A 54,408-nucleotide genomic window follows, 5' to 3' on the forward strand; every position below is an offset into this window, starting at 1 on the left:
CGCTCGGTGCCCAGGATATACAGACCGCCGGCAGCGCGAACGATCTCTGCATCCTTCTTGACCTGTACGCCGTACTCTTCCAGCAGCTCATTGTAACGAGCACGTGCTGCCAGGATCTCCTCGTCATCGGTATCCGCGTAGCCGGTTGCCTCGACGAGCAGCTCCTCAGAGTAGCCTTCCTTCTTCATGGTTGCGACAGCCATCTGCTCATCGTTGCCGCCCAGCTTGATATCGGTACCACGGCCAGCCATGTTGGTTGCGATGGTAACCGCATAGGGCTTACCTGCCTGTGCAACGATCTCTGCCTCCTGCTCGTGATACTTCGCGTTCAGGACGGTGTGCTTGATGCCGCGCTTCTTGAGCATGGACGAGAGCATCTCGGACTTCTCGATGGAAACCGTACCAACCAGAATCGGCTGACCCTTGGCATGGCACTCCTCAATGCGGCGAATGGTCGCCAGCATCTTGCCGCGCTCGTTCTTGTAAACCGCATCCGGGTTGTCCTTACGGATAACCGGACGGTTGGTCGGAACTTCGATAACATCCAGCTTGTAGATGGAACGGAACTCCTCTTCCTCGGTCAGTGCAGTACCGGTCATACCGGACAGCTTGCCGTACAGACGGAAGAAGTTCTGGAAGGTGATGGTCGCGAGGGTCTTGGACTCGTTCTGAACCTTTACGCCTTCCTTTGCCTCGATGGCCTGATGCAGACCCTCGTTATAGCGGCGGCCAAACATCAGACGGCCGGTGAACTCGTCGACGATGATGATCTGACCGTCGCGAACAACGTAGTCGACATCGCGCTGCATGACACCACGTGCCTTGATGGCCTGGTTGATGTGGTGCATGAGGGTGGTGTTCTCGGGATCGGACAGGTTGTCGATGTGGAAGTACTGCTCTGCGCGCTGCTGGCCCTTCGGGGTCAGGGTTGCGGTGCGTGCCTTCTCATCGATGATGTAGTCTGCATCGATATCGTCCTGCTCTTCCTTTGCGTCGACTTCCTTGACGCGCAGAGCGGACAGGGTCTGTGCGAAGCGGTCAGCCAGCTGGTACATCGCGGTCGACTCCTCGCCCTGACCGGAAATAATCAGCGGGGTACGCGCCTCATCGATCAGAATGGAGTCCACCTCATCGACGATGGCGAATGCATGGCCGCGCTGTACGCGCTGGTTCATATAAATGGCCATGTTGTCGCGCAGGTAGTCGAAACCAAACTCGTTGTTGGTACCGTAGGTGATGTCAGCCTCGTACATCGCCTTACGATCCTGCGGTGCAACCGCATGGATGACCAGACCGGTCGACAGACCGAGGTAACGGTATACCTTGCCCATCCACTCGGAGTCACGCTTTGCCAGATAGTCGTTGACCGTGACGATGTGTACGCCCTTGCCGGTCAGCGCGTTGAGGTATGCCGGGAGAGTCGCCATCAGGGTCTTACCTTCACCGGTCTTCATCTCCGCGATACGGCCCTGGTGCAGCACGATGCCGCCGATGACCTGTACGCGGTAGTGCCGCATGCCCAGTACGCGGTCGGATGCCTCGCGCATGGTTGCGAATGCTTCGGGCAGCAGCTTGTCCAGGTCTTCGCCGTTCTGATAGCGCTCCTTGAACTCCGCGGTCTTGCCGCGCAGCTGCTCGTCTGTCAGCTTACGGTACTCGTCCTCGAGCGCCATGACCTTGTCCGCGATCGGATAGATCTTCTTCAGCTCATGGCTCGAGTGGGTACCGAAAATCTTTTCAAGTAATCCTGCCATATAATAAAGCCTTCCTTTATTCCACGCCGCGATCGAAACCGCAGCGTAATAGTTGTTCCATTAGAATACGCCATTTTGTATTATACCACAGATATTCCCGAACTGAAAAGGTGCAAACGTCCAATTTTATGCCATTCCAGAAAAAAGAATGTGGTATAACAACCTAAACGAGGTTATTATACCACAGCGGCAGGCAAACGTCCAAGATTTAACATGGGTCTTTGTGCCGCTGGTGGTATAATCGTAAAATAAAAGTATAATAGCCGTTTTACGGCTATTATACCACATCAAAACCCAGATTAAAAAGAACTTTTTGTAAATTTGGCGCTAATTTTCATCCCATTCAGCGCACGATGAGATATCCGGTGTAAGCGATATAAATCATGACCATGGTGATGCCGGCTGCGCGGGGCAGCGTGCCGCGGCGGGCGATAAACCAGAAGACCAGAGATACGACCGTGAGCAGGGCTGCGTCAAAGACTGCGGTCGGTGCAACGGTGATCGGGTTGAGGAGCGCCGAGATACCCAGAATGCCCAGAATGTTAAACAGGTTGGAGCCGATGACGTTGCCCATTGCGATTTCGTTTTCACCGCGGCGTGCTGCAACGATCGAGGTGACCAGCTCGGGCAGAGACGTACCGATTGCCACGATGGTCAGACCGATCAGACTCTCACTCCAGCCGAATGCACGCGCCAGTTCGGTTGCACCGTTGACCGACAGCTGACCGCCGATGACGATGCACGCGATACCGCCCACGATGCCTACGGCAAGCAGCCAACCCGGACGGTGTTCCTCTGCATTGTTCTCGGTCGGTACACTCGTTCCGCGAATCTGCCATACCAGCATGCCTGCAAACAAAACAAGCAGGATAATCGACTCAAAACGGGTGATATTGTTGCCGAACATCAGCATAACCGTCAAAATAATGGCTGCAAGCGCCGAGCACGGCCAGTCACGCCGCAGCAGTGTGCGGTCTGCAGCCAGCGGACACAAAATCGCGCTTACACCTGCAACGACCAGCAGGTTGAAGATGTTCGATCCGACGACGTTGCCGACGGCAATTTCGTTTGCGCCGTCCAGCGCTGCGGTCACACTGACTGCAAGTTCGGGGGCTGACGTGCCGAAGGCCACGATGGTCAGGCCGATGATAAGCGGCGACACGCCCAGACGGCGTGCCAGACCGGACGCGCCCGAGACGAACCAGTCTGCACCCTTGACGAGCAGAGCGAAACCAGCGACGAGACAGATGACGGCTAAGATTGGTGACATAAATTACGACTCCTTTCCGGCGTGTGCAACAAAAAAAGACTTTCATTGCACACCAAAAACACATGCAATAAAAGTCTTGCTGCTTACGGGACGATACGGATCGCGCTGTGCGATCGTACTGACGACATCGTTCCACGCCATGCGTGAGCTACTCCCTTTTATGTAATGTTTATAATAAACCCTTTGAAAGACCTTGTCAAGTGTATGCAGAAAAATTCTTTACAGCGCGCCCTCCGGTATATTATAATAACAGATAAGTGAAAAGATATTATATCGTAAAGGAGCACGAAAGATGCTGCAATTTGAAGAATACAAGGTAAAACTGCACAACCTTGAACCGGCGATCGAGGAACTGCGCGGCAACCTGGGTCTCGAGCAGGCGGCGCGTGAGGTAGACGAGCTGGAAATGAAGTCGGCGCAGCCCGGTTTCTGGGATGACCCGGAGGCTTCGCAGAAGGTCGTCTCCCGTATGGGTTCGCTCAAGGAAAAGATCGAGACCTTCAACCGCATGTACGCACAGTGGGAAGACCTCATCACTCTGTGTGAGCTGGCCATCGAGTCTGAAGACGAGTCCATGCTCGAGGAGCTTGAGACCGGTTTTGCCGAGCTCGAGGAGAGCATCAGCCGTCAGAAGCTGCAGACCCTGCTGACCGGCGAGTACGACAAGAACAACGCACTGGTATCCTTCCACGCAGGTGCAGGCGGCACCGAGGCGCAGGACTGGTGCTCCATGCTCTATCGTATGTACACCCGCTGGGCAGAGCGTCACGGCTTTACCTACAAGATCATGGACTATCAGGACGGTGAAGAAGCCGGCCTCAAGTCCGCCGATATCCTCATCGAGGGCGAGAACGCTTACGGCTACCTCAAGGGTGAGTCCGGTGTTCATCGTCTGGTTCGTATCTCCCCGTTCGACTCCTCCGGCCGCCGTCACACTTCGTTCTCAGCTGTCGAGGTCATCCCGGAGATCGCAGACGACTCGCAGGACGTCGAGATCAACCCCGCCGACATCGAAATGCAGGTATTCCGTTCGTCCGGTGCAGGCGGTCAGCACATCAACAAGACCTCGTCTGCGGTTCGACTCATTCATAAGCCGACCGGCATCGTTGTTGCCTGCCAGACCGAGCGTTCGCAGTTCCAGAACAAGGACAACTGTATGAAGATGCTGCGTTCCAAGCTGGTCGAGATCAAGGAGCGCGAGCACCTGGACAAGATTTCGGACATCAAGGGCGACCAGAAGAAGATCGAATGGGGCAGCCAGATTCGTTCCTACGTCTTCATGCCCTACACCCTCGCCAAGGACACCCGTACCGCGTTTGAGTCCTCCAACATCAACGCAGTGATGGACGGCGACATCGACGGCTTCATCAACGCTTACCTGACCGCTGCCGCAACCGGCAACTGGGCAAGCAAGGTATAATCTGTATATTCTGCATCCCTCTGTGCACACTAGCGCACGGAGGGATTTTTTATGTCCAAAAAATACCGATTCCTATGTACCGGTGCGCTGGCCGGTCTGGCCAATGGCCTGTTCGGCGCAGGCGGCGGTCTGTTTCTCGTTCCCCTGCTCACCCGCTGGTGCGGACTGCCCGAGCGCAGCTCCTTTGCGACCTCAGTTGCCGTCATCTTCCCCCTGTCCATCCTGTCGGTCATCGTCTATTATCTAAACGGCGCGCTCCCTGTCACCGACGCACTTCCCTATCTGGTCGGCGGTGCGGCGGGTGGTCTGATTGCCGGCCGAATTTTCAAAAATGTCCGCATGGTCTGGCTGCGCCGCGCCTTCGGTGCACTCATCCTGTACGGCGGCATTCGTGCGGTGCTGCTGTTATGACAAACATCCTGTTTGCCGTCTTGGTCGGCCTTGCGACCGGTATTCTGTCCGGCTTTGGCATCGGCGGCGGCTCTTTACTCATGCTATGGCTGACCTGTGTGATGGGTGTCAGCCAGCGCGATGCGGCGGGCATGAATCTGCTGTACTTTTTAGCCTGCGCGCCGCCCGCGCTCATCAGCCACTGGAAAAACCGACTGATCGACAAAAAAGCCGCTCTGTTTTGTATTCTATCCGGCATTCCTCTGTCGATTCTGGGCTGCGTTCTGGCTGCACAGCTCGACCTGTCCCTGATTCGCCGCGGGTTCGGTGTTCTGCTCCTATGGATCGGTGTACGTGAGCTGTTCACCAAGAGCGACAAGGCAACCAAAGAGCGCAAAAAAAGATCCTGAAACCGTTGGTTTCAGGATCTCTGTATTTCTGATCACTCCAGAATTGCACCCTTATCTGCCGAGGAGACCATACGCGAATAGCGGTACAGCCAGCCGGACTTGATGTTGGGCTCTCTGGGAATCCACTTAGCACGGCGTGCAGCCAGCTCCTCATCGGAAACAGCCAGATGAACACGGCTGTTCGGAATATCGATCTCAACCGTATCGCCTTCCTGGATGAGTGCGATGTTGCCGCCAGCAGCAGCCTCGGGCGAAACGTGGCCGATGGATGCGCCACGCGATGCACCAGAGAAACGACCGTCGGTGATGAGTGCGACATCCTTGTCCAGCTTCATGCCAGCCAGTGCCGAGGTCGGGTTGAGCATCTCACGCATACCCGGGCCGCCCTTGGGGCCTTCGTAGCGGATGATGACAACGTCACCCTTGTTAATCTCGCCTGCATAGATGGATGCGATGGCATCGTCCTCGGAATCGAATACGCGAGCCGGGCCGGAATGCACCATCATCTCAGGCGCAACTGCCGAACGCTTGACAACGCAGCCATTTTCTGCGATGTTGCCCCACAGAACGGCGATACCACCGGTCTCGGAGTACGGATGATCGATCGGACGGATGACCTCAGGATTTTTATTGGTCACGCCTTCCAGATTCTCGCCAACCGTCTTGCCGGTCGCAGTGAGCAGCGACAGGTCGAGCAGATCGCGACGAGTCAGCTCGTGCATGACAGCCGGGATACCGCCTGCCATGTACAGCTCTTCGATGTGGTGCGGGCCTGCCGGTGCCAGATGGCACAGGTTGGGCACCTTGGACGACAGCTCGTTGAGCAGTTCCAGATTGACGTCAACGCCAGCCTCGTGTGCGATTGCCAGCAGGTGCAGAACGGTATTGGTCGAGCAGCCGAGCGCCATCTCACAGGTCAGCGCGTTGCGGAATGCCTTCGGGGTCAGGATATCACGGGGCTTAATGTCCTTTTCAAGCAGCTCCATGATCTTCATACCGGCATGCTTTGCCAGATGGATACGTGCTGCATGGACAGCCGGAATGGTGCCGTTGCCCGGCAGTGCCATACCGATGGCCTCGGACAGGCAGTTCATCGAGTTTGCAGTGTACATACCCGAGCAGGAACCGCAGCCCGGGCACGAGCCGCACTCGCACTCCATGAGCTGTTCCTCAGTAACCAGACCGGCCTTGTATGCGCCGACGGTCTCGAAGGTCTTGGACAGCGAGATCTCCTCACCGCCGAAGTGACCAGCCAGCATAGGACCGCCCGATACCAGGATGGACGGGATATTCAGGCGAGCCGCTGCCATGAGCATGCCGGGTACGATCTTGTCGCAGTTGGGGATGAGCACCAGTGCGTCCATCTGGTGTGCCTGTGCCAGCGTCTCAACCGAGTCCGCGATCAGTTCACGGGACGGCAGCGAGTACTTCATGCCGATGTGACCCATTGCGATGCCGTCGCATACGCCGATCGCCGGAACGACAACCGGCGTGCCGCCTGCCATGGATACGCCAGCCTTGACCGCATCTGCAATCTTATCAAGGTTAATATGGCCGGGGATGATCTCGGAGTAAGCCGAGACAACGCCGATGATCGGGCGGTTCATCTCCTCATCGGTCATACCGCAGGCACGCAGCAGCGAGCGGTTGGGCATACGCGCAGCGCCCGCGGTGATATTATCACTTCTCTTAGACAAAGGGATTCCCTCCTTTAAGTTTATACGGAAAAGGGGGACGGGCGGCACAGCCGTCCGTCCCCCGGTGCATGATCTATGAAAATTACTTCTTCATCCAGCTCATCATGCCGCGCAGCTTCTTGCCGGTCTCCTCGAGCAGGGTCTCGGACTCGAGCTGACGGGTTGCCAGGAACTTTGCACGGCCACCGGCCTTGTTCTCCTGGATCCACTCGGAAGCGAAGGTACCGTCCTGGATCTCGCGCAGGATCTTCTTCATCTCCTTGCGGGTCTCCTCGGTGATGATGCGCTTACCGGTGCGGTAATCGCCGTACTCAGCGGTATCGGAGATCGAGTAACGCATCTTAGCGAAGCCGCCCTCATTTACCAGGTCGATGATCAGCTTCATCTCATGGATGCACTCGAAGTAAGCGTTCTCCGGCGCGTAACCAGCCTCAACCAGAGTCTCAAAGCCAGCCTTCATCAGCTCGCATACGCCGCCGCACAGAACAGCCTGCTCACCGAACAGGTCGGTCTCGGTCTCAGTGCGGAAGGTAGACTCCAGGATGCCGGCACGGCCGCCGCCGATTGCTGCCGCATAAGCCAGAGCGATATCCATTGCCTTGCCGGTTGCGTCCTGATGTACACATACCAGATCCGGAATACCCTTACCCTCAACGTAGGTACGGCGTACGGTGTGACCCGGAGCCTTGGGTGCGATCATGATAACGTCAACGTCTGCCGGCGGGATGATCTGCTTGAAGTGGATGTTGAAGCCATGTGCAAATGCCAGTGCGTTGCCCGGCTTGAGGTTGGGCTCTACAACTTCCTTGTAGATGTCAGCCTGCTTCTCGTCGGGAACCAGCATCATAATGATATCGCCCTCAGCAGCTGCCTCTGCGGGGGTCTTAACGGTCAGACCAGCAGCCTCAGCCTTAGCGATGTGCTTGGAGCCCGGACGCAGACCAACAACGACCTTAACGCCAGAGTCGTGCAGGTTCATTGCATGTGCATGACCCTGAGAACCGAAGCCCAGGATGGCAACGGTCTTGCCGTCGAGTACGGACAGATTGCAGTCTGCATCATAATACATCTTTACCATGGTTGTTTCCTCCTAAAGTCCATTTATAGGTGAATAAATTGATTGCGTTATCGGATCATCGCGGTGACGCCCGAACGGCACATCTCGATGACATCAAAATTGGAAATGACGTCCAGAAAGGCGTCAATGCGGCTGGGCACTTCGGTCAGCTCGACGATCATCGCGTTGCCGACTGCCTCCACGACATTTGCGTTATAGACCTCAGCCACTTCGCGAATGGCATCACGGCTCAGGCCGTCCGGCGTGGACAGCTTGACGAAGACCAGCTCCTTACAGTAGCTGTCTTCTTCCCAGAGCTGCTCGACCCAGAGTACCTCATAGAGCTTGGACACCTGCTTCATGACCTGCTCGAGGATCTTCTCGTCGCCTGCGACGATGATCGACATACGCGAGATCGACGGGTCGGTCGTCGCGGATACAGTCAGCGAATCGATGTTGAAGGCACGGCGGCCAAACAGGCTGGCGACACGCGCCAGAACGCCCGCATGGTTCTTTACCAGAACCGAAACGATATATTTCTGCATGTTCTCGCCTCCTTAGTCCGCCACGATATTGCGAATGTCATCGCCTGCCGCGATCATGGGCAGGACGCGCTCGTCACGGTCGATGACACAGTCGATGATGGTCGGGCCGTTGTGCGCGAGCGCCTTGGTCAGTGCCTCATGCAGCTCTGCCGGTGTCGTGCATCGGAAGCCCTGTGCACCAAACGCCTCGGCCAGCTTGACGTAATCGGTCTTGCGTTCGAGCGTGGTTGACGAGTAGCGCTTCTCGTAGAACATGGTCTGCCACTGGCGTACCATGCCGAGTACCTGATTGTTCATAATGACCGTGACAACGGGCAGATTATAGGTAACCGTTGTGCACAGCTCGTTGAGGTTCATGTGGAAGGAGCCGTCACCGGTGATGTGGATGACCGGCTTATCCGGGCAAGCGATCTTTGCACCGATTGCCGCGCCATAGCCAAAGCCCATGGTACCCAGACCACCAGACGAGATGAACTGGCGGGAGTGACGGCGGCCGCAGTACTGCGCTGCCCACATCTGATGCTGACCAACGTCGGTTGCGATGATGAGATCGTCGCCGCCCAGCTCTGCACACATCTTAACGATCTGGTGCGGATGCAGGCAATCGTCGGCATCCTTGGGCTTGTAGTCCAGATTCTTGACCCAGTCGGCAATCTGTGCGCGCCATGCGTCGTGCTTGGTCTCCTTGACATAGGGCAGAACGCCCGACAGGAAGGTACGTGCATCGGTGACCAGATAGTCGTCTGCCGGCATGTTCTTGTTAATCTCGGCTGCATCGATGTCGATGTGGATGATGCGTGCATCGGGTGCAAAGCGGTTGGTGTTGGTTGCAACGCGATCGGAGAAACGTGCGCCGATGGACAGCAGCAGGTCTGCGCGGTCAACTGCCCAGCCAGCCGATACCTTACCGTGCATACCAATCATGCCCAGATAAAGCGGATCGTCTGCCGGTACACAGCCCATGCTCATCATGGTGCCGGTTGCCGGGATGTCTGCCTTGTGCATCAGGGCGACCAGCTCCTCGCATGCGTGCGAGGCTACGATACCGCCGCCGTAGTAGATGACCGGGCACTGTGCCGCGTTGATCTCTTCTGCGATGCGCTTGAAATCTTCCTCGGACACGTCGTAGGTCTCCTCGATGTCCTGCACCGGCTTGTTCTCAAACTCGCACATAGCCGCCGTGACATCCTTGGGGATATCGATCAGGACCGGTCCGGGACGACCGCTCTGTGCGATGCGGAAGGCTTCACGCACGGTGTCTGCCAGATCTTCGACGTGGTTTACCACGAAGTTATGCTTTGTGATGGGCATGGTAATGCCGGCAATATAAACTTCCTGGAAGGAGTCCTTGCCGATGAGCGGTACGCCGACGTTGCCGGTGATCGCGACCATGGGCACAGAATCCATGTAAGCAGTTGCAATGCCGGTGACCAGATTGGTTGCGCCCGGGCCCGAAGTTGCCAGGACGACACCGGTCTTGCCCGTTGCGCGGGCGTACCCATCGGCCGCATGCGACGCGCCCTGTTCGTGCGCGGTCAGCACATGGCGAATGCGGTCACTATATTGGTAGAGCGCGTCGTAAATATTCAGGACAGCGCCTCCCGGATAGCCGAAAATCGTGTCAACACCCTGTTCGATCAGGGTCTCGCACAAAATCTGTGATCCATTCAGTCTCATTTGCCGTCTTACCTTTCTTTTGGATATAAAAACAGGGTCTTTGCCTCTTTTGCAAGAGACAAAGACCCAAAACTTGGCTCTCTGCGGTACCACTCTGCTTGCCGTCCAAAGTGGGACGACCCCTCGTTGTATACGGCAAGGTGCGCCGTATACAGAGCCGGTTAACGGTGGCCTGCCGTCTCAAATTACTACCCGAAATTGGGATTCACCGGAGCCGCTCGCGGGCGAGTGTTCGCGCACCTTCCCTCTGCCGCCTTGCACCGACCGGCGGCTCTCTGAAAGAGATCGGGGGTTACTGTCCCGTTCATTGCGTTTGTCTGTTTGTGTTCCGTTGTACCCATTATAGAATTCTTTCACACTTTTGTCAACGAAAATCTTCCGACAATATGCATAATTTTCTGATACACCGGACACAATAAATCGGAAAATGCAGACAAAAAAAAGGAGGCATTCCCTGCCATGACTGTTTCTCTCGTGCGCACACTTATCCTTTACGTCGCGGTCATCTGCGCCATGCGGCTGATGGGAAAACGGCAGATCGGAGAGCTGGAGCCGTCCGATTTGGTGATCACGATTTTGATATCCGAACTCGCTGCCATTCCCATGCAGGATCTGGGCGTCCCCTTAACCGCCGGACTGGTGCCCATTGTCACCCTAATTTCCATTGAAATCATCGTCTCCTTTCTGTGCCTCAAAAGCCGTCGTCTGCGCCGTCTGGTCAACGGCCGTGCAGCCGTGCTCATCTATAACGGCAAGGTGGACGAGCGCAAGCTGCACGATCTGCGCATCACCACCGACGAGATCGTGGAAGCGCTGCGGCAGAACAATATCCAGACGGTTGCCGACGTCAAGTACGGCATTTTAGAGCCCAATGGTCAGCTGTCCTACGTGCTCAAACCGTCCGCCCAGCCGGTCACCGCAGAGCTGCTCGGCCTGTCTCCCAGCGAAACCGGTGCACCCTTTCTGGTCATCACCGACGGCAAACCGGTGCTCGGCAATCTGCGCCGCCTGAACGTCAGCCTGTCCGAACTGGAACACCGGGTCAAAAAATCAGGTGCCAAGCGCATGGAAGATATCTTCCTGATGACTTTGGATGACTGCGGAAACCAATACATTCAGCGCAAGGAGGGCCTATGAAACGTCTGATTGCTGCATGCACGCTGCTTCTTTTGCTCAGCGTGAGCTGTTTTGCCGAATACCAAGCGGTCGCCCGTACCACCGATGCACTGGCCGACGCAGTCGATGGTCAGACCGATCCCGCAGTGCTGAGCGAATGCTTTGACGCATGGGCCGATCACAAACCGCTGCTCGCCTCACTCATCCGGCACAACGAGATCGACCAGATTGAAAACCTTTACCGCCGCGCCATTCAGGCGGCAAACAACAGAGACCTCAATGAGACCCGTTTGCAGGTTGCAGAACTGACCGGCATGCTGCGCCATCTGCCCGAACTCGAGTACCCTTCCCTGCACAACGTCTTTTAACGATTTTGGAAGAATGGTACAATTTTCTCTTGCATATTTTGTTGCATCCGCCGTTTCCTTTTGATTCCGAATGTGGTATACTCTTTTTAAAGGATATTCATTCTCATTTATTATATAGGAGGTGCATCCATGGATCGCGCAATTCTCGATCAATTCGATTACGGTCTCTATCTGGCTTCAGCCGCTGCTGACGGCAAGTTTTATGGCTGTATTGTCAACTCTTTGTCACAAATCACCTCGTCTACCCCGGAAAAGTTCTCTCTTTCCCTGAGTCAGTCCAGCGCAACCAAGAAGGCCATCGACAAGGCCGGTGTGCTCTCCATCACGCTGGTCGGCGCTTCCTGCCCGGACAATATTCTCAACGAATTCGGTTACAAATCCGGTCGTGCAATCGATAAGTTTTCTAAATTCGATACGCTGACCGATGCACAGGGTTCCCCCTACCTCAAGGAAGGCATGGTGGCACGGATTTCCTTCCGCGTCCTTGACCAGCTGGATGCCGGCTCTCACACGCTGTACATGCTGGAAGTCATCGACGCCGAAGCGTTCTCGACCGATCCTGTTATGACTGTACGTGCATGGAATGCACGCGGCAACGAAGCACCGCTGGCCGCTCCGGTCTTCCGCACGCTGGACAAGAAGATCGGTTGGAAGTGCACGGTTTGCGGCTACATCTACCCCAAGGAAGAGCTGCCCGCAGACTACCACTGCCCGATTTGCCGTGCTCCGGCAAGCAAGTTCGAAAAACTTTGATCTGCTCAGCGCATCGCGCTTCCTCCCTCTCGCGATGCGCTGAATTTTCCTTCCTCCTGAAAGCACCGCTGTTCCATTGCAGCGGTGTTTTTTCATATCCGTCTGTAACAAGAAAAAGCACCCGGAAAACCGGGTGCTTTTCATTACTTCTGTGCAATGTGGATGCGGTTGATCGCCTTTTTGAGCTTGATCTGTGCCACATCCATCTCCTTGGCACTGGCCTGCGTGTGCAGGCTGGCCTCGGCTTGCCTGCGTGCCTCCTCGGCGCGGTTCAGATCGATCTCATCCGCCCACTCGCAAGTGCGCGCGATGATGGTCATCTGATTGTCACCGACCTCCAGAAAGCCATGTGCAACCGCCGCGAGGCGCGGCTTGCCATCCTGATAGATGGTCAGACCGCCGATGCCCAGCGGTGCCAGGTACGGGGTATGGTTTGGCAGGATGCCGACGTCGCCGGTGGCCGTGCGCACGATGCAGCGATCGACCTCGCCCTCAAAAAAGGACTTCTCGGCGGTCAAAACCCGCAGATGAAAGGTAGCCATAACTTATGCTCCCTTCCTTGCCTTCTCCACTGCCTCCTCGATGGTACCGACGAACAGGAATGCCGACTCGGGCAGATCGTCGTGTTTGCCCTCCAGGATCTCCTTGAAGCCGCGGATGGTCTCCTTGACCGGTACATACTTACCGGCCATACCGGTAAACTGCTCCGCAACATGGAACGGCTGGGACAGGAAATTCTGAATCTTACGTGCACGAGCAACCGTCATCTTATCCTCATCAGACAGCTCGTCCATACCCAGAATTGCGATGATGTCCTGCAATTCCTTGTAGCGCTGGAGGATGGACTGTACGGCGCGTGCAACCTCATAGTGCTCCTTGCCTACGATGTCAGCCGTCAGGATACGCGAGGTGGAATCCAGCGGGTCAACCGCAGGATAGATACCGAGCGACGCGATCTGACGGGACAGAACGGTCTTCGCATCCAGATGGGCGAACGTGGTCGCCGGAGCCGGGTCGGTCAGGTCGTCGGCGGGCACGTATACGGCCTGAACCGAGGTGATCGAGCCCTTCTTGGTCGAGGTGATACGCTCCTGAAGCGCACCCATCTCGGTTGCCAGGGTCGGCTGATAACCTACCGCAGACGGCATACGACCCAGCAGTGCCGATACCTCAGAACCCGCCTGGGTGAAACGGAAAATGTTGTCGATAAACAGCAGTACGTCCTGACCTTCCACGTCGCGGAAGTACTCCGCCATGGTCAGACCGGACAGACCAACGCGCATACGTGCTCCGGGCGGCTCGTTCATCTGACCGTAAACCAGAACGGTCTTGTCGATAACGCCGGACTCCTGCATCTCGTTGTACAGGTCGTTACCCTCACGGGTACGCTCGCCAACACCGGTGAATACCGAAATACCGCCGTGCTGCTTGGCGATGTTGTTGATGAGCTCCATGATGATGACCGTCTTGCCGACGCCTGCGCCGCCGAACAGACCGATCTTACCGCCCTTTGCGTAGGGCGCGATCAGGTCGACGACCTTGATACCGGTCTCCAGAATCTCGGTCTGCGGCTGCTGATCCTCGTAAGCCGGAGCCGGACGATGGATCGGCCAGCGCTCGCTGGTGTCAACCGCGGGCTTGTTGTCAACCGGCTCGCCGAGCAGGTTGAAGATACGGCCCAGGTTCTCACGACCAACCGGTACGGAGATGGGCGCGCCGGTATCGACAGCGTCCATACCGCGCACCAGGCCGTCAGTGGACTGCATTGCGATGCAGCGGACGGTGTCCTGGCCGATGTGCTGCGCGACCTCTACGGTCACGACATGGCCGTCGGGCGCAGTGATCGTGATTGCGTTCAGCAGTTTAGGCAGGGCGTCCGCGGGAAATTTGATATCCAGTACCGGTCCAATGATCTGGACCAGGGTACCAATATTCTGCTCACTCATTGGCAAAACTCCCTAATTTCTGTGACTTTATTTAGCTGCCCACGGCGCCGGAACCCGCGACAATCTCGGTGATCTCCTGCGTGATCGCCGCCTGACGGGCACGGTTGTAGGACAGGTTGAGATCTTCGATCATCTCGTTTGCGTTATCCGATGCCGACTCCATCGCCATACGGCGAGCCGACTGCTCGGACGCATAAGACTCGACGACCGCGCCGTACAGCGTGCCGCAGAGGTACTCGGGAATGATCGCGTTCAGTACCACCTCGGGCGAGGGGTCGCACTCGGCCATTGCGCGCTTTTCGCTCTTGCTTCCCTCTTCGGGAGCAACGGGCAGCAGGCGCACCATGCGCGGCTCCTGCGTCATGGGAGATACGAACGCCGTGTAGCACAGGCAGATCTCGTCGATCTCTCCCGCACGATAGCGTGCGAGCAGATCCTCGGTAATCGGGTGGGTATCTGCGATGGTCATGTGCTCGGCAACGCCCGGGTAATCGGCCAGCACGGTGTAATCGCGCTTGCCGAAATACTCCTGTGCCTTCTTGCCGATGGTGATGACCACCGCATCCTTGCCCTCCATCTCAGCGGCTGCCAGCTTGAGCACGCCGGAGTTATAGCCGCCTGCGAGGCCGCGGTCGCCCGCGATAACAAGGAACAGACTCTTTTTCACCGTCCGTCCGCCGGTGTATGCACTCGACAGACGATTCTCACGCAGAATGCGTGCGACGGTCTCCTGGAGCGCGTAGAAATACGGTCTAGCCTGCTCTACGCGTTCCTTGGCACGGCGCAGCTTGCTCGACGCGACCAGCTCCATCGCCTTGGTGATCTGCATGGTCGATTCGACGCTTCGGATACGCCGCTTGATATCTTTCATGTTGCCGGAAGCCATTTAAGAACGCCTCCTTTATCAGTGCTCGCTGAGGAACTTCGTCTTAAACGCCTCGATGGCCTTCGGGAGGGTGTCCTTGACGCCGTCGATGGTCTTGGTCTCCCGGATGGAATCCAGAATATCGCCGTGGTTGCCGTCCATATACGCGAACAGTTCGCGCTCGAACTCGGCAATCAGCTCAACCGGTACATCGATGAGGTACTTGTTAACAACGGCAAAGATGATAACAACCTGCTTCTCAACCGGTACCGGGCTGTTCTGCGGCTGCTTGAGCACTTCGACGATGCGTTCGCCCTGTGCCAGACGCGCCTTGGTGTCGGCGTCCAGATCGGAACCGAACTGCGAGAACGCCTGCAGCTCACGGTACTGCGAATACGCCAGCTTCAGCGTACCGGATACCTTCTTCATCGCCTTGATCTGTGCGTTACCACCAACACGGGATACCGAGATACCGGGGTTAACCGCCGGACGGACGCCCATGTTGAACAGCTCGGTCTCGAGGAAGATCTGACCATCGGTGATCGAGATGACGTTGGTCGGGATATAAGCCGAAACGTCGCCCGCCTGGGTCTCGATGATGGGCAGAGCGGTCAGAGAACCGCCATCCTTGAGGTTTGCTGCGCGCTCGAGCAGACGAGAGTGCAGATAGAATACATCGCCGGGGTATGCCTCACGTCCGGGCGGACGATGGAGCAGCAGCGAGAGTGCACGATAAGCGACTGCATGCTTGGACAGATCGTCGTAAATGACCAGAACGTCACGACCCTTGTGCATGAAGTATTCACCGATCGAGCAGCCCGCATAGGGTGCGATATACTGGAGCGGCGCGGACTCGGACGCGGTTGCAGCGACGATGATGGTATAATCCATCGCGCCGTTTGCGGCCAGGGTCTCTGCGACCTGTGCAACGGTCGAACGCTTCTGTCCGATCGCAACATAGATACAGATAACGCCGGTTCCCTTCTGGTTAATGATGGTGTCCAGGCCAATCGCGGTCTTACCGGTCTGGCGGTCACCGATGATCAGCTCGCGCTGTCCGCGGCCGATCGGGATCATGGAGTCGATTGCCTTGATACCGGTCTGAAGCGGTACGTTAACCGGCGTACGCTCGATGATGCCGGGAGCGGGGCACTCAATCGGACGGTGTTCTTCCGCCGAGATCGGGCCCTTGCCGTCGATGGGCGCGCCCAGTGCGTCTACGACGCGGCCGAGCATGCTCTCGCCAACCGGTACGTCAACGATACGACCGGTACGCTTGACGGTATCGCCCTCACGGATATCCTGGTCAGAGCCGAGCAGTACGGCACCGACAAGGTCTTCCTCCAGGTTCTGCGCCATACCGTATACGCCGCCCTCGAACTCCAGCATCTCGCCTGCCATACAGTCTTCCAGACCGTGGATATGGCAGATACCGTCACCAACCGATACGACCGTACCGACGTTCTGCAGCTTGATCTGCGACTGGTAGCTGGTAATCTGCTGTTTGATTATTGTACTGATTTCATCAGGGCGTAAATCCATGAAGTCACCTTCTTCCTTACGCAATTATTTGACCCAGACGTGTGGTCAGCTCGTTCAGGCGGTTTTTGATCGTGTCGTCGATCTGCTTGTTCTCGACGCGCACGAGCACACCACCCAGAACGCTCGGATCGACCTGATTTTTCAGGACGATCTGCTTTCCGGTCACGCCGGCCATCTTATTTTTGAGTTTTTCCATCTGTGCCTCATCGAGCGGAATCGCCGTGACAGCGGTCACCGCACAAATGCCGGCTTCCAGATAGTAGAGATCCCGATAGGCTTCTGCCATCTCGTGGATCAGCCCAATGCGGCGCTTCTCGGTCAGAAGCAGCAGGAAATTGAGCAGATACGGATGCACACGGCCTTCAAACACCGCACGAACGGTCTTCTGCTTGTCCGGCAGGCCGATCGACGGCGTGGTCAGCACCTTGAGATAATCGGGATAGGTTTCAAAGAGATCGGAGACCGTTTGCAGGGCCTCATACATCTCGGGGGCGATATTCTCCGCCTTCGCCACCTCATAGAGGGACAGCGCATAGCGCTCACTGACAACCGTTGCCACGCGCTCACCCTACCTTATCGATGAAATCCTCGATCAGACGCTTGTGATCGTCCGCCTTAACCTCGCGCTCGACCACCTTGGAGGCGATCATAACGGACAGGTCTGCGATTTCATCCTTCATCTGGTTCATCGCCTTCTTGCGCTCGAGCTCAATGCTCTCCTCTGCACGCTGCTTTGCGACAGTAGCCTCACGGTTTGCCTGCTCAAGGATCTGCTCGGCATGGCGCTCCGCGCGCTTCTGCGCGTTGGAAACGATGTCAGCCGCTTCCTGCTTGGCATTGGAGATCGATACCGTGTAGTCGCGCTTCATAGCCTCTGCCTCACGGCGATCGGTCTCTGCGTGTGCATACAGATCCCGTACCTCCTGCTCGCGTGCTGCGAGCATCTTGCGCAGCGGCTTAAACAGGAAGTGCTTGACGATCAGGAACGTAATGAGCGTATTGCAGATGGTGACAAACAGCGACCACAGGTTCAGGTCAACAAATGCCCTTGTCAATACTTCCACTGGTTTTCCTCCTTCCGTGATGGAAGTTGCTGCTGACGATCTTAGTCAAACTTGCTGACGAGCGGGTTTGCGAAGATCAGGATCAGCGCGATAACCAGTGCGTAAATACCGGTGGACTCGGCCATTGCGATACCCATAATCATCGTACGGGTAACGTCGGACTGTGCCTCGGGCTGACGAGCGATTGCAGAACATGCCTGACCTGCAACGTAACCCTCACCAATACCAGGGCCAAGACCTGCGATCATTGCCATGCCAGCACCCAGAGCGGACATACCTGCTACAAATGCTTTCGGATCCATAAATTTCTTTCCTCCTACGAAAAATAATTTTCTTTTGTTGCGCGGGAATCATCCCGCATACATGCGAATGTGTTGATCTGCCTATGCTTCACGCGCCGAGCCGACGTAAGCCATGGTCAGCATACTGAAGATAAACGCCTGAATGCATCCCGAGAACAGATCGAAGTACAGGGACAGAACGCCCGGAATACCAATCTGTAAAAGCGGGATCGGCAGATGCAGGGCAGTGGACAGTGCGCTAAGCGCACCCATCAGCAGGGTCGTAATGACCATACCGCCGGCGATGTTGCCGAAGTGACGGAAGCTCATGGAAACCGGGGTCGCGATTTCGCTCAGAATGTTGAGCGGCAGCATGACCGGAATGGGTTCCAGGAATCCCTTGAGATATCCGCCCAGGCCCTTATACCGAATGTTCGCGTAGATAATCATGCAGAATGTCATGATTGCCCAGCCGAGCGTGGTATTCAGGTCTGCTGTAACCGAGCGCAGGCCGATCAGAGAGACGAGCGACCCCAGAACCGAAGAGAGTAGCAGCGTCACGATATACGGCGCGTAGCTCTGGCAGCCCTTGCCCATGTTCTGCTCGATCAGTCCGTCCACCATCTCAATGGCCTTTTCGATCAGCGCCTGTTTTCCCTTCGGGATCTTTTGCAGATTGTGGGTGAAGAACAGGCACAGTCCCAGGATGATCAGCATGACCACCCAGGCATTGACCATGGTTTCGGTGATGGAAATATGCCCGAACAGCGGAAGCGTGAAGTCGGATTCCCAATAGACTCGAGCGCCAGTGATTTCCGCATTCACTTATGGTTTTCCTCCTTTCTTCCAATAATGTGAAATCATCAAGGTGATTTTCGGAGAAAACAGCGGCAAAACCGCCGCAGGTACGCTGATGCGGCCAGTCCAGATGACCGCCAGGAGAAACAGAGCGGTCAGGACATAGCGCATCGCGTATGACCGGGTCACGATTTTACTGGCGCGCCCCGGGTTGGTCTGGCAAGCTGCACGCACGGCGCTGCGCCCCATGAGGTAAAAATTCCAGAGCGCAAACAGGGTACCGGCCAGAACACCCAGTGCAACCTGCCCGAGTGGCTGCCCAAGCAGCACGAGCAGGCCAAAGATGACCAGCGCGGCCGGTATGACCCGCACGGTCAGCCGACGCAGTTCATCGGTAACGATGGCATAATCAGGCATCCTCATCCTCCTGTCTCCGCGCAGCCCGTTGGGCCAGACGCATTACTTTGAGAAAGGACACCGCCGCGCCGCCCAATCCGAGGAAAATGCCCAGAATGACCGGAACCCCGCCCAGTCCGAACCGCTCAGACAGCCAATAGGCCGCAGCCGTACAGACGACAATCGGGGTGATGAGCGCAAACCCCAGCTGACCGACCAGCGCCAAAAAGCGCCAGACCGTGTGCGTGTTCCGTTTTTGCATACGCGTTCCGCGCCGCCTTTCCCAGTTATTTCGATGCACAAAACACTCAGTCCCACACATCTGTTATTCATTATACCGAATTTTACAAGAAAACAAAAGCCCTTTTGAATAAAAGCACAAAAAGTTTTCTCGATTTATTCACAAGCAATCCGAAATATACAAAAAAATTGACGTAATCTTGTAGATTACGTCAATTCTTGTAGGTTCAATTTAGTTTCATACGCTAGCATTTTTTTGGAAATGCCATGAAAAAAGATACTTTTTTTACCGTATGTATCCAAATAGAATGTTTGCACTGCGCACCGCTTATCGCAGGGGCTGCAACACAAATTAGAGATACTTCTTCATCACGTCGGTAGCCGGGATGGACTCCTCGCTCAGTGCGATAACGAAATCAACGCTGTGCTTTGCGGAGAATGCATCCAGATCGAGCAGGAACTTCTCTGCGTCGCTGGCATCCTTGGAATCAACGATCTTGTAAAGCGCATCTACATATACCTTAGAGATATCGTAGTTGCCTGCGTGCAGGCCGGCAACGAAACCGAGCAGAGTCGGATAGCTGTCAATTGCGTAATCCTTGACGTTAATCAGACGAGCGTCATGAGAGATATCAAACTTGAGCTTATCGCCCTTTGCGATGCAGACAACGCTGCCCTTCTCTTCCTTGACCGCAGCATTTACCAGATCAATAATCGTCTTGGTCTTGCCGGTGCCGGCAGCGCCCATAATGAGTTTTACCATTGTAACTTCCTCCTAGCCTAGTTCAAATTCGTACACAGGATAGCCTGTGTTCCGAACCCAATGAGGTTGTATTTATGTTACCATACCCTGTACAAAAAAACAACCGCTTCGCGCTGTTTTTTTAGCAAATTGCAAAAGTTTTTTTGGTGTCCTTTGTTCATCCGCCCCAGCTTGCCGCGCGGCACAGCGCGCCGAGCACATCCAAAAAGCTCTGCTTTTCGACGTCCTCTGCCGCCCGCAGAGCCACCTCGCGCACCACAGCGCCGTTGCCGTCGATGACCTTGGCCGTTCCGATCTGCTCGCCCTTTGTGACCGGTGCGTCGAGAGATTCCGGCCGGTCATAGGACACGGTCAGCCCGCTGACCTGGTCTTTCTGCACGGTCATGCTGCCCGGGTCGTCACACATCACACCAACGCTGTCCGCCTTGCCCAGCACGACCGGCAGGTCACCGCAGGCAGAGGACAGATCGGGTGTGTAAGCGGCATAATTGGCAAAGCCGTAGTTGAGCAGCTGGCTGGCATCGGCAGTGCGGGTATCCTTATCAGGCGCTGCCATGACCACCGCAATCAGCGTCAGTCCATCCCGCTCGGCCGCTGCTGAGATACAAAATCCGGCTTCCGAGATGTAGCCGGTCTTGAGTCCGATCATACCATCATACTTGCGCAGCATTTTATTGGTATTGGCCAGTGTGAACGCACCGTCGCGAATGGTATCCATCCAAATGCTGGTGTAATCAATAATACCCGGATGCCGCAGCAGTTCCACCGAGATGAGCGCCAGATCGTGCGCGGTGGTCAGCGTCTTTTGATCTCCCGTGTCCAGTCCGTTGGCGTTGACAAAAGTCGTACCCGTGCAGCCCAGCTCTTTGGCGCGTGCGTTCATCTGCTCGACGAATGCCTGCTCACTGCCCGCCAGATGCTCGGCCACCGCGACCGCGCAGTCGTTGGCCGATCCGACCGCGATCGCCTTGAGCATCTCGTCGAGCGTGAGCTGCTCCCCCTCTTTGAGCCAGATCTGCGTACCGCCCATCGATGCCGCGTAGGCCGAACCGGTCACCATGTCACTCAGACTGACCTTTCCGCTGTCCACCGCCTCCATCGCGAGCAGCATGGTCATAATCTTGGTCACCGACGCGGGCTGCAATTTCTCATCGGCGTGGTAACTATATAATTCGGTACCGTCCGCGGCATACAGTGCTGCCGCCTTGGACTGAATCTCCCCTACCTCAGCCAGAGCTGCCGCCTGCGTCAGCAGCACACCGCTGCACACAAACCCACACAACATTCGTTTGATCCACATTCTGTTTCGGCCTCCTCTCCTTGCGCTATCCTATGTGCATTTCTTCCCCGATATGCCTTTTCCAAGCGCCCCATTGACACCCGATGACCGGCGTATTATCATAAAAGTAATGCATTTTTGATCTCCGAGGAGGATTTCCCAACATGTCCATACTGGAAAACAGTATTATCGTCTTTCATCAGATTCTTATTATGTTCCTGCTGATGGTGGTCGGCTATATTCTATTCAAAACCGGAATTTTTGACAATCATACCACCACGCACCTGTCCACTCTGCTCAACACCATCGTCATTCCCTGCTGTGTGCTGGCCTCCTTCAACCGGGACTTTGACCCAGCACTTGCCGGTACGCTCGGCTTGACCATGCTCAGTGCCTGTGGAGTTTTCGTGGTATCCATTGCGCTTTCCAACGCACTGTATCGCAAAGGACACCCGGAAAACTATCGTGACTGCCGCATGTGCGCGGTCTTTTCCAACAACGGTTTTATGTCGCTGCCGCTTTTAAGCGCTATGTTCGGTGAGACCGGCGTGTTTCTGGGTTCGGCGCATATCGTCGTGATGGCAGTCGTCCTCTGGACGTACGGCGTCATGCAGGTCAACCGTGATTACCGCTTTTCTCCCATGCGCATTCTGCTCAATCCCGGCATTATCGCGGCTGTCCTCGGTATGCTGCTCTTCCTCTCGCCCGTCAACCTGCCGACCGATGTCGCCAGCGCACTGACTCACATCACAAACCTCAACACCCCGCTCGCTATGCTGGTTCTGGGCGGCTATCTGGCACAGACCAACCTCGCGTCCTGCTTTACCGAAGCGCGTATCTGGCGTGTCGGTGCGGTTCGTCTGCTGGTCATCCCGGCACTGACCATGGCACTTCTCTACTTCATGCCGCTCGACAACACGGCAAAACTGACGCTTCTGGTCGGCACCTCGGCACCGACCGCCATCGCCTCGGCGATGTTCGCCCAGATGTACGGCTCGGACTACCTCTATTCGACCAAGGTTGTGGCGCTGACCACCATTTTGTCCCTAGTCACCCTGCCCGCTGTCATCGCCGCCATGAGCTTCCTGCTCGCCTAAAGCAGCGCTTTTGCTTTGCCGCTTTGTCCATGCTATAATAAAGTCATTCTATCTCAACGCAAACGGAGGGAACCGCAATGAAAAAAATTCTGCTGATCCACGGCCCCAACCTCAACCTGCTCGGTGAGCGCGAACCGGGTATTTACGGCCGTGACTCCATGGCTTCGATCAACGCCGAAGTCGTCGACAAGTGCCAGAAAAATGGTATGGAGTGCGTGGTCTTCCAGTCCAACTCCGAGGGTGCCATCATTGACCGCATCCACGCGGCACGCGAGGACTGCGACGCCATCATCTTAAACGCCGGTGCTTACACCCACTATTCCATCGCCATCCGCGACGCGATTGCCGCTGTTCGTCTGCCGGTCGTCGAGGTACATCTGTCCAACGTCTACGCCCGCGAAGAATTCCGCCATGTGTCGGTCATCGGCCCGGTCTGCGCCGGTGTCATCGCAGGCTTTGGCAAAAACAGCTATTTGCTGGCTGTTGACGCGGTAAAGGGGCTGCTTGCATGAAGATTCAAGCCATCCGCGAGGCACTCACTGCACGGAATCTGGATGCCATCGTCCTGACCGACGAGAAGAATCGCCGCTACGCGACCGGTTTTCACTCGACTGCCGGTGCGCTCTATGTCTCGCACAAGCAGGCGGTGTTCTACACCGATTTCCGATATATCGAAGCGGCAAAGGCACAAATTACCGATGCCGAAGTGCGCGAGATCGGCCCCGGCCGCTCGTATGTCGGCGTTGCCAACACGCTGCTTCGAGAGGACGGCGCGGCAAAGGTCGCACTGGAGGACGATTGCCTGACCCATGCCGACTATCTGCGCTGGTCGGATAGTCTGTGTGCCGAGGCTGTCGCACAGGGTGATTTGATGAACACGCTGCGCACGGTGAAAACACAGGACGAGCTGGACAAGATCGTCTGCGCACAGCGCATCGCTGAGCGTGCCTTTGAGGAAATCCTGTCCGAGATCAAGCCCGGTGTGTCCGAGCGCGAGATTGCTGCCCGTCTGACCTACTTAATGCTGCACTATGGTGCGGAAAATATGTCCTTCGACCCGATTGTCGTGTCGGGTGCCAACTCGTCCAAGCCGCACGGCGTACCATCGGACAAGCTGATCGAATCTGGTGATTTCGTGACCATGGACTTCGGCTGCATCTGCGACGGCTACTGCTCGGACATGACCCGCACGGTTGCGGTCGGTTCAGTCACCGACGAGATGCGCCGGGTCTATCAGACCGTTCTGGACGCGCAGCTTGCCGGTATCCAGACCGCACGCGCCGGTGTGACCGGTCAGGCGGTGGACGGCGCTGCCCGTCAGATCATCACCGATGCCGGATACGGTGACTGCTTCGGTCACGGTTTTGGTCATGGTGTGGGACTGTTCATCCACGAAGCACCGAATGCATCCACCCGCAGCGAACAGCCGCTGCCCGCCGGTGCTGTTCTGACCGCCGAGCCTGGAATCTATCTGCCCGGTCGGTTCGGTGTCCGCATTGAGGACATGCTGTTTTTGACCGACGACGGCAACCGCAATCTAACCCTTGCGCCCAAGGAACTGATTGTGCTGTAAGACAGAAAAAAACCGCCCAATTTGGGCGGTTTTCTTGTTTACAGCTTTTGATATCCCATTGCGTTGAGCGTCAGCTCAATACGCAGCGGTGTAATCTGCGTATCTTCCCAGTCCACGATCACACCCGCGTTCTGCGGATCGATCGCCATGGCGGTCACACCATGCAGCATGGATATCTGCTCGCGCAGCATCCCGTAATCGGGTGTGCCCGTGCATCGAAACCGTGCTTCACGAATGGCCATTGCCGTTCACCTCTTTTTGTCGCCGCACTGCGCGATGCATGTCCGCTTCGCACTGTGCTGCCAGCAAATCGGCATAGGCGCAGCCGATGGCCTGCAATGCCCGACCGCTTTCAGCCTGCGCGGCAACGCGCAGCCAGTGCGCTGCCTGCTTACTTTGCGCGTCTGGGCGGCTCATGGGGTACATTGTAGACATCGGTGTAGGTCTCTACCTCGTCGAGCCCGGTCGGATCCATACGACCCGGTCGGTGGCAGCTCTCCAAGCGGCCGTAATCATCGTATTCGCACGTCGTCTCTTCGCGGTCTCCTCTGCGTTTTGGGTAGATGTGTGCCATAGGAAAAACCTCCTTGATCGGTGGATTTTCCTCTAGTTTGTCCCAAATCCCGCGAAATCATACGCGCAAATTCTTTAATACTCGTTTCTGTCCCGCGCACCCATGCCGCACGCGCCGAGAATCATCACCGTCAGGCTCAGTCCGGTCATCAAAAGACCCAGAATGAATACACCGATCGACAAACCCTTATTCATACCATATTCACCTCTCATTTTGATGAAAAAGCATACGCAAAACGCTTTTCTCTATTATACCACACCTGATACGGCTTTTAAAACCCGAACTTCTCCGAAAACCGGCACCTTTTCCACAATTCGTCGGTCTGTCAGCCATTCTTCTTGAAAATTTCGTGATTTCATCTCTTTTCGCAGCTCGTAAATCGTGATATAATACCATTTTAGGAGATGATACAGCATGGAAAAAACCAATGTAATGCGTATTCTCGAACAGCACGGGATATCCTATACGCCGCACAGCTATCCGCACGGCAAAGAAGCCGTGGACGGTGTTTCGGTTGCGGAAATGTTGGGACAGGACCCCGAATGTGTCTATAAAACACTGGTTGCACGCGGCAAAAGCGGCGGCTATTTTGTGTTTGATATTCCGGTGAATGCCGAACTGGATTTGAAGAAAGCGGCTAAGGCCGTCGGAGAAAAGGCCATCGAACTGGTGCACGTCAAGGAACTGCTGGGTCTGACCGGCTATGTTCGCGGCGGCTGTTCGCCGGTCGGTATGAAAAAGCAGTTCCCCACCGTTTTTCACGAGATCGCAGAAATTTTACCCACGATTATGGTGTCCGCCGGTAAGATCGGCTGGCAGATTGAGTGCGCCCCGGATGACCTCATCGCTCTGGTCGGCGCCAAGACCGCTGACCTCGTCAAGGACTGATCAGCGATTTGACATCAGGATAGCGCGCAAAAAACGGATGCACGCCCAAATCGGTCAGGCATCTGCACTTTTCCCGCATGGTATCCGAGTCGTCGAACAGGACAAAGTGCCCGTTCTCGGCCTCGTCCATGTAGGTAAAGTAACGTGCGCACAGTTCGCGCGAGAAAAATGTCTGCGCACCCGTGCGCATGCGCAGGGCTTCCCGCTCGGATGCATGCAGCACCGTGCCGTCACTGTTTGGCGACGGCAGCGTGAAATCGCAGGACACTGGCCGCAAGTCGGCTGCGATGCGTCCGGGATAGCGCTGCACGAGTTCCTGAAACCGATCGAGCAGACTGCCGCCCGAAATCGCAGTATCTGCAATCAGATGAGCGGTCCGTACGCAGTCTGCCTGCACAAGCGGAACGTAAAACGGCAGATGACGGTCTGCGCACTGTGCATCCAGTGCAGATAAAAACGCCTGCACCGGCTCGGTCCCACGCTCGCAGTCAGCCACCAATCCAATCGCTCCCATACGCTCGGCTTCACTGATGAGCTGCTCGCAGACCGCCGGAGAAAATCGTTCCATCCCTCGGTCACACACGCCCAGATAACAGCCCGCCATCCGCGCGGGCAGGGTCAGGCGCTGCAATCCTCCATTTGGCCGCAGCCCCAGACACAGGTGCAAGAGCGGCAGTCCGCTCGCTTTCGCCGGACGCTCATCGGCTCCGGCACACACCAAAACCAGCTCGTGCTCCATACTCTTATCGCTTCCCTTCCCGTTTTTTATGCGTCGCTGTTCTGACGCTTCTATTTGTATGCATCCGTTTTGAATTTTACGACAGGAGAAATCCCATGAGACATTTGTTGACCCCTCGTTATGTATTTGACGCGGCGACCGACATCACGCCCGCGTTTTTGCTGGAACACGGCATCCGCGGCTGTCTGATCGATCTGGACGGTACGCTGGTGTCCCGTCATCAGCCCACCGGAAACGATCACCTCGTTCAGTGGCTGGACAGCCTGCGCGCCGCCGGTATCCGTCCCATGCTGCTGTCCAACAACAATGGCAACCGGGTACGCATTTTCGCCGAGTCCATCGGTGTCGAGTGGCAGGGACGTGCCCTCAAACCCCTTGCGCGCGGATTCCGTCAGGGTGCGGCACGTTTGGGTCTGCCGTTCTCGCAGATTGCGGTCATTGGCGACCAGATTTACACCGATACGCTGGGCGGCAACCGTCTGGGCGCTCTGACCTGTTACGTCGAGACCATCGACCGCGGTGATTTCTGGATTGGCGCACGTTATCACCTGCTGGAAAGCGCCTTCATCCGCCGCGCCAGAAGGAGAAATGAACATGGAAATTAAATTCGGCCCCGCTGGCAACGCGCAGTCGTTCGCCGAGGCAGGGTTTAAAGCCACCGTGGACGCACCGCGCTGGCTGCACGAAATGGGACTCAATGCCTATGAGTACCAGTGCGGCCGCGGTGTGAATATCGGTGAGGAAACTGCACGCAAAATTGCGGCTCAGGCCGCTCTGCATGACATTGCCATGTCGCTGCACGCGCCGTACTACATCAATCTGTCCAACCGTGACGAAGAGCGTGTGCAGAAAAACATCGGCTATGTGCTGGCTTCCTGTCAGGCTGCGACCTGGCTGGGTGCCGACCGCATTGTTGTGCATACCGGCGGCGTGGGCAAACAGTCCCGCACCAAAGCGTTTGAAAATACCAAGGAAAATGTACGGGATATTTTAAACGCCGTCGAGCAGGCCGGATATACGACCACTATCTGCCTGGAAACCATGGGCAAACAGAGCGTCATCGGCTCGGCTGAGGAGATTTTTGAACTGGTCGCACTGGACGACCGTCTGCTCCCCTGTATCGATTTCGGTCACCTCAACGCCCGCACCTGCGGCAAATGCTCGACCGAAGAGGAATTTGCACAGGTGCTGGATTTGATGGAAAATACCATCGGAACCGAACGTGCCCGCGTATTCCACAGCCATTTTTCGCATATTGAATACGGCCCCAAGGGTGAAGTACGACATCTGACATTTGCCGATGAACAGTACGGCCCGGATTTTGCCCCGCTTGCGAAATTGATCGCACAGCGCGGCTGGACGCCCAGATTCATCTGTGAATCGGCAGGAACGCAGGCGGAAGATGCCAAACAGATGATGGACATATATCTTGCATCGCAGAATAGATAACGAATTCCCGCCCGTAGGGCAAAATGAAGTTTTCGGTCAAGCCTTTTTCAAAAGGCTTGCGGAGTCTTGAGGCAGCGCCTCAAGTCGCCATCCGCTGATGGCGAAACTCCCCTTTTGAAACCCGGTGTCCGTCCCGGGTTTCAATCTAAACATACAAAAAAGGAAAGACCAACCAAATGGTTGGTCTTTCCAAAGATTTTGCGCATCCTGCGGGATGCGCTTTTGTTTTGGTTCTGGTTGATTCCGGTCATTGACCGGAATCAAAAGGGGATTTCGCCCGTTGCGACGGGCGACTCAGGGCTCTGCCCTGAGAACCCGCGGCCTTTTGAAAAAGGCCGGCGAAAACTTTATTTAGAGGCAACTGCGGCGAGCAGTTTGGCTGCGTTCTCCACATCGGCTTCACTGCACATCTCACTCGGCGAATGGATATAACGGGTCGGAATGGATACCGCGCCAGCCAGCGCACCCATACGGGTCTTTTGCAGCATCGCGGTATCCGTACCGCCAAACTTCAAGATCTCATGCTGAGTCGGAATATCCAGTGCCTTTGCGGTATCGTCCAGCAGCTTGACAACCTCCGGACTGCAAATGACCGACGAGTCCATGATCTTGACCGCCGGGCCCTTGCCCATCTCGCACGCCATCGGATATTTCTGTTCGGGCAGATCACCGGTATCGGTCACATCGACCGCGATTGCAAGATCGGGCTGAATCGCATAGGCTGCCGGGCCTGCACCACGCAGGCCGACTTCTTCCTGTGCGGTAAAGACAAAATACACGTCGCTCGGCACGGTCTCGGGCAGCTGCTCCATTGCCAGAAGCAGCGTTACGCAGCCGATGCGGTTGTCCAGATACGGACCGCACAGCACGCCGTTCTGAGTGAAGGGCTGCGCCTCAAAGATGGCAAAATCACCCACGCGCACCATGCGCTCGGCGTCTTCCTTATCCTTCACACCGATATCAATAAACAGATTGCCCTGGGTCATCTCTCTCCATGGGGTCTTTTCCTCGACCGAGATCACACCGCGTGTGCCGTTTGCAAAGCGAATCTGAATGTTGATCAGATCCGACCACGACAGGCCGCCGACCTGCGAAAAGCGGATAAACCCCTTCTCGTCGATGAACGTCGCAACCACACCGATCGAGTCCATGTGCGCGGCAAACATGATTTTTTTCTTGTCTTCCGCCGTGCCCTTCTTGCGGCAGATCAGATTGCCCAGTGCGTCGGTCTGGATATCGTCGCACAAATCGCCTGCCATCGCGCCGATGACCTCGCGCACATCGTCTTCCCGTCCGGACGGGCCGAACGCGCCGCCGACCTGCTTAAAATATTCAAAAACCTTAGACATCCTGGTCTCCTCCGATTTCCTCTAAAAATGCCTTTGCTGCGCGGTAGACCGCGATGATATCGCTCTCTGCTGCAACCGACGAGGGCGAATGAATATAGCGCAGCGGTGCCGCCACGCCCACGGTGCGCACACCCTGCACGCTCTTATGGATGCGTCCGGCATCCGTGCCGCCTGCGACCATGTGCTTAGTCTGCCATGCGATACCGCGTGCCTCACAGACATCGCGCATCATCTCGAACAGCTCTGCGTCGTAGATCGTACCGCGATCCATGAACGGCAGCACCGCACCCTTGCGCAGTGCGCAGACCTGCTTGTGCGGCGGTACATCGGCCAGATCAGCCGCCGTCGTGCCCTCAACGACCAGGCAAAACGCCGGCTGGATGGCAAATGCAGTCGTAGCTGCACCGCGCAGGCCGACTTCCTCCTGCACGTGGAAGCAGAACCAGGTATCGACCGCAGGCTGTTCGCGCATGAGCAGCAGCAGAACCGCGCAGCCCAGACGGTCATCGAGCGCCTTGGCCTTGAGCATGCCGTCGCCAAACGAGACGATCTCAGGTGCAAACGTGCCGCAATCGCCCAGCGACAGCTTGGCCTCGGCCTGCTTTTTGCTCGTGCAGCCGATATCGATATACAGATCACGGGTTTTGGGTGCGTGCTGACGCTCGCTGGCCGTGGTCAGGTGCACGGCCTTGATGCCGATAATACCCTCAACCGTGTCGCCCTCCTCGGTGCGGAACTGGATGCGTCGTCCGATGACCACACGCGGGTCGACACCGCCGACAAAGCCAAACTTGACCATGCCGTCCTCGGTGAACGACTTGACAATCACACCGACCTCGTCCATGTGCGCGCACAGCATGATCGGCTGCTCGGTCAGATTACGTCCCTTGCGGAACACCATGAGGTTGCCCATCGGGTCGGTCTCAATGCGGTCAGCATAAGGCATCGCCGCTTGCAGAATATACTCGCGCACTTCATCTTCCCAGCCCGACGGGCCGAATTTTGCACACAGGGTGCGCGTCAATGTCAGAAGTTCTTCATATTCCCGCTCCATTACAGGCGCACCTCCCCGTCAAACTGGCGTAAAAAGTGGTACATCAAATCACCGACCGACTCGGCATCGGACAGCTTGATGGTCTCGATGGGCGTGTGCATATAGCGCAGCGGGATGGACAGGATGGCCTGCGCGGTACCCGTGCCGATAATCTGCATCTCCCAGGCATTCGTGCCCGTATTACCCTCCATGACCTCGATCTGATAATCCATGTCCTCAGCCTTTGCCGTGCGGATGAGCGCACGGGTCAGCGCGCGGTTCATGTTCGGGCCCATGCCGATCATCACACCGCCGCCGTACTCAAACTGATCGGATGCGTCCGGGGTCTTGGCGTGGCTCACATCGACCGCGATGGCGTAATCCGGTCGGATGTGGAAGGTGCCAAGCGTCGCACCCAGCGAAGTAACCTCCTCCTGTACCGACAGCAGGACAGCAACATCGACCGCCAGGTCAACCTTGCGCAGCTTTTGCAGGGCGTATGCGATGGCAGCCGCGCCTGCGCGGTCGTCCAAGCTGGGGCCAGTGATGGAATCCTTGGACAGCTTGGGCATGTGTGCCTTGTCTGCTGGGAACCAGATGGGCGTACCAACCGGAATTCTGGACTTTGCGTCCAGCAAACCGGTATCGATGACCATTTCGTGAATGGGGACGGCCTTGTCCGACTCGTTGGCCGCCAGCAGGTGCGGCGGCTTGCAGGCAACAATACCGTACAGTTCCCCCTCCGGTGCGCCGATCGTAACCTCTGCGCCCAGCAGCATACGCGGGTCGACACCGCCGACCGACTGAAATCTCAAAAATCCATCGTCGAGCGTCTCGGTGACAACAAAGCCGATCTGGTCGAGGTGCGCATCCAGCAAGACGGTCTTTGCGTCCGGTTTTCCCGAGCGGATACGACCGATGACGTTGCCAAAGCGGTCGACCTCGATCTCGTCGCACAGCGGTGCGAACAGCTCGCGCACGCGCTCGGACTGCGCACGTTCAAAGCCGCAGACCATCGGAATGGCGGTCAGCTGCTCGATCCAGGTGCGCATCGATGCCTCAGGCATCGCTTGTTCTATCTCGTGCAAGGCAAATTCTCCTTTAGTGGTAAAATTTCTATCCTTATTATAGTCGTTTTGTGCTTGCGATACAATTAGAAATCTTGTAAGATGTATAGATATGGAAAGAATCGTATTTTATGAATGCAGCCAAAGCTGCGCAGGCACGACGGTCGAGCGATTTCTGCGCCGGCAGGGCGTGTCCCATCGGGTTCTGGTCGACCTCAAAAACACGCCGAACGGCCTGACACTGAACGGAAAACCGGTGCGCACGATCGACCGCCTGCCGCCGGAAGGCAAACTGCGTCTGTGTCTGCCCGAGACCGACCGCAGTGACACCATCCCACAGGCGGACATTGCGCTCGACATCGTCTATGAGGACGACGACCTGTTTGTCGTCAACAAACCGGCCGGTCTGGCCGTCCATCCCTCCCCGCAAAATCGGGAAAACACGGTCGCAAACGGTCTGGCTGCGCTGTACGCCGCACGCAAAGAACCTTTTGTCTTTCGTGCCATCGGCAGACTGGACAAAAACACTTCCGGGCTGATCGTTCTGGCTAAAAATGCGCTGTCTGCCGGTCTTTTGACCACCCAAGCCGCGCAAAAGGTCATGCATCATGACTATCTGGCGATATGCACCGGTATGCTGCCCGACGAGGGCACGATCGACGCGCCCATCGGCCGCGCGGACGGCTCGGTCATCCGCCGCGAGGTGCGACCGGACGGCGACCGTGCGGTCACGCACTTTACACGCCTCGCCTATCGGGACGGGTTCTCGCTGGCGCGGGTGTGGCTGGACACTGGACGCACCCATCAGATTCGCGTACACTTCGCCCATCTGGGCTATCCCCTGCCCGGTGACTTTCTCTACCACCCGGATTTTTCGCGCATCCAGCGCCATGCCCTGCACGCCGGTGCGCTCTGGCTGCGCCAGCCGGTGACCGGTCAGCCGCTGCACTTCACCGCCCCATTGCCGGACGATATGCGCGTCTTTTTCCCCGATGCATAATCAAAAAGCTCCCTCGGATGATCTCCGAGAGAGCTTTTTCTCTTATACGAGTCCCAAGTCGCGCATGGCCGGGAAACCGCACATGCCGTGCGCCGCGCGCACCGCGCGTCCGACCGCCTTACCCATGACGTAAGCGGCCAGCGTACCCACGACATCAATGTTTGCCTCCACCGTACCGAGCGACAGCGCATAGATCGAATCGCCATCGTTCGAGGTGTGTACCGGGCGAATGGTACGCGCAAAACCGTTGTGCGCCATGGCTGCAATCTTGCCCATCTTGGACTTGTCAAACGCCGCATTGGTCACAATTGCGCCGATGGTCGTGTTGGCTGCATAGCCGGCTGCCTTCTGCGCCTCCATCGCGTAAATGAATTCCTCACTCGAGCGCAGACCGGTTCCGTCCTCGCCACGCAGACCGGCAAGCTGCTTTCCGGTATCGATATCGTAGATATCGCCCATCGCATTGACCGCGACAATCGCGCCCACGCACAGGTCACCATTGCGCACCGCATAGGTACCCAGACCACTCTTCATCGCAAAGTCCGCACCGCCGCACTTGCCCACCGTGCAGCCCGTACCGGCTCCCACACAGCCTTCCTCGACCGTGTCACGCCGTGCATTCAGGCATGCCTGATAGGCCATTGCAGCGTCCGGGCGCACGTCCTTGCGTCCAATCGCCAGATCGAACACGCACGACTGGCAAACCAGCGGGACACGGGTCACGCCCACGTCAAAACCAATGTCTCGCTCTTCCAAATAGCGCATGACACCGCCTGCCGCGTCCAGTGCGAACGCCGAACCGCCCGAGAGCACCAGTGCATGAATGCCGGTCGATGCCGCACGCGGATCGAGCAGCGGTGTCTCACGCGAAGCCGGGCCGCCGCCGCGGATATCCACGCCGGTCGGTGCGCAGGTGTCGCACAGCAGTACGGTGATGCCGGTCGCGGCCTCCATGTCCTGCGCCTGTCCAATCTGAAATCCGCCTACTTCCAGAATGCCGATCTCTTCCATCTGTCAAACCTCCTTGTTTTCTTGTCATAAAGCAACTGGCCGGCGTTTGCCGACCAGTTTTTTCTATTCCATGTTGTTATGCGCGGCTTGCCTGTCTGCCAACGGCCAGAACTGCCTTGCTGACCGCTGCGGTCAGAACGGCTGCAATGATTGCCTCGGGCACACCGTTGAGTCCGACAACGCCCATGATGACGCCGAGCAGCAGGCTCGGATCGGTGCCGCCGGCTGCGGCATACTGCTCGCCGAAGAGCAGATAAATCAAACCCATAACGCCGATGGTGTTGACCATCGATCCGACAAAGCCGGATACTGCCAGCGAAATGGTCTCGTTATGAATGAGCTTTTTCAGTGCCATGAACACCAGGCCAGCGCACACACCGATCAGGATACGCGGTACGATCGCAACGATCAGGCTGGTCCAGCTGCCGTGGAATTCCGGACTGAAGCTATAAAACGGGGTAAAAACGAAAGAAGTCAGGTTGGGCGAGATCGTCGCACGCACAACACTTGTGATACCGAACAGGCCGCCCAGCACGCCGCCCATCTTGGGGCCAAGCAGACACGCACCGATGATGACCGGGATGTGCATGGTGGTCGCATTCATAAAGGGCAGCGGGATATAACCCAGCGGCGTGAATGCCATGACCAGCATGAGCGCGGTCAGCAGCGCCATTTGCGTCAGCAGACGCACGTTCGTTTTCTTTTGCATGATGATAAAACCTCCTGCTGCCGTCCCGTTTTCGGGTACAGCGCAAATTTTTTACTTGGCTTCCCTGCCGTGATTTCGCCGCCAGATGTCGGCCAATCCCAAGAGTGCAAGCGTGGGCGCATGAATGGTGGGAATGCGCAGATACGGACGCACCACCTCGGCCATACCGCCGGTCAGCACCACGGTCGGCGTACCGCCCAGTGCTGCCGCGTATCGCTCGGTCATGCCCTCGATCATCGCCGCTGTTCCGTACACCGCACCGATGCACAGTGCCTCGGCGGTGTTCCGTCCGAGCACGTTCTGCGGTACGTCGTCCAGTCCCACGGTTGGCAGCTGCGCGGTGTGCTCATTGAGCGCAGTCAGTGACAGCTGCACGCCCGGCGCGATGGCCGAGCCTACCAGTGCTCCGGTGTGGTCGAGTGCGGTGAACGTCGTCGCCGTTCCCAGATCCACCACCACGCACGGCATGGGATAGGTATGGCTTGCATGTACGGCGGTTGCCACGCGGTCGGTGCCCAGTGAGCGCGGTTCCGCGATCTTGAGATTGAGTCCGGTTTTGACGCCGGTGCCGACGACCAGTACCGGTCCGTCGGTCAGAAAGCGCAATGCACGCGCCATGGTATGCGCCATGCCGGGTACAACCGAGCAGATGGCCGCACCTGTGACAGGCAGGCTGTCCGCGTGATGGAGCGCCAGCACATTTTTGAGCGTACAGGCGTACTCCTCTCCGGTCTGTTTGCGGTCGGTTGCGATCGAGGCGACAAAACGGATGTCGTCCCCGTCAAAACCACCGATGGTGACATGGTTATTTCCAATATCCAGCGCGATGAGCATAATCTTCCTCTCTCCCTGGCAGGATGCCTTTTCCATTATACTGCCGAAGGGTGCTGTTTGCAAGAAAAATGATTAGCTTTTATCCTGCATTCCGGGCTGATGACCGCTCTTTCCCAGATCGTTTGCGATATCGCGCAGCAGCGGATTCGAGGGCGGGCCGGATACTTCCTCGGGCTGCTCCTCATCATTGAGCCGCTCGACAATCCAGCCAATTCCGGACATCAGTGGGAATGGCGCATAAAACATCTTGAATACCAGCAAGGCAAAGTGGATGCCCAGACCGACCGGCTGCAGCATAGCGACCACAAGGCTGATAATCAGGTTGGGAAGATTCACAACAAACAGCATGCACAGCAGATTGCCGACCTGCCCTGACATGCGGAAGAAGGAATCTTTAATCGCCTCTGTCGCGCTCATAGCCTCCTCGCTGACAAACAGCACCTCACACATATACAGGCGCAGAAACAGCCAAGTGATGACAACCACACAGACAATCAGAGCCAGCACAATCAGGCCGGTATGAAAAAGCAATATGGTAATCGACATGGACATTGCAAGCGGAATGAAGAGAGGCAGAACAATCGTGGCGCACTGAATGAGATAGAGCACAATCGCACCGCCCCAGCCATCTATTGACCGGTAAAACGCCGTCAAATCCGCATAATTGGGCTTGTTCTCGGTTCTCCACAAATGCGTCAGGCACAGCGCCGCGCCCAGCGTCAGCGGCGACAGCAGCAGCCAAGCCACCAGTACAAACAATCCTTGATTCCATCCCAAGACCTGTTCCCAGACAAATTGGATGATACTTTGCAGGGTTGTGTAACCCAGCGCGAGAATCAACAGTCCCACCACATTCTCACGATACAGCCGCCATGCCTTACACCGAATTTCATGGTTACTCATATTCTTACGCCTCCTTCCCGAAAAAACAGCAAGGCGGGAACGCCTCTTGCGCTCCCGCCTGATTTCCGTGCCTTACAGTCTAGCTTCCAGAGCTTCCTTTTCCTTCTCAAATCCGGGCTTACCGAGCAGCGCGAACATATTCTTCTTGTATGCCTCAACGCCCGGCTGATCGAACGGATTGATGCCCAGCAGGTAACCGGACAGACCGCATGCCTTCTCGAAGAAGTAGATCAGGTAGCCGAGGTGGTACTCATCGTTGCGATCGATCTCGAGCACGATGTTGGGGGTGCCGCCGTCGCAGTGTGCCAGCAGCGTGCCAGCGTATGCCTTGGAGTTAACAAACTGCATGCTCTTGCCAGCCAGGTAGTTCAGACCGTCCAGATCGTCCGGATCAGCCTCGATGAACAGATCTTCCTTCTGCTCGCGTACCCATACAACGGTCTCGAACAGATTGCGGGTACCGTCCTGAATGAACTGACCGATCGAGTGCAGGTCGGTGGAGAAGTTTGCCGATACCGGGAAAATACCCTTGTGGTCCTTGCCCTCAGACTCTGCAAACAGCTGCTTGAACCACTCGCCCAGCATAACCAGAGAGGGTTCGTAGTTAACCAGAATCTCGGTCTGCTTGCCCTTGCGGTACAGGATGTTGCGCAGAGCTGCGTACTTTGCACAGATGTTGTCCTTCTTCTTGAAGTCAGCCAGTGCGTCCTGTGCACCCTTCATAACAGCTTCCAGATCCAGACCAGCAACAGCCATCGGCAGCAGGCCAACAGCGGTCAGGACAGAGAAACGGCCGCCGACATCATCCGGTACCACGAAGGACTCATAGCCCTCAGCGTCTGCCAGACCCTTGAGCGCACCCTTTGCCTTATCGGTGGTTGCATAGATGCGATCCTTTGCGCCTTCCTTGCCGTACTTATCTTCTACCAGCTTCTTGAAGATGCGGAATGCGATTGCAGGCTCGGTGGTCTTACCAGACTTGGAAATTACATTGACCGAGAAGTCACGGTCGCCGATGATCTTAATGATATTGGACAGATAGCTCGACGAAATGTTGTTGCCCACGAAGTAGATTTCCGGGATGCCTTCCGGACGAACGCCGTTGTACTGCTGGCCGTTGATGAACTCAATGGCAGCGCGTGCGCCGAGGTAGGAACCGCCGATACCGATAACGACCAGAACCTCGCTCGACTGCTGAATCTTCTTGGCAGCCTTCTGGATGCGGGCAAACTCTTCCTTGTCGTAATCGTTGGGCAGATCGACCCATCCGAGGAAATCATTACCGGCTGCGGTCTTGCTCTCGAGCATTTCCGTGCAGGTATCCATCAGCGGTGCCAGGCACTCGACTTCCCACGGACGAACAAATGCGTCAATACCAGTCAGTTTCAATTCCATAGACATTTCAAACACCTCAATATTTATACTTTCTCATACCATGGCAGTCCTGGGACTGCCTTTAGTCATAGTTTACTACCATATCCGAACCTGCGCAATACCTTTTGTGTAAAACACCAATACTTCCCCATTTTTTACACGATTGTTCCAAAAACGACACATTTTCCACCATATCCCAGGGCATCCTTCGCTGTACCATGGTGTTTCTCTCCTCCGGTTTCAAACCATATGGTTACATTTTGACACAAAAAGAGTCCCTATCCGCACTTTGGACAGGGACTCTTTGTATTTCAGCAAAACTTATGCACCGTAGATCGGGAACTGTGCAACCATCTCACAAACGCTGCGGCGGATCTCGTCAGCCTTTGCGTCAAAATCGGTTGCTGCCTGCCAGATAAACTGTGCAATGCGTACCATTTCGGGCTCGCCAAAGCCGCGGGTGGTGACAGCCGGGGTACCAACACGCATACCGGAGGTAACAAACGGACCTTCGGGATCGTTGGGAATGGCATTCTTGTTGGCGGTGATATAGACTTCATCCAGACGGCGCTGGAGCTCCTTACCGGTCACGCCTGCCTTGCGCAGATCGATCAGTGCAAGGTGGTTGTCGGTGCCGCCCGATACCAGATCAAAGCCCTGCTTCTGCAGTGCCTCAGCCAGTGCACGCGCATTGTTTACGACGCGGGTCTGGTATGCCTTGAACTCGGGCTTGAGTGCCTCACCAAAGCAAACAGCCTTTGCTGCGATGATGTGCATGAGCGGGCCGCCCTGGGTGCCCGGGAAGATTGCCTTGTTGATCTTCTTTGCGATCTCCTCGTTGTTGGTGAGGATAACGCCGCCGCGCGGACCGCGCAGGGTCTTGTGCGTCGTGGTGGTGACGACATCGGCGTACGGTACCGGATTCTGGTGCAGACCAGCAGCAACCAGACCAGCGATATGCGCCATGTCGACAAAGAGGTAAGCGCCGACGCTGTGTGCGATCTCTGCGAACTTCTCGAAATCGATGGCACGCGGATATGCAGAAGCGCCTGCGATGATCATGCGGGGCTTGTGCTCCTCAGCCAGCTTGCGAACGCCCTCGTAATCGATGCGGCCGTCATCATCAACGCCGTAAGGAATGATGTTGTAGAGAATACCGGACTGATTGACCGGAGAACCGTGGGTCAGGTGACCACCATTGTCCAGGCTCATGCCCAGAACGACATCGCCCGGCTTGCACAGTGCCTGATAAACTGCCATATTTGCCTGTGCGCCCGAGTGCGGCTGTACATTGGCAAACTGTGCCCCAAACAGCTTGCATACACGCGCGATTGCCAGGTTTTCTACCTCATCGACGCACTCACAGCCACCGTAGTAGCGCTTGCCCGGGTAACCCTCGGCGTACTTATTGGTCAGAACCGAACCCATTGCAGCCAGAACTGCTTCGCTGACAATATTCTCCGAAGCGATGAGCTCAATATTACGCACCTGACGGTCGTACTCTTTTCGAATCATCGCACCTACTTCAGGATCGAATTTGCCGACCAAGTTCATTGCGTCCTGCATCACCATACAACTTCCTCCTCAAAACAGCTAAGAATAGTAGAAATCGGCGACATGCCGACCGAATTCAACTCATATAATGATTATTGCATATTTCCTAGAAAATGCAACTATGATTCGTGTTATTCGGTTATTTTTGTCACTTTATACGTTTCCAAACCATACAGCTGCATTATTTTTGGGAATTTCCCCGATTCCATTTTCTCGTTTCTTCTGTGCATACACAAGGCATCGGTGTGTCCGCGAAACACTACACCATATATTGTGCATCCCACATGGACATTAGACGACTTCCTCCGCGTATATTCGACCATGTTTTTCGCTCGATTTCATACATTCCCGCTTACTTTGCCGTCAATCAAAAAAAAGCACAGCCAGGCGGCTGTGCTTTTCTCGATGGTTTTTTACTTAATCTCGATGCGCTCAGAGGACTCGTTGAGGTCTGAAATGCGGGCGATGATGACCTGCAGGACATCGTAAATCTCTTCCAGCTTCTGCGGATCGGTATTGTGCGTCAGGAACAGGCGCTCGATCTGACGAGATACCTCGCTGCCCGCCTGGAACGTCTTAACGAATGCCGGGAAGTTCGAACTCTTAACCGCATTGCGGAACATCGCGATGTCCTTGCGGATGAAGTCTACAATTTCGTCCGCAGTGCCAAACTTGCCGTGTACGATCGCATAGGGACGCATACGCTGCAAGAAGAACTTGTCACCCTTGGTGATATTGAACACGTACGACACCTTGGTACCGTCATCCAGTTCAAAGTCCACAAAGTACATGTTGCTGCGAATCATTCGGATATCCTTGGTCTGGAGCTGACGCAGCTTCAGCGCAATAATATCACCAGTCACCGTGTTCTGATTCATACATTTTCCTCCTTCTCAGATGGCCGCAGCCATACTTATGCAAAACGGAGCAGCAGATACACCATGGAAATGGCAACCGACAGAATCATCATCGGGAAGCCAACCTTCAGATAGCTCATGAAGGTAATGGGGTATCCATTCTTGTTGGAAATACCAGACAGAACGACGTTTGCGGAGGCGCCGATGAGCGTACCGTTGCCGCCGAGGCATGCGCCAAGCGACAGAGCCCACCAAAGCGGAGTCACATCCATGCCGCTCTCGGCCTGGATTGCTAAAATCATAGGAATAAGGGTTGCAACGAACGGAATGTTGTCCAGGAAGGACGATACAATCGCGGAAACCCACAGGATAATGAGCATGGTCAGCACCATATTGCCGCCCGTCATACCAATCAGCAGCGTTGCCAGCTGATCGATAACGCCGTTCTCTTCCATACCGCCGACGACAACAAACAAACCGATGAAGAACAGGATGGTCGACCACTCGACACCCATGATGACATCTTCAACGTCCTGCTTGCCAACGATCATCATGATCACTGCGGCCAGCAGTGCAATGGTGCACGATTCCATACCCAGCGAGGAGTGAAACATAAAGCCGATGACAACCAGACCGATCATGACAACGCTCTTGATGAGCAGCGATTTGTCCTTAATGGCACGGTTTTCATCCAGCTCCATGACCGCCTGCATGGCGTCATTCGACACCTTGAGCTTGCGGCCAAACATCAGGTAGAAGCACAGCAACGAAGCTGCCATGATGATGACAATGACCGGAGCCGTGTTCAGAATAAAGTCGGCAAAGCCCAGACCTGCTTCCGAACCAATCATAATGTTCGGAGGGTCACCGATGAGGGTCGCCGTACCGCCCATGTTGCTGGCTAAGATCTGGGTCAGCAGGAAGGGCACCGGATTGACCTTCAAAATCGAGGTGATTGCCAGCGTCATCGGGCCGACCAGAAGAACGGTGGTAACGTTATCCAGGAAGGCCGACAGCGCAGCCGTAATGATGGCGAATACTGCCATGATCGCCCACGGCTTACCGTGGGTCAGCTTGGCAGACTTGATCGCAATGTATTCAAACAATCCTGAGTTCTTGACGACGGCTACAAAGAGCATCATGCCGACCAGCACACCAATGGTGTTGACGTCCACGTGCTCAATCGCACTGTCAACCGTCAATACGTGGGTGACCAGCAGGATGACTGCGCCTGCAAGCGATGCCGCCGCGCGATGAACCTTCTCCGAAACAATCGCGACCATGACCAAAAGGAAGATCACAATGGAAATAATTTCATTGGGGCTCATTTTCATTTCTCCTATCTGTCAAAGACTTTTTTTAGGCCTCGTACATATTAGCACTTGGACTGCAAAAAGTCAAAGTAAGAGATCACAAAAGTAACCCGTATTTGACAATAAATTTCTATCAATATCACAATATAGTTGGAGATTCATCTATTTTACACTGGATGTTCCATCGCTTACGCTTTGGTCAATCTGCTCAAAATAATTTTCTGAAACTTGTATACAGGAACCAAAAGCCCAGCATGCGCCGGGCTTTGTGTATGAAAAAGTATCCAGTCTCGAAAAGCGGTCAGCCCTCTTCGGTCGCTTCTACCGTACCGTTCTCCGCAATTCGACGGTTTTTGAACGCCTCGCGGTTGTTCTCATAGATGCGGCGCAAACCGTCCATGGTCAGATTGGGGTCAACGTCGTCAATCAGGCCGCAGTGCTCAGCCATCATACGACCCATACCGCCGGTTGCAACTACGCGCGCGTCTCCCTCGAGTTCCTTCTGCATGTCCAGAATGATACCGGTCAGCGCACCCACATAGCCGCGTACCGCACCCGACTGCATGGACTGCACGGTCGTGCGGCCGATGGCCTTCTCGGTGCGTGCGATATCGACGCGCGGCAGCTTGGATGCCTTCATAAACAGCGCTTCCATCGCGATCTTGATACCCGGGAAGATGGCACCGCCCAGATATGCGCCGTCCTTATCGATGCAGTCAAAGGTAATCGCCGTGCCGATGTCCACGATGATCAGCGGCGTGCCGTACTTCTCGATGGCAGACACCGCATTGACCAGTCGATCCACACCGACTTCACGCGGGTTTGCGTAATGGTTTACGATGCCCGTGGGCACATCGGTGCCGACAATCATGGGCTTGAGCGAAAAATACTTGCGAATCGCATTGGTCAGCGAGTACATCACCGGCGGCACAACCGACGCGATGATGACCGCGGTGGTGTCCTCGGGCTTATAACCCTTAAAGTGATAATATTGCAGAATCATCATACCGATCTCGTCCGAAGTAGACGAGGCATTGGTCGAAATACGGAAGGAACCGCGCAGTTCCTCTCCCTCAAATAGGCCGAACACCATATTGGTATTGCCTACGTCAATGGCTAACAGCATGTTTTAGAACCATCCCCACTTTTTTTGCTTCTTTTTTTCCGGATCCCAAAGACCACCCTGGGTATCGTGCAGCGTAATGCACTCCACACGGCCCTCGTTCAGCGTCAGCACCGCGTACGAGGCGACCCCGCGGCGCGGCAGGCTGATCGAGCCAGGATTGAGCACCTCAACCGTTCCGTGCTTCGCATGGTAAACGATATGGGTATGACCAAACAGGGCCAGCTGACAATCCTGCTCGGCAGCGTGCGCCGGTACATTGCCCGGAGACGAGAAGCAGGCGCCATCGCGATGGCCATGGGTCAGATAAATTCGCACACCTTCCAAGGTAACAACCGACTGCAGCGGTACATCTGCGCCCCAGTCATTATTGCCCAGTACGGCATAGACCGGCAAATCGGGATAGCTGTGCCGCAGTTCACAGGCATCCTCGTAACAATCTCCCAAATGGATGACCGCGTCCGGGCACTCACGCTCAACCGCGTCGTACACGTCCAGCATTCGTCCGTGAGAATCGGAAATCACCACTATTTTCACTGCGCACCGCCTCCTGTCTGTCGGAAAAAATCCCCTTGGAATCTACGCTACACTATACACGAATTTTTTGTCTCTGTAAAGTACCCCGTGCACATTTTGCCTCACAGGCGCATAGACTGAAGCAAAGAATTTGCGCAGGGAGGCACATGACATGAACAATCTGGAACAGATCTTAAATCAGCTCAATTTACAAGCAAACGACCCGCGTTTGGTCGCTTTGACCCAGTTTTTGCAGACCGAACAGGGCAAATCGCTCGCGCAGAGCGTCAGCCCGCAGACCGCCGGACACATCACCCAAGCAGCACAGGCGGCAGGACGCGGCGATCAGGCCGCTGCACGGCAGGCCATACAGGAAGTCCTGCGCTCACCCGAGGGCGCCGCGCTCGCCAATCGCCTGCGTTCCATGCTCGGGCAGTAACCAAAAGGAGGTTTCGCAATGGCCGAAAGTGACATGCTATCCGCTCTGCTGAACGATCCGCACGCGCTCGAACAGGCTTTATCGACCGCGAGCGCTCTGCTGGGCGGTTCCGATCCGCCCGCCATGCCGTCAATGTCCGAACCGTCCGGGATGCCCTCCGCTTCCCCGTCGGCCTCGGCAAACGATGCCTATGACCCGTCCGCCGATCTCATGCGCCGTGCCATGCCCGTCCTCGGACGCATCGCCCAGCGCGGTCAGGCCGCGGTCACACCGCAGAAGCGTGCGCTGCTCAACGCGGTCAAACCCTTCGTCGGCGCGCCCATCCGCTCGCAGATCGACCGCGGCATGCGGCTGGTCTCGCTGGCCTACATGGCAACCGCCGTCTTAGGCTCGCCCGATGAGGACACGCGCCATGTATAATGAATATTTACAGCAGGCCGCACCCGATGAATTCTCGGAACCCATGCGGGAACAAACAACACCCGCCTCCGGTCTGTCTTCCGGCGGCGGGCTCATGCAGCTGCTGACCGATCGGCTGGGCGGTGCCAAACTGGACGCCGACACCCTGGTCGCCATCGCGGTCATCTGGTTTCTGTTGTCTGACGGCAAAGCGGTGGACACCGATCTGCTCATTATCATCGGTGTCCTGCTTCTGCTCGGGATTTAGCACATACCCTTGGCACGCATGAGTGCACAAGCTGCGCTGGTCAGACGGGCGTAGTCCTCGAGCGACAGGCGCTCACCACGTACACGTGCGTCCAGTCCACAATAGGTCACCATCTCGGTCAGCTGTTCCTTGTCAAACTTACCGCCAAATACCGTACCCATGGCGTTGACCAGCGTCTTGCGGCGCTGACCAAAGGCCGCACGCACCAAATCAAAAAACAGTTTCTCGTTTTCCACCTGTACGGCAGGCTGTGCAAGCGGCGTCAGGCGAATGACTGCCGAGTCGACCTTGGGCTGCGGGACAAAGCAGTCACGCGGCACGTCAAAAAGGTACTCTGCGCGCGCGTGGTACTGAATGTAGATGGAAAACGCCGAGGAATCCCCGGTTCCTGCCGGTGCGCAGATGCGCTCGGCCACTTCCTTCTGCACCATGACTGTGATTCCGGCAAACGCACCGCTGTCGAGCAGTGCCGAGATGGCCGGACTGGTGATATAATACGGCAGGTTTGCGCAGGCATAGACGGTCTTTCCCGGGAACTTCTCCTCGCACAGTGCCTTGAGGTCGGTCTTGAGCACGTCGCCCTGTACCACCTCGACATTATCGCAGTCCGCGAGCGTCTCCCCGAGTACCGGAAACAGCGCGCGGTCAATCTCAATCGCCGCGACCTTCTCAGCACGCTTAGACAACTCGACAGTCAGGCAGCCCATACCCGGACCGACTTCTACCGCGCAGCTGTTTTCATCCACACCGCACTCAGCCGCGATGCGTTCGGGTACCCATTGCTCGGTCAGGAAGTTCTGTCCGAGCGATTTGGAAAAGCGAAAGCCATGACGGGCTAAAATCGTTTTGATCTCCTGTATATCACAAAGTCCCATGCATATCTCCTATCTTTGTTCTGATCTCATCTATTTTTCTGTTGTTCTATTATATCACAAAGGTTCCGGTTGCTTGTACTGACTTCTGTCACAAATTTCAGCGCACCGGCGCGTATGCTTTGGGCATAAGGCGGAAATACTGGATGACAGAGGTGATGGTTCTATGCGAATTGGATACGGAGCACTGGGCAGTGACCTGGGACGGTACTTCCGCAGCCTGCCCAAAAACGTGCAGGAAAACATCATGCAGTCCGGTGTCGTCTTTCACACCGAACAGGACATGCGCAGATGTGTCGAGTACCTGATGGAAAGTAAGAACTGACGAAAAACGCGGCCGTGAGGCCGCGTTTTCTCATGTACTCAGTGGGAACCGTAGGTACTGGTCGTGGTATAATTGACCTTGCCGTTTACCGTACGGGTCAGGGTGTAGACACCGTTTTTCTCGGTGACCTTGATGGTCGGCTTTGCGATCTTAGCGTCTGCCGGGCCCAAAATGGACATGGTCAGCTTACCGCTCTTATCGTAGTATGTGCCGATCATGACCGGATAGTCATAGGGGTTCTTGAACTTGAACTCAGGACCGCCCCAAGAGACCGTCGCATCGCGTCCGCGCGGCAGATAGCTGACCGGCAGGCTGTGTGCACGACGGGAAACAATGGTCATGTTGGACTCGAGTGCTGCGTTAAACAGGGTCGACGATACCTGGCAGATACCGCCGCCAACACCAGTATCGGTCTGGCCGTTGACGTAAACACCGGCCTCCTTGTAACCGCGCTCCTTGGTGCGCTGTCCGACGACCGTGTTGAACGAGAAGGTCGCACCCGGCTGGATGACGTAACCGTTGCAGGCCTTGGTCGCCAGCTGGATGTTGGTGTTTCGGTTGGTATTGCTGCGGGCAAACTTGGTGGTGCAGGTGCCCAGCGTCTGGCCGTACGGATTGACCCACGGCTTGGTCTCGGTGGGTTTCTGCGGCTCGGTCGGCTTTTCTTCCTTGGGCGGTTCGGGATCGGGCTCCACAACCGGCGGTACATAGGGGGCAAACTCCTGGGTAAACTGCTGCGCCTGCTCTACAATCGCGGTCTGAGAATCGACCGGAGGTGCAGGTGCCGCATTGGTGCCGACGCTCAGTGCCAGCAGTAAAGCTGCGGTTTCCAGCATAATACTTCTCTCCTTTTATTTCTAATTCGATAATACGATATAAAATCGGTGAATCCAGAAAAAGATCGGGCGAACGGAAAATACTTCCGTTCGCCCGTTATTATAGCACGCTTTAAATCACCTTACAAGTAACAAGGGGATGACAAACAACGCCTTTAATCGCCTTCAATCAGGCCATAACCGCCGTTTGCGCGCTTATACAGCACCGCATAGCCGCCGCCCTCGTCTGCATTCTTAAAGAAGAAGAACTGGTGATCGAGCAGGTTCATCTGCAGGATCGCCTCTTCCACACTCATTGCCTCGACATCAAAGTGCTTGCGGCGAACGACCTCAAACGGCTCTTCCATCTCAGCTGCATGTGCCGCAGCCTTTTCAAAAGCGCCCTGACGCAGTCTCTTTTCCAGACGCGTTTTATTTTTGCGGATCTGACGCTCGATGCGATTGATCGCGCCGTCCACCGACGCAAACATGTCGGTCGTGGTCTCCTCAGCACGGACGACCAGAGCGCCCTGTTTTACGGTCAGCTCAACGGTCTGGCGACCCTTCAGCTCGGAAAAAGTCAATACCGAAGAAGAATCCGTGCTGAAATAGCGATCGAGCTTCTCGACCTTCTTCATCGCATAATTGCGCAGATCATCGGAAATTTTCGTTTTCCTTTCGACGATGGTGAACTTCATAACATCATCTCCTATCAGGGCTGTGATGCCCCAAATTCTTGTGCAATCTTAAGGGGAATTGCTTGTACATATTATACTGCGCCCCCTATCGAATTACAAGAGTTTTTAGGAAGTTTATATAAAATTCATATTTCCGTCATCAGAAGGACACCGTTGTTTCAGATACGTCCTGCCGCGTGTCGGGTGATGTGGCAGCCGATGGAAATGGCGCACGGCAGGCTTGCGATGTGGGTCGGATAGGGCTCGATGGCGCAGGCCAGCGCGGTGACCGTTCCGCCCAGTCCCTGCGGGCCGACGCCCGACTTGTTGACGCGCTCCAGAATGTCGCGCTCCATCTCTGCGTAAAATTCGTCCGCGCTGTGCACGTCGACCGGGCGCAGCAGTGCCTTTTTTGCCAGCTCGCTGGCCTTGTCTGCCGTACCGCCCAGGCCAACGCCAATGATGACCGGTGGGCAGGGATTGGAACCGGCTGCGATGACGGTATCCGCGATGTAAGCGACGATCTGGTCACGGGTTGCAGCCGGCGTGAACATCTTGAGTGCGCTCATGTTCTCGCTTCCGCCGCCCTTGGGTGCAACAATGATCTCGATTTCCTCGCCCGGTACCAGACGGGTATGCAGCACAGCCGGGGTGTTATCGTTGGTGTTGACGCGGCGCAGCGGGTCGGACACGATGGACTTGCGCAGGTAGCCGTCGGTATAGCCCTGACGCACGCCTTCGTTGACTGCGTCCTCAAACGCACCGCCCACGAGGTGCACGTCCTGACCGACCGAGGCGAAGATCACCGCGGTTCCGGTGTCCTGACAGATCGGGACTTCCTGATCGCAGGCCAGACGGCAGTTTCGGATCATCTCGTCAAAGATGGTCTTGCCGAGCGGCGACTGCTCGGTCTCCTTGCCGCGGACGAACGACTGCTGGATATCCTCCGGCAGATGGTAATTGGCCTCCATGCACAGGCGGCGTACCAGCGCCGTCACCTCAGAAACATGCACTTCTCTCATTTCGATATTCCTCCCTGTGAAAATAGTTACCGCTCAGCCTCAAAAACAATGTTGCCGCCGCATACGGTCAGCACCGTGTGCGAGCGGAATGCAAACGGGTGATCGGAAAAGAGCGCCAGATCGGCGTCCAGTCCTACTTTAAGCGCACCAATGCGATCGGACAGACCGAGAATCTCAGCCGGATAGCAGGTGATGGCGCGCAGCGCTTCGTTCTCATCCATGCCCTGCTCGGCTGCCACTGCCGCGCAGCGGCGCAGGTACTTGACCGGGGTTTCGGGGTGGTCGGTCGTGATGGCGACCTTGACCCCGGCTGCCGACAGCAGACCGGGCGAACGCTCGGTCAGGTCACGCAGTTCGGGCTTGGAACGGTCGGTCAGGAACGGGCCGCTCAGTACGGGTACACCCAGCTCGGCCAGATCTTCGGCAATCTTATGACCCTCGGTGCCGTGCACGATGACCGGACGGATGCCGAACTCTTTGCAGATGCGCAGACCGGTGAAAATGTCGTCGGCGCGGTGCGCATGGATGTGTGCCGGAATCTCACCGTGCAGCAGCGGCAGCAGTGCATCGTACTTGATCTCGTAGTCGGGTGCGTCCTCGTCGGGGTCTTCCTGCGCACGGCGGCAGCGCTCGTCATATTCCTGCGCTTTTTTGAGCGTCTCGCGCAAGATGGCAGCAGTCGCCATGCGCGTGACCGGGGTTTCGTCCTTATCGTGATAGACCGCCTTGGGGTTCTCACCCAATGCGCACTTAATAGCCGCGGGCTGCTGGACGATCATGCGATCGACCCAGTGGCCGCTGGTCTTGATGACCGCAATCTGACCGCCCATGGGATTGGCCGATCCCGGGCTGACCGCACAGCAGGTCACACCAGCCGCTCTGGCCTCCTCAAACGAGCGCTCCATCGGGTTGATGCCGTCGATGACACGCATCTGCGGGGTTGCCGGGTCGGTGTCCTCGTTGCCGTCCGCGCCCTCAAAGCCCAGACCGTCCTCGTACAGACCGAGGTGGGTGTGGGCATCGATCAGACCAGGCATGAGATAGCCGCCTGCCGCGTCCACGCAGACATCAAAGCCGTCCTGCGCCGGGCAGTCGGACATCTCGCCGAGAGACGCGATCTTGCCATCCTCTGCGGCAAGAAAACCGCAGGCGATTGCAGCGTCCGTCATGGGCATCAGGTGTGCGTTATAAATTAAAACTTTTTTCATGCAAAACCTTTCATAAATCGACTTTTTTCATTGTTGACAAGACTTTTTGACGGTGTTATCATAATATCGGTGATCGGAAAGATCACCGTGCACCGTTCATATCTTTATCCCCACAATCCTAAACATGTGCGTCCTCTGTCGGAGGGCGCAATTTTTTTGCCATTTTGGGGATCAATTAAAAAATGCCAGGGCACGGCAGCCCTGGCACACAAAAAACAGGGGGTTCGCGGTCATTTACGTCGGCGCGAACCGCTCTTGCGGTCGGTATTATGACGAATATCCGCCATGCGGCTCTCGCTGTCAGCCATGAACATCTTGAGCTTATCCTCAAAAGTCAGGCTTGCCGGGTCACGCGGCTGCTTGCCCTGCTGGGGGCGTCCACCCTGGAACTGACCCTGACGCGGACGGGGCGCACGACGCTCAAAACCGCCGGAGCGCGGTGCAGCCTGCTGCTCACGCTGCGCCGGATTTTCCTGCGCACGCTTGATGGACAGGTTAATACGACCCGCATCGTCAATACCAATCACCTTGACGCGAACGGTATCGCCTTCCTTGATGAATTCCTTAATGTCGCTGACAAAGGAATTCGCCACTTCCGAAATGTGTACCATTCCGGACTTTCCTTCCGGCAGGGAAACAAATGCACCGAAGCCGGTAATGCCGGTGACTTTTCCTTCCAGAACTGCTCCTACGACCAAACCCATACCCTCTTGTCTTGTCCTCCGTGTTAAAAATTACGCAATATCCTGCGTTTGGATTACACCATTATTTGCTGGAAGAATCGGCAAACACGCGTTCCGAAGGCATGATATAGCCCTGTTCGCGAGCCATCGCCGCGATCTGCTCATCGGTCAGACCTTCTTCCACCTGTTTGCGCAAAGCATCGTTTTCTTCCTGCTGCTGCGCAATGCGCGTTTCCATCTGTGCGACCTCATCCTGTTTTGCCCGGATGCGGCCCTGCATCTGTACGATGGAGATGACGCCATAGAATGCCAGACAGACCAGTGCGATGCGCCAAATGACGCGGTTGCGCTTTTTTGCCTGCTCTTCCGAAGGCGGTTTCCGTCTGCTCTTTTTTTGCTGCACGGTACTCCCCTCCTCGGACTCGATACACACAAACAACGATATACGTTGTAATTATAGCTTCTTTTTGTCAGAAATGGAAGTCTTTTTTGCGATTTTTTCTAAGTTTTTTTGTACCAATCGTCCGAGTGAGCAGACAGGACGGATGAAAATCCGTATGAGACGGACGATGCCGCGGGTAATATAACGCAGGAGAGTGCATACCATGCGGGTGACTGCACGCACGATGCCTCCGAGCAGAACATGTGCGCCGACGGCGCCAGCTAACATACCAATCAGGACAAAGCCGCGCACCTGTCCCCCGCTCAGTGTGACGGTAAATACGAAATATGCACCCAGCGTAATCAGCCAGAACAGCGCGTCGCGCAAGGCGGTTTGCCAGGTCGGGCAGGTTTCCGCCGTGTGCAGCAGGTCGTACACCAGTCCCAGAACTGCGCCCAGCAGTACCGCCTGAAAGAAACACAAAGTGAGGCTGCTGAGCGGCTGATAGAGCGCGATCATCCGAACAGGCGGCTCAGCAGTCCGCCGCGGGCTGCGGGTGTATCGTCATAGTCAAGTGACTGGATCTCTCCGGTCAGGGTCAGTTCTCCGCGGTCGAGCGACAGCTTTTCCACATGCAGGCGCTCACCGCGCACGGTTAGCGTGCCCTGACTGGTTTCCATCGCGATTTCGGCCTCGTCAAAGGCTGACACGTCGGTCACTCCGGTCACTGACAGGGCCTGCCGTCCGGTCAGGGTCAAGCCGTGGGATAAATTGCGTTCTTCGTTCGGCATTCCGGCATTCCTCCTTTTGTTTTCACTCTATGCGGGAGGGGCTTGGGGTATGTCACAAAACAAAAAGCCATACCGGTAAGCGGTATGGCTTTGGGGGTGTAAGTTTTGGTGGATTCCCGGGGCGAACACCGGGAATCCATAAGAAATTCCGGACTCTGCGGAGTCCGGCCAGCCTACGCGGCTGGACTGCGCCAGGGAACTCGTCCCCTGGACCCCGATTATCGCCTGCGGGCGGGAACGAGTGCGGTGGTAGATTAAAGAATCTCGCGGTACAGGGTTGCCGCGTCGTCCTTACGGACGTGTTCGGCAACGTCGAGCACCTCAACCTTCATGGTACGCTGACCGAAGGCGATCTCGATGACGTCCCCGACCTTGACCTGATACGAGGCCTTGGCCTGACGGCCATTGACCACGATGCGCTCACCGTCACAGGCATCATTTGCCACGGTGCGGCGCTTAATCAGGCGAGAAACCTTTAAAAATTTGTCTAAACGCATTGGTCTACTCTCTCCTTGAGTGTCTTTGCAGGTTTAAACACCGGCACTCTGGCCTCTGCGACCTCGATCGGTGCGCCGGTGTGGATATTGCGGCAGGTGCGCGGCGGACGGATGCGTGTCTCAAAGGCACCGAAGCCGGGCAGGTTCAGCTTGTCCCCGGTTTCGAGCACCGAAGCGATGGTTTCAAACACTGCGTCGGCTGCCTTCTCCGCGTCTTTCTTGGTCATTCCGCTGCGCTGCGCGACCTGCGCGATAAATTCTGCTTTGTTCATTCGTGCTCCTTCTGCTTGGCAGCGTCCCAGAGCGCGTCCATTTCGGCAAGGCTCATCTCGGACAGGCTGCGGCCTGCATCCTTGGCGGCCTGTTCAACCTGCGCAAACCGACGGATAAACTTATCGGTCGTGCGGTTAATGGCATCCTCGGGATCGGTCTTGAGGAAGCGTGCGACGTTGACCACCGCGAACAGCAGGTCACCCAGCTCCTCGGACGGGTCGCCGTCTCCATCGATGGCACGTGCGACCTCTGCGGTCTCCTCGCGCACCTTGTCCAGTGCACCCGAAATCTCGTCCCAATCAAAGCCGACCTTTGCCGCCTTGTGCTGCACCTTCTCGGCGCGAATCAGACCGGGCAGGCTGCGTGCGACGCTCTCCAGCGTCTCGGTAGTGGATTTCTGGTGTTTCTCCTTCTGCTTGAGGGCATCCCAGTTGGTCAGAACTTCGTCCGAGTTCTTGACCTCAACCGAGCCAAACACATGCGGATGACGATAGATCATCTTCTTGCAAATGCCGTCGGCCACATCGTCCATGGTGAACCGTCCAGCCTCGGCCTCGATCTGCGCATGGAACACGACTTGCAGCAGCACGTCGCCCAATTCCTCCTGAAGCAGTACCGGGTCATCGTTGTCGATGGCTTCGACTGCCTCGTAGGTCTCCTCGATGAAGCTGCGGCGGATGGACTTGTGATCCTGCTCACGATCCCAGACACAGCCCTCCGGGCAGCGCAGAATGCGCATGATCTCCAGCAGATCTTCATACGTATATTTTTCTTTGAATGTAAAATCTACCATGATTGTTTTCCTTCTTTTCCGGGCAAAGACCGGTGATTTTTACTTCAGGCGCAGCAGTTTGACCAGCTTGTCGCCCTTGGGCATCATCATGATGTCATCCCGCTCGAGCGCATGCAGCGCCAACAGCAGCACGACGTAAATCGCAGCCGCTACACAGATGGCCAGAACAACACCAATCATATTGCTCATCATCTGTACAACCTCTTCTTTTCCTCCCGCCATAATTCCACTGACCAGACTGTATACTGCGCGATAAGTAATGTATGCGCCTGCACCCATGCCCAGACATGCCGCCATGGGACGCACGAACAGCTTACCGATACCGGGCAGACGGACATACTTGCGCAAAATGACCAGGTTTACGATGGTGATAAAGGCATAGCATACGACCGTGCCGAACGGTGCACCGTAAATGTTGATCTGCGGCATGCCGACCAGCGTATAATTGACTACAACCTTGATGACGCCACCGAGCAGCATGGAGATAACCGGCACGCGGACACGGCCTGCGGCCTGCAAGACTGCGTTGGTCAGGCTGACCAGTGCGACAAAGGGAATGGCGAAACACAGGACACGCAGACAAGCCGCACCAACCTCCGGTTCACCCTTGAACAGCATCCGGATGATCGGTTCAGACAGGACAAAGTAGCCCGTAGCGGCAGGCAGCGCGATCAGCATAGAAATACGCATCGCAGAGCCCAGATTCTTTGAGGTCAGTTCCTTATCATGCTTTGCCATCGCGCTGGCGATTGCCGGAACGATGGAGATCGCAAGCGCCGCAATCAGCGTCTGCGGCAGGTTGTACATGGTAAATGCCTTGGTATTGTACATACCAAACAGCTCATTGGACTCGGACAGGCTGTATCCGATCGATTGCAGACGGGATACGACCATGGTGGTATCGACCAGTGTGGTCAGGCTGGTAACCGAGTTGGTCAGCGTGATCGGGATGACCAGCCACAGCAGGCCATGCACGAGCTGACCGGTCGAGCGACATTCCCGGCTGGTCGAACGCGCATGACGCGCCGGGTCACGCATGTAATAGACCCAAATACCGACTGCAGCCACGGCTTCACCGATGGTGATACCCAGAATGGCCAGCGCCGTGCACACCTCGACCGGCAGATTGCGGAACATACCGACGGCGGCAAAACCCAGACCCAGGAACAGCTTGCCCAGGGCCTCGACCAGCTGGCTCATTGCGGTGGGCAGCATGTTGGACTTACCCTGATAGTAGCCGCGCACGACCGAGATGCAGGCGACAAAGAATACCGACGGTGCGACCGCCTTCATGGACAGAACGGCAGCCGGGTTTTTGATGAGGTCACCCAGCCACGACGCACCGAAGAACAGGAACGCCGAGCACAACGCACCCAGCGTGATAAAGACCAGTCCGGCGATACGAACGACCGAACGAATCTCGCGATTGCGTCCGAGGGTATAGGACTCGGAAATCATCTTGGACAGCGCGACCGGTACGCCGGCTGTCGAGATAACGAACATCGCGGTGTAGAACTGATAGGCGACGTTGAAAACGCCCATGCCCTCGTCCAACAGCAGATGCTGTAAGGGGATCTTAAACAGCGCACCGATCACCTTGACCAGCATATTGGCCACGATCAGGATGATGGCACCCTGTAAAAATGTTTGCTTTTTATTGTTTTGCTGCGGCAATGTTGCACGCCCTTTCTGTTACGATTTTCTGGTTTCCGGGCTTACAGCGGACTGCCGCAGCCCGCGCAGTAAGCATCGTCCCGGCTGCACTGACGGCCGCAGCGCGCACAGGTGCACACGGTCTTGAGCGCACCGAGCTCGTCACGCAGCTCGCTGATCTCACCCTGAAGCACATCGAGCTGTGCAAGCTTGCGCTCGATCACGTCCTCGTCGGTCTCTGCACCCTGATGGATGTCATAGATGACCTTGCCGATCTCCTTGTACAGCACTTCACACTCGGTCGTACGGTCAAAGATCTGCAAATTCAGGCGGGTTGCCTGTGCCATCTCTCCCGCTTTCTTGCCTGCACGATCGGCAGCCTTAACTGCACCCGTGCGTGTCTGTTCGGCGACAACCTTGATTTTTTCAAGCAGCATCGAAACGTTATGATCCATTTTTGACTTCTCCTTTCGCAGGGCCCTTTCGGCCCGTCTCAGGCCATGGCATCCCATTGGGATACCCGTTTGATTTATCCGATAAACTCGTGCAGCACCGATGCCTCCGGAATGTACGGCAGGTAATCGATCGGTTCAAACAGCGTCGCTGCGCGGTATGCTTCGCGCAGGTCGGCCTTTTCCAGTGCATCGAGATGTTCGGTCAAGGTCTCCCGCAATGCAGGATACAGGATATTGCTCTCATAGGGCAGATAGGTGTCGA

General features: G+C 56.2%; 67 protein-coding genes and 1 other annotated feature (2 of these 68 cut by a window edge). Of the genes, 17 read left to right on the top strand and 50 right to left on the bottom strand.

Annotated elements, in window-relative coordinates:
* A protein-coding gene (gene secA, locus B5D52_RS07250) for a preprotein translocase subunit SecA (protein ID WP_016148076.1) crosses the window boundary here: on the bottom strand, positions 1–1,754 show its 5' portion. The gene continues 994 nt to the left of window position 1, outside the view; the window shows 1,754 of its 2,748 coding nt (coding positions 1–1,754); its start codon is at positions 1,752–1,754; the stop codon falls past the left edge of the window.
* Positions 1,755–2,097: 343 nt separating this feature from the next.
* The gene (locus B5D52_RS07255; protein WP_016148077.1) at positions 2,098–3,024 is read right to left on the bottom strand and encodes a calcium/sodium antiporter; all 927 of its coding nucleotides are present in this window, start codon (positions 3,022–3,024) and stop codon (positions 2,098–2,100) included.
* Between the two features lie 292 nt (positions 3,025–3,316).
* On the opposite strand from B5D52_RS07255, the gene prfB reads away from it, so the two are divergent.
* From prfB to B5D52_RS07270, 3 genes are read left to right on the top strand one after another with little or no spacing between them, the layout of a single operon-like run.
* On the top strand, positions 3,317–4,444 hold the full coding sequence (gene prfB / locus B5D52_RS07260; RefSeq protein ID WP_016148079.1) for a peptide chain release factor 2: 1,128 nt from the start codon (positions 3,317–3,319) through the stop codon (positions 4,442–4,444).
* 51 nt (positions 4,445–4,495) lie between these two features.
* The gene (locus B5D52_RS07265) at positions 4,496–4,855 is read left to right on the top strand and encodes a TSUP family transporter (RefSeq protein ID WP_016148080.1); all 360 of its coding nucleotides are present in this window, start codon (positions 4,496–4,498) and stop codon (positions 4,853–4,855) included.
* A complete protein-coding gene (locus B5D52_RS07270; protein ID WP_016148081.1) occupies positions 4,852–5,244 on the top strand; it encodes a sulfite exporter TauE/SafE family protein in 393 nt (130 codons plus the stop codon). Before B5D52_RS07265 ends, B5D52_RS07270 begins: the two co-directional genes overlap by 4 nt.
* Positions 5,245–5,276: 32 nt before the next feature.
* Here B5D52_RS07270 and ilvD read toward each other — a convergent pair whose 3' ends face one another.
* The 4 genes from ilvD to ilvB form a co-directional block, all read right to left on the bottom strand.
* Positions 5,277–6,941 (bottom strand): dihydroxy-acid dehydratase, encoded by a 1,665-nt coding sequence (gene ilvD / locus B5D52_RS07275; protein ID WP_016148082.1) that lies wholly within the window; start codon positions 6,939–6,941, stop codon positions 5,277–5,279.
* An 82-nt stretch (positions 6,942–7,023) separates the two neighbouring features.
* Positions 7,024–8,019, bottom strand: coding sequence for a ketol-acid reductoisomerase (gene ilvC / locus B5D52_RS07280; RefSeq protein ID WP_016148083.1), 996 nt, complete (start codon positions 8,017–8,019; stop codon positions 7,024–7,026).
* A gap of 47 nt (positions 8,020–8,066) precedes the next feature.
* The gene (gene ilvN, locus B5D52_RS07285; RefSeq protein ID WP_016148084.1) at positions 8,067–8,543 is read right to left on the bottom strand and encodes an acetolactate synthase small subunit; all 477 of its coding nucleotides are present in this window, start codon (positions 8,541–8,543) and stop codon (positions 8,067–8,069) included.
* A gap of 12 nt (positions 8,544–8,555) precedes the next feature.
* Entirely contained in the window at positions 8,556–10,220 is a 1,665-nt protein-coding gene (gene ilvB / locus B5D52_RS07290; protein ID WP_016148085.1) for a biosynthetic-type acetolactate synthase large subunit, read from the bottom strand.
* A 51-nt stretch (positions 10,221–10,271) separates the two neighbouring features.
* Positions 10,272–10,537 (bottom strand) — a binding site (T-box leader).
* Positions 10,538–10,679: 142 nt separating this feature from the next.
* Between ilvB and B5D52_RS07295 the strand changes: the two genes are divergently transcribed.
* The 3 genes from B5D52_RS07295 (at position 10,680) to B5D52_RS07305 (ending at position 12,457) form a co-directional block, all read left to right on the top strand.
* Entirely contained in the window at positions 10,680–11,357 is a 678-nt protein-coding gene (locus B5D52_RS07295; protein WP_016148086.1) for a DUF421 domain-containing protein, read from the top strand.
* Positions 11,354–11,704, top strand: a complete 351-nt coding sequence (locus B5D52_RS07300; protein WP_016148087.1) for a DUF4363 family protein — start codon at positions 11,354–11,356, stop codon at positions 11,702–11,704. Before B5D52_RS07295 ends, B5D52_RS07300 begins: the two co-directional genes overlap by 4 nt.
* Before the next feature lie 129 nt (positions 11,705–11,833).
* Positions 11,834–12,457, top strand: a complete 624-nt coding sequence (locus B5D52_RS07305; protein WP_016148088.1) for a flavin reductase — start codon at positions 11,834–11,836, stop codon at positions 12,455–12,457.
* 143 nt (positions 12,458–12,600) lie between these two features.
* Here the strand turns inward: B5D52_RS07305 and atpC are convergent, their stop codons facing one another.
* The 12 genes from atpC to B5D52_RS07365 form a co-directional block, all read right to left on the bottom strand.
* Complete coding sequence (atpC, locus tag B5D52_RS07310) at positions 12,601–12,999, bottom strand: ATP synthase F1 subunit epsilon (RefSeq protein WP_016148089.1); 399 nt, start codon at positions 12,997–12,999, stop codon at positions 12,601–12,603.
* Between the two features lie 3 nt (positions 13,000–13,002).
* Positions 13,003–14,403, bottom strand: a complete 1,401-nt coding sequence (gene atpD / locus B5D52_RS07315; protein ID WP_016148090.1) for a F0F1 ATP synthase subunit beta — start codon at positions 14,401–14,403, stop codon at positions 13,003–13,005.
* Between the two features lie 31 nt (positions 14,404–14,434).
* Positions 14,435–15,289 carry an ATP synthase F1 subunit gamma gene (gene atpG / locus B5D52_RS07320; RefSeq protein WP_016148091.1) on the bottom strand — a complete coding sequence of 285 codons (855 nt, stop codon included), beginning with the start codon at positions 15,287–15,289 and terminating at the stop codon, positions 14,435–14,437.
* 18 nt (positions 15,290–15,307) lie between these two features.
* The gene (atpA, locus tag B5D52_RS07325) at positions 15,308–16,810 is read right to left on the bottom strand and encodes a F0F1 ATP synthase subunit alpha (protein WP_016148092.1); all 1,503 of its coding nucleotides are present in this window, start codon (positions 16,808–16,810) and stop codon (positions 15,308–15,310) included.
* 16 nt (positions 16,811–16,826) lie between these two features.
* Positions 16,827–17,369, bottom strand: coding sequence for an ATP synthase F1 subunit delta (atpH, locus tag B5D52_RS07330; RefSeq protein WP_016148093.1), 543 nt, complete (start codon positions 17,367–17,369; stop codon positions 16,827–16,829).
* Positions 17,370–17,373: 4 nt separating this feature from the next.
* Positions 17,374–17,874: a F0F1 ATP synthase subunit B gene (atpF, locus tag B5D52_RS07335; RefSeq protein WP_016148094.1), complete on the bottom strand. Its 501-nt coding sequence runs from the start codon at positions 17,872–17,874 to the stop codon at positions 17,374–17,376.
* Positions 17,875–17,915: 41 nt separating this feature from the next.
* A complete protein-coding gene (gene atpE / locus B5D52_RS07340) occupies positions 17,916–18,176 on the bottom strand; it encodes an ATP synthase F0 subunit C (RefSeq protein WP_016148095.1) in 261 nt (86 codons plus the stop codon).
* A gap of 81 nt (positions 18,177–18,257) precedes the next feature.
* A complete protein-coding gene (gene atpB / locus B5D52_RS07345) occupies positions 18,258–18,980 on the bottom strand; it encodes a F0F1 ATP synthase subunit A (RefSeq protein ID WP_016148096.1) in 723 nt (240 codons plus the stop codon).
* Positions 18,981–19,370 carry an ATP synthase subunit I gene (locus B5D52_RS07350; protein WP_016148097.1) on the bottom strand — a complete coding sequence of 130 codons (390 nt, stop codon included), beginning with the start codon at positions 19,368–19,370 and terminating at the stop codon, positions 18,981–18,983.
* Entirely contained in the window at positions 19,363–19,611 is a 249-nt protein-coding gene (locus B5D52_RS07355; RefSeq protein ID WP_016148098.1) for an AtpZ/AtpI family protein, read from the bottom strand. Before B5D52_RS07355 ends, B5D52_RS07350 begins: the two co-directional genes overlap by 8 nt.
* Before the next feature lie 330 nt (positions 19,612–19,941).
* The gene (locus B5D52_RS07360) at positions 19,942–20,352 is read right to left on the bottom strand and encodes a hypothetical protein (protein WP_016148099.1); all 411 of its coding nucleotides are present in this window, start codon (positions 20,350–20,352) and stop codon (positions 19,942–19,944) included.
* A gap of 157 nt (positions 20,353–20,509) precedes the next feature.
* Positions 20,510–21,652 (bottom strand): D-alanyl-D-alanine carboxypeptidase family protein, encoded by a 1,143-nt coding sequence (locus B5D52_RS07365; RefSeq protein ID WP_016148100.1) that lies wholly within the window; start codon positions 21,650–21,652, stop codon positions 20,510–20,512.
* A 143-nt stretch (positions 21,653–21,795) separates the two neighbouring features.
* On the opposite strand from B5D52_RS07365, the gene B5D52_RS07370 reads away from it, so the two are divergent.
* The 3 genes from B5D52_RS07370 to B5D52_RS07380 all read left to right on the top strand — a co-directional run bounded on the left by B5D52_RS07370 (position 21,796) and on the right by B5D52_RS07380 (position 24,301).
* A complete protein-coding gene (locus B5D52_RS07370) occupies positions 21,796–22,728 on the top strand; it encodes an AEC family transporter (RefSeq protein ID WP_016148101.1) in 933 nt (310 codons plus the stop codon).
* 77 nt (positions 22,729–22,805) lie between these two features.
* Complete coding sequence (gene aroQ, locus B5D52_RS07375; protein ID WP_016148102.1) at positions 22,806–23,240, top strand: type II 3-dehydroquinate dehydratase; 435 nt, start codon at positions 22,806–22,808, stop codon at positions 23,238–23,240.
* Positions 23,237–24,301 (top strand): aminopeptidase P family protein, encoded by a 1,065-nt coding sequence (locus B5D52_RS07380; protein ID WP_016148103.1) that lies wholly within the window; start codon positions 23,237–23,239, stop codon positions 24,299–24,301. The genes aroQ and B5D52_RS07380 overlap by 4 nt, the downstream gene beginning before the upstream one ends.
* A gap of 38 nt (positions 24,302–24,339) precedes the next feature.
* Here B5D52_RS07380 and B5D52_RS07385 read toward each other — a convergent pair whose 3' ends face one another.
* From B5D52_RS07385 to B5D52_RS07395, 3 genes are read right to left on the bottom strand one after another with little or no spacing between them, the layout of a single operon-like run.
* Entirely contained in the window at positions 24,340–24,543 is a 204-nt protein-coding gene (locus B5D52_RS07385; protein ID WP_016148104.1) for a hypothetical protein, read from the bottom strand.
* On the bottom strand, positions 24,530–24,736 hold the full coding sequence (locus tag B5D52_RS07390) for a hypothetical protein (RefSeq protein WP_143149520.1): 207 nt from the start codon (positions 24,734–24,736) through the stop codon (positions 24,530–24,532). The genes B5D52_RS07385 and B5D52_RS07390 overlap by 14 nt, the downstream gene beginning before the upstream one ends.
* Entirely contained in the window at positions 24,693–24,875 is a 183-nt protein-coding gene (locus B5D52_RS07395) for a hypothetical protein (protein WP_016148105.1), read from the bottom strand. The genes B5D52_RS07390 and B5D52_RS07395 overlap by 44 nt, the downstream gene beginning before the upstream one ends.
* 414 nt (positions 24,876–25,289) lie before the next feature.
* Between B5D52_RS07395 and ybaK the strand changes: the two genes are divergently transcribed.
* A complete protein-coding gene (gene ybaK / locus B5D52_RS07400; protein ID WP_016148107.1) occupies positions 25,290–25,763 on the top strand; it encodes a Cys-tRNA(Pro) deacylase in 474 nt (157 codons plus the stop codon).
* Here ybaK and B5D52_RS07405 read toward each other — a convergent pair.
* A complete protein-coding gene (locus B5D52_RS07405) occupies positions 25,753–26,502 on the bottom strand; it encodes a hypothetical protein (protein WP_016148108.1) in 750 nt (249 codons plus the stop codon). The genes ybaK and B5D52_RS07405 overlap by 11 nt on opposite strands.
* A 95-nt stretch (positions 26,503–26,597) precedes the next feature.
* Here B5D52_RS07405 and B5D52_RS07410 point away from each other — a divergent pair, with 95 nt between their 5' ends.
* Both B5D52_RS07410 and B5D52_RS07415 read left to right on the top strand, forming a co-directional pair.
* Positions 26,598–27,107, top strand: a complete 510-nt coding sequence (locus B5D52_RS07410; RefSeq protein ID WP_016148109.1) for a YqeG family HAD IIIA-type phosphatase — start codon at positions 26,598–26,600, stop codon at positions 27,105–27,107.
* Positions 27,097–27,951 carry a TIM barrel protein gene (locus tag B5D52_RS07415; protein WP_016148110.1) on the top strand — a complete coding sequence of 285 codons (855 nt, stop codon included), beginning with the start codon at positions 27,097–27,099 and terminating at the stop codon, positions 27,949–27,951. Before B5D52_RS07410 ends, B5D52_RS07415 begins: the two co-directional genes overlap by 11 nt.
* 347 nt (positions 27,952–28,298) lie before the next feature.
* On the opposite strand, the gene B5D52_RS07420 is transcribed toward B5D52_RS07415, so the two are convergent.
* The 3 genes from B5D52_RS07420 to B5D52_RS07430 are packed head-to-tail and all read right to left on the bottom strand — an operon-like array spanning position 28,299 to position 31,421.
* A complete protein-coding gene (locus tag B5D52_RS07420; RefSeq protein ID WP_016148111.1) occupies positions 28,299–29,300 on the bottom strand; it encodes a M42 family metallopeptidase in 1,002 nt (333 codons plus the stop codon).
* Entirely contained in the window at positions 29,293–30,354 is a 1,062-nt protein-coding gene (locus tag B5D52_RS07425) for a M42 family metallopeptidase (RefSeq protein WP_016148112.1), read from the bottom strand. The genes B5D52_RS07420 and B5D52_RS07425 overlap by 8 nt, the downstream gene beginning before the upstream one ends.
* Positions 30,354–31,421 carry a zinc-binding metallopeptidase family protein gene (locus B5D52_RS07430; protein WP_016148113.1) on the bottom strand — a complete coding sequence of 356 codons (1,068 nt, stop codon included), beginning with the start codon at positions 31,419–31,421 and terminating at the stop codon, positions 30,354–30,356. The genes B5D52_RS07425 and B5D52_RS07430 overlap by 1 nt, the downstream gene beginning before the upstream one ends.
* A 91-nt stretch (positions 31,422–31,512) precedes the next feature.
* Between B5D52_RS07430 and B5D52_RS07435 the strand changes: the two genes are divergently transcribed.
* Entirely contained in the window at positions 31,513–32,400 is an 888-nt protein-coding gene (locus B5D52_RS07435) for an RluA family pseudouridine synthase (RefSeq protein ID WP_016148114.1), read from the top strand.
* Between the two features lie 42 nt (positions 32,401–32,442).
* Here the strand turns inward: B5D52_RS07435 and B5D52_RS07440 are convergent, their stop codons facing one another.
* The 10 genes from B5D52_RS07440 to B5D52_RS07485 form a co-directional block, all read right to left on the bottom strand.
* On the bottom strand, positions 32,443–33,411 hold the full coding sequence (locus B5D52_RS07440; RefSeq protein WP_016148115.1) for a P1 family peptidase: 969 nt from the start codon (positions 33,409–33,411) through the stop codon (positions 32,443–32,445).
* Positions 33,412–33,487: 76 nt separating this feature from the next.
* The gene (locus tag B5D52_RS07445) at positions 33,488–34,120 is read right to left on the bottom strand and encodes an ECF transporter S component (RefSeq protein WP_016148116.1); all 633 of its coding nucleotides are present in this window, start codon (positions 34,118–34,120) and stop codon (positions 33,488–33,490) included.
* Positions 34,121–34,171: 51 nt separating this feature from the next.
* The gene (locus tag B5D52_RS07450) at positions 34,172–34,990 is read right to left on the bottom strand and encodes a type III pantothenate kinase (RefSeq protein WP_078689156.1); all 819 of its coding nucleotides are present in this window, start codon (positions 34,988–34,990) and stop codon (positions 34,172–34,174) included.
* 36 nt (positions 34,991–35,026) lie between these two features.
* The gene (locus B5D52_RS07455; RefSeq protein ID WP_016148118.1) at positions 35,027–35,857 is read right to left on the bottom strand and encodes a hypothetical protein; all 831 of its coding nucleotides are present in this window, start codon (positions 35,855–35,857) and stop codon (positions 35,027–35,029) included.
* Between the two features lie 72 nt (positions 35,858–35,929).
* Positions 35,930–37,258 (bottom strand): glucose-6-phosphate isomerase, encoded by a 1,329-nt coding sequence (locus B5D52_RS07460; protein ID WP_016148119.1) that lies wholly within the window; start codon positions 37,256–37,258, stop codon positions 35,930–35,932.
* 294 nt (positions 37,259–37,552) lie between these two features.
* Entirely contained in the window at positions 37,553–38,803 is a 1,251-nt protein-coding gene (glyA, locus tag B5D52_RS07465; RefSeq protein WP_016148120.1) for a serine hydroxymethyltransferase, read from the bottom strand.
* A gap of 395 nt (positions 38,804–39,198) precedes the next feature.
* A complete protein-coding gene (locus B5D52_RS07470; RefSeq protein WP_016148121.1) occupies positions 39,199–39,663 on the bottom strand; it encodes a hypothetical protein in 465 nt (154 codons plus the stop codon).
* 35 nt (positions 39,664–39,698) lie between these two features.
* On the bottom strand, positions 39,699–40,970 hold the full coding sequence (locus B5D52_RS07475) for an ArsB/NhaD family transporter (RefSeq protein WP_016148122.1): 1,272 nt from the start codon (positions 40,968–40,970) through the stop codon (positions 39,699–39,701).
* Positions 40,971–41,256: 286 nt separating this feature from the next.
* Positions 41,257–42,081 carry a type III pantothenate kinase gene (locus B5D52_RS07480; RefSeq protein WP_016148123.1) on the bottom strand — a complete coding sequence of 275 codons (825 nt, stop codon included), beginning with the start codon at positions 42,079–42,081 and terminating at the stop codon, positions 41,257–41,259.
* A gap of 3 nt (positions 42,082–42,084) precedes the next feature.
* Complete coding sequence (locus B5D52_RS07485) at positions 42,085–42,615, bottom strand: metallophosphoesterase family protein (protein WP_016148124.1); 531 nt, start codon at positions 42,613–42,615, stop codon at positions 42,085–42,087.
* 151 nt (positions 42,616–42,766) lie between these two features.
* Here B5D52_RS07485 and B5D52_RS07490 point away from each other — a divergent pair, with 151 nt between their 5' ends.
* From B5D52_RS07490 to B5D52_RS07500, 3 genes are read left to right on the top strand one after another with little or no spacing between them, the layout of a single operon-like run.
* Positions 42,767–43,033 carry a hypothetical protein gene (locus B5D52_RS07490; protein ID WP_016148125.1) on the top strand — a complete coding sequence of 89 codons (267 nt, stop codon included), beginning with the start codon at positions 42,767–42,769 and terminating at the stop codon, positions 43,031–43,033.
* A gap of 18 nt (positions 43,034–43,051) precedes the next feature.
* Positions 43,052–43,453, top strand: a complete 402-nt coding sequence (locus tag B5D52_RS07495; protein ID WP_016148126.1) for a hypothetical protein — start codon at positions 43,052–43,054, stop codon at positions 43,451–43,453.
* A complete protein-coding gene (locus B5D52_RS07500) occupies positions 43,446–43,700 on the top strand; it encodes a hypothetical protein (protein ID WP_016148127.1) in 255 nt (84 codons plus the stop codon). Before B5D52_RS07495 ends, B5D52_RS07500 begins: the two co-directional genes overlap by 8 nt.
* Here the strand turns inward: B5D52_RS07500 and rsmA are convergent.
* Positions 43,697–44,575 (bottom strand): 16S rRNA (adenine(1518)-N(6)/adenine(1519)-N(6))-dimethyltransferase RsmA, encoded by an 879-nt coding sequence (gene rsmA, locus B5D52_RS07505; protein ID WP_016148128.1) that lies wholly within the window; start codon positions 44,573–44,575, stop codon positions 43,697–43,699. The two genes, B5D52_RS07500 and rsmA, sit on opposite strands and share 4 nt — an antisense overlap.
* Positions 44,576–44,738: 163 nt before the next feature.
* On the opposite strand from rsmA, the gene B5D52_RS16230 reads away from it, so the two are divergent.
* Positions 44,739–44,897, top strand: coding sequence for a hypothetical protein (locus B5D52_RS16230; RefSeq protein ID WP_016148129.1), 159 nt, complete (start codon positions 44,739–44,741; stop codon positions 44,895–44,897).
* A 38-nt stretch (positions 44,898–44,935) separates the two neighbouring features.
* Here B5D52_RS16230 and B5D52_RS07510 read toward each other — a convergent pair whose 3' ends face one another.
* The 14 genes from B5D52_RS07510 to B5D52_RS07575 all read right to left on the bottom strand — a co-directional run.
* On the bottom strand, positions 44,936–45,733 hold the full coding sequence (locus tag B5D52_RS07510) for a VanW family protein (RefSeq protein ID WP_016148130.1): 798 nt from the start codon (positions 45,731–45,733) through the stop codon (positions 44,936–44,938).
* A 155-nt stretch (positions 45,734–45,888) separates the two neighbouring features.
* Positions 45,889–46,410 (bottom strand): ribosome hibernation-promoting factor, HPF/YfiA family, encoded by a 522-nt coding sequence (gene hpf, locus B5D52_RS07515; RefSeq protein ID WP_016148131.1) that lies wholly within the window; start codon positions 46,408–46,410, stop codon positions 45,889–45,891.
* A gap of 158 nt (positions 46,411–46,568) precedes the next feature.
* Positions 46,569–47,411, bottom strand: coding sequence for a fumarate hydratase (locus B5D52_RS07520; protein ID WP_016148132.1), 843 nt, complete (start codon positions 47,409–47,411; stop codon positions 46,569–46,571).
* A 26-nt stretch (positions 47,412–47,437) separates the two neighbouring features.
* The gene (locus B5D52_RS07525) at positions 47,438–48,619 is read right to left on the bottom strand and encodes an amidohydrolase (protein WP_016148133.1); all 1,182 of its coding nucleotides are present in this window, start codon (positions 48,617–48,619) and stop codon (positions 47,438–47,440) included.
* Positions 48,620–48,849: 230 nt separating this feature from the next.
* Positions 48,850–49,317: a S1 RNA-binding domain-containing protein gene (locus tag B5D52_RS07530; protein WP_016148134.1), complete on the bottom strand. Its 468-nt coding sequence runs from the start codon at positions 49,315–49,317 to the stop codon at positions 48,850–48,852.
* Between the two features lie 67 nt (positions 49,318–49,384).
* Complete coding sequence (locus tag B5D52_RS07535; protein ID WP_016148135.1) at positions 49,385–49,705, bottom strand: septum formation initiator family protein; 321 nt, start codon at positions 49,703–49,705, stop codon at positions 49,385–49,387.
* A 51-nt stretch (positions 49,706–49,756) separates the two neighbouring features.
* Complete coding sequence (gene yabQ / locus B5D52_RS07540; protein ID WP_016148136.1) at positions 49,757–50,203, bottom strand: spore cortex biosynthesis protein YabQ; 447 nt, start codon at positions 50,201–50,203, stop codon at positions 49,757–49,759.
* The gene (gene yabP / locus B5D52_RS07545; protein WP_016148137.1) at positions 50,200–50,475 is read right to left on the bottom strand and encodes a sporulation protein YabP; all 276 of its coding nucleotides are present in this window, start codon (positions 50,473–50,475) and stop codon (positions 50,200–50,202) included. The genes yabQ and yabP overlap by 4 nt, the downstream gene beginning before the upstream one ends.
* Before the next feature lie 254 nt (positions 50,476–50,729).
* The gene (locus B5D52_RS07550) at positions 50,730–50,972 is read right to left on the bottom strand and encodes an RNA-binding S4 domain-containing protein (protein ID WP_016148138.1); all 243 of its coding nucleotides are present in this window, start codon (positions 50,970–50,972) and stop codon (positions 50,730–50,732) included.
* Positions 50,963–51,244 (bottom strand): HU family DNA-binding protein, encoded by a 282-nt coding sequence (locus tag B5D52_RS07555; protein ID WP_016148139.1) that lies wholly within the window; start codon positions 51,242–51,244, stop codon positions 50,963–50,965. The genes B5D52_RS07550 and B5D52_RS07555 overlap by 10 nt, the downstream gene beginning before the upstream one ends.
* A complete protein-coding gene (gene mazG, locus B5D52_RS07560) occupies positions 51,241–52,038 on the bottom strand; it encodes a nucleoside triphosphate pyrophosphohydrolase (RefSeq protein WP_016148140.1) in 798 nt (265 codons plus the stop codon). Before mazG ends, B5D52_RS07555 begins: the two co-directional genes overlap by 4 nt.
* Positions 52,039–52,077: 39 nt before the next feature.
* Positions 52,078–53,712, bottom strand: coding sequence for a putative polysaccharide biosynthesis protein (locus B5D52_RS07565; protein WP_016148141.1), 1,635 nt, complete (start codon positions 53,710–53,712; stop codon positions 52,078–52,080).
* Positions 53,713–53,753: 41 nt separating this feature from the next.
* Positions 53,754–54,146, bottom strand: coding sequence for a hypothetical protein (locus tag B5D52_RS07570; RefSeq protein ID WP_016148142.1), 393 nt, complete (start codon positions 54,144–54,146; stop codon positions 53,754–53,756).
* 74 nt (positions 54,147–54,220) lie between these two features.
* On the bottom strand, positions 54,221–54,408 hold the 3' end of the coding sequence (locus B5D52_RS07575) for a uridine kinase family protein (protein WP_016148143.1). It continues 739 nt past the right edge of the window; the window shows 188 of its 927 coding nt (coding positions 740–927); the start codon falls outside the window, past its right edge — the gene reads right to left on this strand; it ends in the stop codon at positions 54,221–54,223.

This window comes from Butyricicoccus pullicaecorum DSM 23266 (assembly GCF_900167005.1).
GTDB classification, from domain to species: Bacteria; Bacillota; Clostridia; order Oscillospirales; family Butyricicoccaceae; genus Butyricicoccus; species Butyricicoccus pullicaecorum.

What these genes read in the sequence shown, in the direction of transcription:
- B5D52_RS07255 (WP_016148077.1), bottom strand. Translation starts at nt 3,024, where the DNA reads ATGTCACCAATCTTAGCCGTCATCTGTCTCGTCGCTGGTTTCGCTCTG.
- prfB (WP_016148079.1), top strand. Translation starts at nt 3,317, where the DNA reads ATGCTGCAATTTGAAGAATACAAGGTAAAACTGCACAACCTTGAACCG.
- B5D52_RS07265 (WP_016148080.1), top strand. Translation starts at nt 4,496, where the DNA reads ATGTCCAAAAAATACCGATTCCTATGTACCGGTGCGCTGGCCGGTCTG.
- B5D52_RS07270 (WP_016148081.1), top strand. Translation starts at nt 4,852, where the DNA reads ATGACAAACATCCTGTTTGCCGTCTTGGTCGGCCTTGCGACCGGTATT.
- ilvC (WP_016148083.1), bottom strand. Translation starts at nt 8,019, where the DNA reads ATGGTAAAGATGTATTATGATGCAGACTGCAATCTGTCCGTACTCGAC.
- ilvN (WP_016148084.1), bottom strand. Translation starts at nt 8,543, where the DNA reads ATGCAGAAATATATCGTTTCGGTTCTGGTAAAGAACCATGCGGGCGTT.
- ilvB (WP_016148085.1), bottom strand. Translation starts at nt 10,220, where the DNA reads ATGAGACTGAATGGATCACAGATTTTGTGCGAGACCCTGATCGAACAG.
- B5D52_RS07295 (WP_016148086.1), top strand. Translation starts at nt 10,680, where the DNA reads ATGACTGTTTCTCTCGTGCGCACACTTATCCTTTACGTCGCGGTCATC.
- B5D52_RS07300 (WP_016148087.1), top strand. Translation starts at nt 11,354, where the DNA reads ATGAAACGTCTGATTGCTGCATGCACGCTGCTTCTTTTGCTCAGCGTG.
- B5D52_RS07305 (WP_016148088.1), top strand. Translation starts at nt 11,834, where the DNA reads ATGGATCGCGCAATTCTCGATCAATTCGATTACGGTCTCTATCTGGCT.
- atpC (WP_016148089.1), bottom strand. Translation starts at nt 12,999, where the DNA reads ATGGCTACCTTTCATCTGCGGGTTTTGACCGCCGAGAAGTCCTTTTTT.
- atpD (WP_016148090.1), bottom strand. Translation starts at nt 14,403, where the DNA reads ATGAGTGAGCAGAATATTGGTACCCTGGTCCAGATCATTGGACCGGTA.
- atpG (WP_016148091.1), bottom strand. Translation starts at nt 15,289, where the DNA reads ATGGCTTCCGGCAACATGAAAGATATCAAGCGGCGTATCCGAAGCGTC.
- atpA (WP_016148092.1), bottom strand. Translation starts at nt 16,810, where the DNA reads ATGGATTTACGCCCTGATGAAATCAGTACAATAATCAAACAGCAGATT.
- atpE (WP_016148095.1), bottom strand. Translation starts at nt 18,176, where the DNA reads ATGGATCCGAAAGCATTTGTAGCAGGTATGTCCGCTCTGGGTGCTGGC.
- B5D52_RS07350 (WP_016148097.1), bottom strand. Translation starts at nt 19,370, where the DNA reads ATGCCTGATTATGCCATCGTTACCGATGAACTGCGTCGGCTGACCGTG.
- B5D52_RS07355 (WP_016148098.1), bottom strand. Translation starts at nt 19,611, where the DNA reads ATGCAAAAACGGAACACGCACACGGTCTGGCGCTTTTTGGCGCTGGTC.
- B5D52_RS07360 (WP_016148099.1), bottom strand. Translation starts at nt 20,352, where the DNA reads ATGGTAAAACTCATTATGGGCGCTGCCGGCACCGGCAAGACCAAGACG.
- B5D52_RS07365 (WP_016148100.1), bottom strand. Translation starts at nt 21,652, where the DNA reads ATGTGGATCAAACGAATGTTGTGTGGGTTTGTGTGCAGCGGTGTGCTG.
- B5D52_RS07370 (WP_016148101.1), top strand. Translation starts at nt 21,796, where the DNA reads ATGTCCATACTGGAAAACAGTATTATCGTCTTTCATCAGATTCTTATT.
- aroQ (WP_016148102.1), top strand. Translation starts at nt 22,806, where the DNA reads ATGAAAAAAATTCTGCTGATCCACGGCCCCAACCTCAACCTGCTCGGT.
- B5D52_RS07380 (WP_016148103.1), top strand. Translation starts at nt 23,237, where the DNA reads ATGAAGATTCAAGCCATCCGCGAGGCACTCACTGCACGGAATCTGGAT.
- B5D52_RS07385 (WP_016148104.1), bottom strand. Translation starts at nt 24,543, where the DNA reads ATGGCCATTCGTGAAGCACGGTTTCGATGCACGGGCACACCCGATTAC.
- B5D52_RS07390 (WP_143149520.1), bottom strand. Translation starts at nt 24,736, where the DNA reads ATGTCTACAATGTACCCCATGAGCCGCCCAGACGCGCAAAGTAAGCAG.
- B5D52_RS07395 (WP_016148105.1), bottom strand. Translation starts at nt 24,875, where the DNA reads ATGGCACACATCTACCCAAAACGCAGAGGAGACCGCGAAGAGACGACG.
- ybaK (WP_016148107.1), top strand. Translation starts at nt 25,290, where the DNA reads ATGGAAAAAACCAATGTAATGCGTATTCTCGAACAGCACGGGATATCC.
- B5D52_RS07405 (WP_016148108.1), bottom strand. Translation starts at nt 26,502, where the DNA reads ATGGAGCACGAGCTGGTTTTGGTGTGTGCCGGAGCCGATGAGCGTCCG.
- B5D52_RS07410 (WP_016148109.1), top strand. Translation starts at nt 26,598, where the DNA reads ATGAGACATTTGTTGACCCCTCGTTATGTATTTGACGCGGCGACCGAC.
- B5D52_RS07415 (WP_016148110.1), top strand. Translation starts at nt 27,097, where the DNA reads ATGGAAATTAAATTCGGCCCCGCTGGCAACGCGCAGTCGTTCGCCGAG.
- B5D52_RS07420 (WP_016148111.1), bottom strand. Translation starts at nt 29,300, where the DNA reads ATGTCTAAGGTTTTTGAATATTTTAAGCAGGTCGGCGGCGCGTTCGGC.
- B5D52_RS07425 (WP_016148112.1), bottom strand. Translation starts at nt 30,354, where the DNA reads ATGGAGCGGGAATATGAAGAACTTCTGACATTGACGCGCACCCTGTGT.
- B5D52_RS07435 (WP_016148114.1), top strand. Translation starts at nt 31,513, where the DNA reads ATGGAAAGAATCGTATTTTATGAATGCAGCCAAAGCTGCGCAGGCACG.
- B5D52_RS07440 (WP_016148115.1), bottom strand. Translation starts at nt 33,411, where the DNA reads ATGGAAGAGATCGGCATTCTGGAAGTAGGCGGATTTCAGATTGGACAG.
- B5D52_RS07445 (WP_016148116.1), bottom strand. Translation starts at nt 34,120, where the DNA reads ATGCAAAAGAAAACGAACGTGCGTCTGCTGACGCAAATGGCGCTGCTG.
- B5D52_RS07450 (WP_078689156.1), bottom strand. Translation starts at nt 34,990, where the DNA reads ATGGAAAAGGCATCCTGCCAGGGAGAGAGGAAGATTATGCTCATCGCG.
- B5D52_RS07455 (WP_016148118.1), bottom strand. Translation starts at nt 35,857, where the DNA reads ATGAGTAACCATGAAATTCGGTGTAAGGCATGGCGGCTGTATCGTGAG.
- B5D52_RS07460 (WP_016148119.1), bottom strand. Translation starts at nt 37,258, where the DNA reads ATGTCTATGGAATTGAAACTGACTGGTATTGACGCATTTGTTCGTCCG.
- glyA (WP_016148120.1), bottom strand. Translation starts at nt 38,803, where the DNA reads ATGGTGATGCAGGACGCAATGAACTTGGTCGGCAAATTCGATCCTGAA.
- B5D52_RS07470 (WP_016148121.1), bottom strand. Translation starts at nt 39,663, where the DNA reads ATGAATCAGAACACGGTGACTGGTGATATTATTGCGCTGAAGCTGCGT.
- B5D52_RS07475 (WP_016148122.1), bottom strand. Translation starts at nt 40,970, where the DNA reads ATGAGCCCCAATGAAATTATTTCCATTGTGATCTTCCTTTTGGTCATG.
- B5D52_RS07480 (WP_016148123.1), bottom strand. Translation starts at nt 42,081, where the DNA reads ATGCTGTTAGCCATTGACGTAGGCAATACCAATATGGTGTTCGGCCTA.
- B5D52_RS07490 (WP_016148125.1), top strand. Translation starts at nt 42,767, where the DNA reads ATGAACAATCTGGAACAGATCTTAAATCAGCTCAATTTACAAGCAAAC.
- B5D52_RS07495 (WP_016148126.1), top strand. Translation starts at nt 43,052, where the DNA reads ATGGCCGAAAGTGACATGCTATCCGCTCTGCTGAACGATCCGCACGCG.
- B5D52_RS07500 (WP_016148127.1), top strand. Translation starts at nt 43,446, where the DNA reads ATGTATAATGAATATTTACAGCAGGCCGCACCCGATGAATTCTCGGAA.
- rsmA (WP_016148128.1), bottom strand. Translation starts at nt 44,575, where the DNA reads ATGGGACTTTGTGATATACAGGAGATCAAAACGATTTTAGCCCGTCAT.
- B5D52_RS16230 (WP_016148129.1), top strand. Translation starts at nt 44,739, where the DNA reads ATGCGAATTGGATACGGAGCACTGGGCAGTGACCTGGGACGGTACTTC.
- B5D52_RS07510 (WP_016148130.1), bottom strand. Translation starts at nt 45,733, where the DNA reads ATGCTGGAAACCGCAGCTTTACTGCTGGCACTGAGCGTCGGCACCAAT.
- hpf (WP_016148131.1), bottom strand. Translation starts at nt 46,410, where the DNA reads ATGAAGTTCACCATCGTCGAAAGGAAAACGAAAATTTCCGATGATCTG.
- B5D52_RS07520 (WP_016148132.1), bottom strand. Translation starts at nt 47,411, where the DNA reads ATGAGAGAAGTGCATGTTTCTGAGGTGACGGCGCTGGTACGCCGCCTG.
- B5D52_RS07525 (WP_016148133.1), bottom strand. Translation starts at nt 48,619, where the DNA reads ATGAAAAAAGTTTTAATTTATAACGCACACCTGATGCCCATGACGGAC.
- yabQ (WP_016148136.1), bottom strand. Translation starts at nt 50,203, where the DNA reads ATGATCGCGCTCTATCAGCCGCTCAGCAGCCTCACTTTGTGTTTCTTT.
- yabP (WP_016148137.1), bottom strand. Translation starts at nt 50,475, where the DNA reads ATGCCGAACGAAGAACGCAATTTATCCCACGGCTTGACCCTGACCGGA.
- B5D52_RS07550 (WP_016148138.1), bottom strand. Translation starts at nt 50,972, where the DNA reads ATGCGTTTAGACAAATTTTTAAAGGTTTCTCGCCTGATTAAGCGCCGC.
- B5D52_RS07555 (WP_016148139.1), bottom strand. Translation starts at nt 51,244, where the DNA reads ATGAACAAAGCAGAATTTATCGCGCAGGTCGCGCAGCGCAGCGGAATG.
- mazG (WP_016148140.1), bottom strand. Translation starts at nt 52,038, where the DNA reads ATGGTAGATTTTACATTCAAAGAAAAATATACGTATGAAGATCTGCTG.
- B5D52_RS07570 (WP_016148142.1), bottom strand. Translation starts at nt 54,146, where the DNA reads ATGGATCATAACGTTTCGATGCTGCTTGAAAAAATCAAGGTTGTCGCC.